Below are 57,671 nucleotides of genomic sequence, written 5' to 3'. Positions count from 1 at the left end.
AATTTAGGCATTAAAATTAAATTACTCAGCGATCATCACCTTTTCCTCCCTGATATTATTTAGAAAATCCGTGTATTTTATGGGTAGCTTTTTTCTGTGGTAATAAAAATAGAAGTCAAATGAGCCCCCGATGATTCCCTTATCCGGAGCATATACAAATCGATCAATTCCTCGCTCAAAATCATAATTATACTCATGTTGTGTCCAATCGACATAGGTCCAAAACTGATATCCCGTTCCATGCTGTGCTAAGGTGATTTTTTTGGATAGGTATTCTCTTCTGTCCCGGGACCAATCTAAAAAGGAGAGCGGGTCTTCACCTATCAGATATAAAGGGAATTGTAAACTAGGATAAGCGCCTTTAAAAATTTTTTCGAATTGAAGTACACTATAGGTCGAATCTTGGGTATTGATAGTCCCATAGACATTCGTAAAAGCTTGCGGACGATTGCGGACTGCATAAAACTGTAACAAACAATACTTTGGTGCATAGTAAGTATCTCCTTTTTTTATAATTAGCTTATACGCATTATAATACTTTGTTGTTTGCTTCACCGTGTTGTTGAAGTACGATAACGTATTTTTTTTATGAAGCTCTTCCAGATCTTTAAAGTTAATCATTGAAGAACGAACAGTATCGGGGTTGATTTCATACCAATCTTCTGAACCATCTAAATGAGGTAGAATGGAAAATAGCATGATATTATAATCATGTTGTCCATTATATATACCCTTGTTACCAATAAACGTCTGTACCCTACTCATTACATTAAAAAGATGCACTTCACGCTTGATCTTATATAGCGGATAGGTGTTTAACCTAAAGGATGACGTTACAAACTCTTTGGTATCTTCTTCAAAAAGGAAATATTTGGTCTGACTAAATCCTTCAGTATAGAATAATAGGTAGATAACGATCAACCAAATTTTATTGCACTTTGTTCTAAGCTTAACAATGTTCATTTTTGACTGTTATTTGAATTCACCATCCCATTTTAAAGTGATTCTGTTCCCTGCATTGGTCTCGAATTTTAAAATTTCTCTATTCCCATATTTTTTGGTTACCAATGTTCCCTTGGTAACGTTGATTCTGTCGGTTTGTCCGTAATCTTCCTCTAATTTATAGGATACATCTATAGCATTATTTTTCACAATCGTTGAGACAGAATTGATAAAATAGCTGCCAGAAGAAAGTTGATTGTTACGGGTAAAGAACAGTAATTTTATGCTATTTTTACTAGTCGCAGAGCTAAAAGTGTACAGATGATTTATTCCGTCTACTAGCTTACCATCAACAATTAGATTTCCGATCGATGTTTGTTTAGATCCCTTATCAAAGGCATAAATAGCTTTGTTTACTGTAATTGTACCTATGCCGTTTTCTTTTTCTTCGTTTTTTTTACATCCGGTAAAAAAAGAGACTATAAAGATGACTGGAAATAAAAATTTCATATATGGTTTTATTGGGAAACTCAAATCTATATATTATTGAGTATTAATGCAAGTCGGTGTTTTAGGTTTGACGAATGAAAGAGTTGCTACCTTATGTTACGCAATCTATCTGCGTACTTTTATATTCCTATGTAAGGTTCGATTTTTCATGGAAAATTATATGCCTGATATTGAGTGATCTCCTGTTGTTTTTATGCTCTTTTTTTAATGCGCAAAAAGGCTTCAGTATCGCAATTGATCTTTGTGTTAATGAAAAATTAAAAAACACGAAGAAATGAAAGCACATATCATCAAAAAGCTCATGGAAATAGAAGCGAGCGAAGGAATACGTATACTTTTCGCCTGTGAATCAGGAAGTCGGGGCTGGGGTTTCCCATCAATCGACAGTGATTACGACGTACGTTTTTTTTATGTGCGAAAAGCGGAGGACTACACCCGCTTGTTTCCGCTGGCGACCGAAATGCGATTTCCAATAATCGATGACCTCGATATGGTAGGTTGGGACCTCTTTAAAGTACTCACATTATTGTATAAGAGTAATGTGAGTCCATTTGAATGGATACAGTCGCCAGTCGTCTATTACGAGTTTAACGGATTCAAAACAAGTTTTAGGACAATGATCGGAAATTATTTTGACGCACGTAGGCACGCCCATCATTATTTAGGGATTGTCCGTAGCAAAATTGAAGATCTCCAACGAGAAACGAATAAGCTCAAGAGCTTATTTTATATCCTAAGATCTTTACTTGCAGCAGACTGGAATATCACCTATCGCAGTTATGCGCCTATGACATTGGCAGAACTATCCGTATTATTGCCTGATGTTGTAAAAATGGAAGTGTTGGAATTGCAGCTGTTGAAGAGTCAAGTAGATGAGGGGTTTATATACAACTGTTCGGCGACCATAAGCAATTATATTGAAACAAGGTTAATAGATTTAGAGCATCAAGTAAAACAGGTTCCCGTATCTGTATCGGATAAGGAAGGACTGGAGAATTACTTTAAAACCGTATTAAGATGACTATAGACGAACTTCGAGATAGCGGGCTGATCCTGTTTAAGGCCGTTGTCGGTAGCCGGGCATATGGATTGGCCACAGCATCTTCCGATACCGATATAAGGGGGGTGTTTTATCTGCCCCTGGAATATTACTTGGGCGGTCAATATATTGCGCAGGTTGCAAACGCAAGCAATGATGAAGTTTACTATGAGCTTGGGCGCTTTGTGGAGCTTCTTTCAAAGAGTAATCCTACTGTATTGGAGCTTTTGGCTAGTCCTACCGATTGCATACTATACAAAGATCCTCTGTTTGATCAATTTAAAATGCAGGATTTTATCACCCGAGAGGCCGCAATGACCTTTGCGCAATACGCCATGGTACAGGTGCGGAAGGCAAAAGGATTGAACAAGAAAATCAACAATCCGATGGATCGAGAACGTAAAAGTTTACTGGATTTCTGCTTTATCATAGCTGGTAATGGTAGTTTATCGTTAAGAGCCTGGTTAAGCAAGCAGTTGTGGAAACAGGAAAACTGTGGTTTAGCGAAGATCGAACATGCAAAGGGGATGTATGCCCTGTATTATGATGAGACTCAGACTTTGGGTTACAAAGGCATCGTTGCTACATCAGAGAGCACTGAGGTTTCCTGCAGTTCTATCCGTAAGGAAGAAACACTTTGTGCGTACCTCTTTGTTAATCACGAAGCTTACTCTTCGTATTGTAAGTCCTATAATGAATATTTTAGTTGGGTTTCAGAACGCAATGAAGCGCGCTTTCGAGGGACAATGAATCACGGGCAGGGCTATGATGCCAAAAATATGATGCATACCATACGTCTATTGCAACAGGCAAAAGAGATTTTGTCTAAAAGTGAACTACAGGTACAACGTTTCAATAGGGAAGAGCTCCTGCGCATCAAAAATGGTGCTTATAGCTATGATGAACTTTTTGTCTGGTCGCAAGAGCTCTTTCAGGAAGTGCAGGAACTCTGCTTGCACAGTTTACTTCCGGCAGTGCCAGATCAGGATAAGCTAATGCAGCAATTGGTTGACATGCGTAAGCAGCTTTATCAGATCAAGCTATAATTCCTAATGCAAGGATCTAATCTGTTATTCCAAATGATCTTACGAACTTTAAATTAGATCGAAGACCAAAACATGTTAACTTTTAAGTGGACATATTCAAGCATAAAGCGGACATTTGTATCTTAACGATCTTCCAGCCAACTGAGGAACTGGGCGGTCTTTTCTTTGCCTATAAGCAGCTTATGGTCTGTGTGGACAGTCAATTTGACATATAGTTTCCTGGCGAAATAATGTTCAACCTCTTTAACGGCCGAAAAACTGATTAAATACTGTCTGTTCAGCCGAAAAAAATCTTTGCCAGATAATTGGGTGGCCAGCTGATCCAGGGATTGACTGAGATCAAAATGCTCACCCTTAAAAGTCACCATGGTCGGAGAGGTGTAGTTAATATAGATAAAAGCAATATCTTCTGTCTTCACCGTCATGTACTTATTGTTTTTGAACACGAGAAAGCTCTTCTTTTTATTGTCTTCGCCACTGATCTTCTGGATCAGTTCAACAAGATTATTTTCGGTGGTTTTCTGAAAGAAATTCTTGAAATTATCTACCTTTTCAAAAGCGTTTTTTAAGTCTGTTTCTGAAAAGGGTTTAAGTAGATAATCAATTCCGTTCTCTTTTATAGCCTCCATTGCGTATTCACCAAATGCTGTGCAAAAGATGACAGGACATACAACCTTTACCGACTTGAATATATCAAAACTGATCCCGTCAGAAAGTTGTATATCCATAAAGATAAGATCCGGCGTGGCACTGTCAGAGAGGTAATCTATAGCTCCTTCAACGCTCTGGATCTTTGCCATGATCTTAGACTCTGGACGAAGTTTCGATATCAGGTTCTCGAGGGAACGGGCAGCTTTAATCTCGTCCTCAATTATTAGTATGTTCATATATAATGGGAAGTTTTATAGTAAATGTTTCAGTATCCATTAGGATACTGATCTCCTTTTCGGATAGATGAAGATAACGCTGGTTGATATTTTCAAGTCCTAAACCGGTAGAAGGTTCCGGTATTTTCCTGGGCTGTATATTATTGCTGACAATAAGGTAATCACCTTCCTGCCCAATGGATATATGTAGGGGTTTCTCAAGTGAAACTATATTATGTTTAATGCAGTTCTCTACCAAGAGCTGCAATGTAAAAGGAGGAATAAAACTTCCATAAATTTCACGTCCTAGATTCATTGAAACAACTAAACCTTCCTCAAAACGTGCTTTTAATAGGTAAATATAGGAGTCCATGATCTGTAGCTCCTCTCCGAGTGGAAGTAGGTTCAGTTTGAGGCTGCCCAAAGTAAACCTGTAAAAATCAGCAAGCTTGATGATAAATTCCGCTGACTGAGTGTCATTGCTTTCCACCATGTATTTTAACGTGTTGAGACTGTTGAACAGAAAATGCGGATTTACCTGCTGTTTTAAAAGCTCATACTGTGCTGCGAGGTTCGCGGACATCGAACGCTCAAGTTCCCGTACCACCTGCTGGTTGAGATAAGTCTGGTATAGGAGATGTATAAACATATAGAAAGTCAGGTTGATGAGTACACCTCTGACCTCATACATCAGCATTTTAGGTCCAAAATTGAGATGTGAAAGGATGTAATACTGTATTGAGGAAAGTACGAACATCAATACCAAACCAACTCCTAAACCTCTGAAAAGTTGAGGTGATATCACATTTTTGCTGCCCGTTTTCTTTGTATAGGCTGGTATCGAATAGATATTGTAATACCAGATCAAAAGGGCAAAACCCGTGGTTACACCAAAGTCGGCAATACCCTCAGAAAGAATAAAATTATGGTCCACAATCTTTGGGATAGATGTTAGTATACCCAATGATATTGAACTGATCCAGATTAGTTTATGGGATATATAAAAAGGTGTCTTCATACTTTGCTCACCGTTGTTAAGCTGATAATGTTTTATATAATTTGCTGGTATTTCGGGCTGTTTGAAATGCCAGCAAATTAGCGAAAAATGTTTTATATCTAAATACCTGATACTTGTAATTTAAGTATTTAGATCTTTTGCTGTATAAATGACATGATTTATCCTATTAAATGAAAAATAGGTAACTGAAAGTATAGTAATGGCAACGCATGTATCGATTACGGAAGAAGGTTCAAGAACAGCAATTTTTGAGAAGAACGCAAAAATAATATCAAAATACATACCTGCGAAAACCCATTCCTTAAGCCTTTTAAATCTATTCGGGATCAGTAATATGATAACACCTAAAATTTTGAATACGCCGAGAATGTATATAAAATGCACTGGATAGCCTAATTTTTGTGTGATGTCCCATACTGCAGGGTTATGTGTCAGTTCAAAAAAGCCGCTGAGCCCAAACCATATTGATATCAGGATACTTCCTGTAAAATAAATCTTTTTGTATGTTGAATTGTTCATAAGATTTTTTGTGATTAATTTCTTTATTCTTTAGAAAGCGAGTCGGCCTCAATAATGGCATCCGCAAATTCTTTGGGAGCTTCCTGTGGCAGGTTGTGTCCGATCCCACCTGTCAGGTTATGGTGTTTGTACTTTCCTTTATATTTGGAAGCATAGTTTTCAGGGAGTGGAAACGCCGCACCGTTGGCATCACCTTCCAGGGTCACGGTCGGTACGGTGATATTCGGTGATTTGGCGAGCTTTGCTTCAAGTTCGTCGTACTGTTTCTCTCCGGGAGCCTGCCCCAACCGCCAGCGATAATTATGGATCACGATAGCAACATGGTCAGGATTTTCAAACGATCTGGCCGAGCGCTGATAGGTTTCCTCATCAAAAGACCATTTCGGGGAGGCTGTTTTCCAAATTAGTTTGTTAAAAGCCGCTGTATTTGCTTTGTAACCTTTGTAACCCCGCTCCGTTGAGAAATAGTACTGGTACCACCACAAGAATTCAGCAGCCGGTGGAAGTGGGATTTCATTTGCTTTGGGGCTTCCGATCAGATACCCGCTTACAGCAACCAGCGCAGAAACACGCTCCGGCCAGAGGGCTGCCATGATATCGGCAGTCCTGGCGCCCCAGTCAAAGCCCCCAACAACAGCTTTATCTATTTTCAGGGCATCCATGAAGGCGATGATATCGAGCGCCACAGCGGACTGCTGTCCGTTACGTACAGTCTTTGGAGAAATAAAGGTTGTTGTTCCGTAGCCCCGGAGATAGGGCACAAGTACTCGGTATCCTTTTACTGCAAGTAATTCAGCGGATTTTTCAAAACTATGGATATCGTATGGCCATCCATGGAGCAGTATAACGGGCTTTCCAGTTTTTGGACCGACCTCTGCGTAGCCTATATCAAGCAGTCTTGCCTTTATTTTTTTTGTATGCTGGAATGCGGAGTTTATGGTGTTGTCAGCCTGTACATGTTTATCCTGAGAAAGCTGTTGGGCGTGGACTAATGATGCACCTGCTGTGGCAAGCAGGGATAACGAGAGGGTGAAAATCACCTTTTTGCCAAAATTTGCTATTGTATTCATTGGATCTGTTTTTTGTCGATTTTAAATTATTGAGTTGAAGCTATCATTGTGGAAAATTTACGGGATCAGTATCCATTATGTCGGCAATACGCTGCTCTCTGGATTCCCCGGAGGGTATTTCACCATATTCTGTGGTATAGTCCAGTTTGCCATCGCCGCCGGCTTTTACCGTCTCTACACGCAAGAGTTCACCGTTTACTTTACTCCCAAAATATTGCGGATCTTCCATCATTTTATAGGTAACAAGCTTGAGGGAAACGCGGTCGTGACTATGTCGGGCTCCTTCCAGGAGGGACAGGGCTTCCTTATTCCCGTATAATGCCGACATCGTCTGCCTGTCCGTATTAAAAGATGATGAGATAAATTTCAGTTCGCCGGGTTCAAACATGAACCGTATTTTTCCATTCTCTCTATCTGATATGTTCTTGCTGCATGAGCCGAAGATTAAACTACATAGAAATAGTACGGATAAGATCTTTTTCATTTTTGGACAGTTTTTAAATATTGCTGGATCATTCTTTTGGAGTTCACTTTCGGCGGAACATTGAACAGGTAACCCGTCGATTCTGCGAGCTGCCTATGACAGCTGATACAGGACTGTTGGGCAAACAGTGCGGTCTTTCCGGTAGGTTTTAAATCTTGACCATTGAATTTCGCAAAGCCCCAGCCTTCGGTTTCCTTAAATGTTTTTCCGTCTTTTACCATGTACTGCATGTTTACGAAATCTCCGGGCACGATATCTCCATTGGATTTTCGGGTCTGTTTAAAAACCGCCTTGGCCACTGCACTGCCATCGGGCCAGGGGTGGAAGTTTTCCTCTTCGATAGCGCGGACAGCGATGTCATTTCCGTAAATCACGCGTATTGTATTGTCGATAAGCGTGCTCATGCCGATCACTTTCCAGTTCTTAAAATCGGCATTGTACGGGATTCCGTTCGGTGATACCGGGGCAAGGGCAGCTGTTGTTTCTATTACGTTCGCAATACCTTGACGTGCAGGTAGCAAACCATCTTTTGCGGATAGCGAAAGGGCATACTGTTTTATGGTCGCTACTTCAACAGCAGATAGTTTTGAGTCCGGATGTGTGAGCGCATAGGAAGGCAGGGGCATCTTACCCGCGTTTACCATATTGTAAATGGCATAAAATTTACTTTTCTGTTCCGCATCGGAGAGCTTATCCCACTCGGAAAAATTCATCACTTCCCGTGCACGGTCAATATCCCTGTTTACGATCCACGATACCGGGGCAATTTTATCAAAGAAAGATAGCCGCTGCTCATTGGAATGGCAGTTGAAACAGGAACGTTCTAGGATAAGCTGGACCTGTTTAGGCACATTTCTGATATGTCCGGTTACGGCTTTTTGTTCAATGGTTCTATTGAAAAATTGAAGGGCGATAAGACCGACCACAATGCAGATGAATATGGTGGGTATCAGTTGGATTCGCTTTAGGAGTTTCATGATCTTGCTCTTTTGTTATGTTAAAATTAAGGTAAAGTACTGCCCTAGGGAAGCTCAAAATAGTTGGACCGGACATATTGCAGGTTGAATTCTTCTTTTGGATCCCCGAAGTGGACAATCTATTTCCTAAAGGTTTATGCTTGTGGCAGCTAGTATTTCTCCGGATTTCTTGTCCTGCTCGAAAGCGATGATTTCCCATACATGACCGGTTTCCGGAAGTTTAAAAGAGAAACTGTCCTGGGCTTTAGTGCCCATGCTCTTCAGCTCGCGTACAACCTGCACATGGGAGAGGGCTTTTCCGGCGTTCTCTCCCGCAGATACCTGAGAGGAAGCGTGTTTCTGGACAAGAGCGACCAGGATGTCCGAATTTTTGGAGCTAGAGGATGATACATAAGCGATCTGGATATTTTTGCCTTCGGCTTTCAATACTTTTAAAGCAAGGGTTTCAGTATGTTGTTCCAGCATCGCGGACTGGATGCTGCTGATGACTTTGCCTGTTTCCGATCCGACCATTTCCTGTTTGCCATTGATGACCAATTGGGGGGTATATAAGGTACTTAGATTCATCCATGTGGCGTACTGTTTCTGTCTTTCGGTAAAACTGCTTTTGCTGAAGTGATCTTTCCATCCCTGATGATCCCAGTAATCGACATGAAAGGCCATGATATAAAGTTTTTTATTCAGGTTATCCTTCTCAAGTTTTGCAATAAGCTCATCTGCGGGAGGGCAACTCCAGCAACCTTCTGAAGTAAAGAGCTCGACCACCGCGAAGCTTTTGTCGGAGTTGCTGCTTTTGATCTTTTGCAGGTTTTTATCATCATTGATACCCTTGAAGGCCATGATCAGGGCAATGATCAAAGGCAGGCTCAAAACGTATAGTATTTCTTTTATTGATTTCATGATCTAAATTTTTAAGCTGTTTATAGTTTGTTTTTAGTTGAAGATTTTTAGGGAGAAGCCGAAATCCTGTGGCGGAACACATACCTGATCGCTGCACTGCATAAACTGAATGGTTCCCCGGATTGTTCCATTTTTGCCCTTTAATCTGATCTTCTGACCGAACTCGACCTCATTTTCAAAATAGGTAACTGGCATGCCCAGAAGTTTATCAAACTTCAACAGTGGGCTGGGCTGGCTCACATTTCCCACCAATTGGTAAGTTCTGTCAGGCTCGAATTTAAAATTCATCTTGATCGGGCTCAGGGGGCTGTTGCCCAGTGCATACATATGCCATCCGGGGGCGATCCTGGCCTTCATCCGTATTTCGCCTTCTTCGGGGGATTTCCTTTTAAGCGTGCATTCCCATGTCACCTGACCAGATAAGGTCTGTCCTTTTGAGTGTGAGCAGAACATCATCAAAACTGTCACTACTAAAATTGCTAATCTGTTCATTTCTATATTTTTAATAATTAAACCTTAAATTCTTTGTGCAAATAGACTGGAATTATGCTTTTGCTGCCACTGTAAACTGCTTGAAATAGACGTTTTAAGCCCTGAATGGACAGTTTGGATCATAAAGGAAGATCATCACAGTTGATCCCGTAGCGTTTTAAAAGCGTTCCTCATTTCCTGCGTGAAGAGCTCCGGCTGTTCCCATGCCGCAAAGTGCCCACCTTTTGGTGCGATATGATAATAGTATAAAGAAGGATAAGCCGCTCTCGACCAGCTTTCTGGTGCTTGATAGATTTCATGCGGAAATACTGAAATAGCTACAGGAATTTTTATGCGCTTTGTTTGCTGATGTTCGGAACTGAAATTGTTGTTATTATTTTCCCAGTAAAAGCGGGACGAGGATGCTCCGGTATTGGTTAGCCAATACAATGTTATATCGTCAAGGATCGCATCGCGGCTAATTACTTTTTCTGGCCGGAGATTACTTTCTGACCACTCAGCGATCTTTTCGTATAAAAACGCTGCTAGTGCAGTTGGAGAATCAGAAAGCAAATAGCCTGTAGTTTGTGGCCTAGTCACCATCATCCCGCCATACGCTGCGTTTCTGCCAAAGAAAGTGCGCATTGAATTATAAGCCTTTGTTTCTTCTGGAGAAAGGCTTGTCGGAGCGGGATCACCGGCGTTGATTGGTTTTACCAGGTCTGCAGGAATTGTGGCCGGCATAGTCAGGTGGATACCCAATAGCCCCGAAGGAGCCTGTCTGGCAAGCGCGTCGGAGATTACAGACCCATGGTCTCCACCTTGAGAAACATATTTTGTATAGCCCAGACGTTTTACCAAAATATCCCAGGCTTTGGCAACACGCTCTGGGTTCCAGCCAAGTTCTTTAGGGATTTCGGAAAATCCATATCCTGGAATTGCGGGAATGATAACATCAAAGGCATCTTCAGCTTTACCACCGTATTTGACGGGATCTGTCAGTGGGCCTATAGCATCGATAAATTCCATGGGTGACCCTGGCCACCCATGTGTAAGGATAAGGGGTAAGGCACCTTTTTCCTTTGAACGCACGTGGATAAACTGTATGTCAAGTCCATCAATCTTGGTGACAAACTGTGGCAGCGCGTTCAGTTTGTTTTCAAGCTTACGCCAGTCATAGCCATTTCCCCAATAATTGATCAGTTCTTTTAACTGGGCTAGTTGTATGCCCTGTGATTCATCGTTTACCGTTTCGCTATCTGGAAACCGGGTCTCCGAAATACGTCTTTTCAGTTCATCAAGTTTAACTTGTGGAATATTGATCTTATAAGGTCTGATACCGGTTTCTGAGTTTACGCTTTCCGTTTTTGCTATGGTGTGCTGTGCACTTGTAATTGTAGGAATACATAGTGCGCATGTCGCTACCATAAGGATTGTTGTTATTTTTGTCTTCATTTCTTTTTTGTTTTAGATTTTACGATCTGATTTCTTTTGTTGCAACAAATGTATGTTGGTCGGCGTGGGTGTTAAACGGAGAATAGGTTCAAGTGGACATATTCACAGGTGAGCTGGGAGTTTTAAAGCTCGAACAGGAAGTTCCATTTTTATAAATCGGATTGAAAGTAAGATATCGGTAGATAAAAGAACCGGCTATGTAGGTTTTTGATAGAAAGCATTGTCCTTTAATGAACGTAGAGGTACTTTTCTATGAAACTATATGAGCCGCGGAATTGACTAATTCACTTACAAAATTGTCCGGTTCAACTGTTTTGGGTATGTACTGCTTTGGGGATCGTTTTAAGTTTGCTTCATAATCATTAAAACAATAATAAAATGAAGACATTCAGAAAATTTACTATCGCAGGCGCACTATGTTTAAGCCTTTTTTCCGCAGTATCGTTTTCGTGTAGCAACGATAATGATTTACCAATAGGGCAGGAGACAACCATTGTAAATCACAAAAATGCGAAGACCAGCTTCATCAATGTGAAAGGAACAGATTTCGCTTACCGAAGTTGGGGTAAAGATGGAGGAATTCCGCTAGTATTACTACCTGGAACAGGTGGTTCTATGGATGATTGGGATCCTGCCGTGACCGACGGTCTCGCGAAAGAATACAAATTGATCATATTTGATAATAAAGGAGTGGCATCTTCCAAAGGAGCTACCCCCAATACTATTCAGGCAATGGCTAACGATGCCATTGATTTTATCAGAGCATTGAATTTAGGGAAGGTCAATATTATGGGATTTTCAATGGGCGGATTCGTGGCTCAAAGAATTGTTTTGACGGATCCCGAACTAATTAATAAAATAATTTTAGCTGATAGTGGGCCCAAGGGAGCTATTGGTCTTTCCAATCTTCCAAATATAATTGCTGGAAGTGCAGGACTTAGCCCCGAAGATTCCTATTTAAAATTCGGATTTACCGATTCACAGTCAAGTATTGCGTCTGGAAAATCATCTTATGCTAGAGTTCATCAACGGATAATTGATAGAGATCCAGCGCTTAGCGATGCCAGTTCGTCTGCTCAGTTTACAGCTGTACTAACCTGGGCACAGCCAGACCCTGGAGCACTGGATGAAATTAAGGCTATCAAAAAACCTGTTTTAATCGTACATGGTGATCGGGACCTTCCAATTTCCATTCAAAATGCCTACAATATGAAACAAAATTTAGAAAACGCTATGCTTTTAGAATTTTCAGATTCGGGGCACGCCGCATTTTACCAAAATTATGAGACTTTTTTAACGAAGGCTATTGCATTTCTTGCTCAATAGGTTATCTGAAAAAAAATGATAAATAGCTAACAGGTTTTTCGTTTGAAACGATTATTAAACAGTAAACTGCAAAAGCACGTTATTTATTAATGGTTTTAAATTATGATAAAAATACTAAAAGTGAAGCCCCTTTTCTTAGGCTGCTTTACTTTTAGTATTATATAGCGCTTTCGTTTTTAATATTTTCAAAGAAGGATAATAAGGAGAGAAGTAGTTCGACCGAACTTCCTCTTTCCCCGCCAAGTGCGGAACTTTTTAAAATAGTGATTTTGAAAGAGATTCTGATAAGTAACGTTTCAAATGAAAAGAACATCGATGTTCTCCTGTATATACAGATCAAAATTTTATTTTGGCAATAGCATATATTCCTCCGCAACCACAGTGAAAGATGATATCTTGGATGGGAACTCCTGCCAATTAAGCTTCTAATTCTGTTATATTATTTTTGATACTCTTGAACATAATAATATAAGGCAAAAAGATGAGAATATAAATTAACAGCGGATTTATCCCTTTTTCTGTCACTTGTGTGTGTGCTGCCGCAGCTCCGATTACCGATCCGTTTAAAAATAGACAAAAAGCGATAATAATAATGGCCTTAACCTTAATAATTATTTTTCCAATTTTTAAGTCTTTCATTTTACTTTAAATTTAAAAATGCTATTATCGAATGTTAGCATTAGATATACATTCGCAATTCATCAATCTTCAAAATTCGATGCATTAAGGCTAAATATACGATTTTGTGTAGATAATTTGCTGAAAGTGAACAGAAAAAAAATAATTTAGCTTGAAATACGCAAAGTGTTCTGACCGAACTTGGTAGCTTAAAGACTAGGAAAATACTAACTTTGTGTCCCTACTGCAAAGCTTTTTTTGTGAATAAATAGATCGGTTGAACCGTTTATAGGGCGTTTATTTTTTACATTTGTATTTAACAATAGTTTAAAATCTATGCAAAAACACAGGGCATCCATTCCTGTCAGGAGCTGGGACAGCAATTTTGGTAATGGAATAGCTGTTGTTCGTGTAGCATCAGAAATTCCCGGGAGTAAAGAGTTTAATCATGCACATCGACACGACTATCACCTTTTCGTATTGCAGGAAAGTGGTATCTCGCATACCGAAATAGACTTTAAAAAATATTTGATAGATAAGCCAACTATACTATATCAATCGCCAAATCAGGTTCACAGAGCCTTGAAAGTCGAAAATATAAGTGGATATATTCTAACAATATCCAATGAAAACTTAAATGCGGATTACCTAAAATTATTGCAGCGCAATACACCCATCGAGCCATTATCGTTATGCTCACGCACAGATTTAGCGATTATCCAAGCGTGTTTTCTTTTATGTAGAAACCTGTATGACAGAAAAGAAGACAAGTTATATCATTTGCAGTTGAAAGACAGTTGCAATACATTGGTTGCCCTATTTATGTCGCAGTTCCTCAAGCAGTCAAAACCAGCAGATAAATTGTCGCGTTTTGAAATAATTCAGAAGGCATTTTCAGAATTGCTCGAGCAAAATTTTGTGCATATGAAACGCCCCGCGGACTATGCCGAATTATTAAACATCTCCGTTGCTTATCTAAATGAATGCGTAAAGAACGTGACGGGTTTTTCTGTTTCACATCATATACAACAACGTATTATTTTAGAGGCAAAGCGCCTGCTATATCATTCCGATAAATCGGTAAAAGAGGTTGCAGCTGAATTAGGTTACGATGACTATCCCTATTTTTCGCGACTGTTTGTGAAAGTTGCAGGAATTACCGCTTTGACATTTCGTAGCAAAAACCACGATTAATCCAATACCTACTCTTTTCCGTTCTATATTATACGATTGATTCTGCTGTACTTTGCTTTGAAAAAAATATAATACTATGCCAAGTGCACCAAAATGGTTATTTGATACCTTAGAATTCTTAACGCCCAAGCTACCTTTGACCGAGGTTGTCGAAGCCGTCTCTTTATCAAAATCTGTCAAGAAGATTTGTTTTAAAGGGGATTTAAAAAATGTACAATTCGCGGTAGGTTCATTCATCGACTTTAGAATTAATGCTACAGAGGCGCGGAGATATACCGTTTCTTATGCAGATACTGAAAAGGGCTTGTTTGAATTTATTGTTTATTTGAATGGTAAAGGTTGCGGAAGTCGTTATATGGCAGATTTAAAAGTGGGCGACAACATCGTGATGTATAAGCCAAGAGGGTTAAGCAGATATTATGATAAAACGGTGCAAAGATTTGTCATCTTTGGCGATGAGACTTCATTAGCACTAGCTTGTTCTTTCCTTCCTATGTTAAAGAAGAATAAGCATCAATTTGTGTTCCTTTTTGAATTGGATGAAGAGAACAAAAACGTTCCAAAATTATTGGGCTTGGAAAATTGCCTGATATTCCCCAAAAACTTTTTGGTCAGCATGGAGGACTGGGCAGGCAAGCTACCAATGATCAATACGCCGGACTGGGAAGAGGCCAACTTCGTGTTGACGGGTAACGTAAAATCGGCTCAGCAGTTTAGAAAAATCATTAAAGAAAAAACCAATGGCAATGTTTTTTTACATGGCTATTGGTTAGCAGGTAAAAAAGGATTATAGGCCAATGCGATTAAACTGTACATATTTATTTGTATTTTTAATCCTATAGATGGCTTAAGTGTCTGGACGCTAATTTTTAAATCGTAATACCAAATGTGTAGCTGAATAAGGTCCATACCACCCATAACTGATTATTAAGGTTTTTATATTCTTACTTTATTTTTTATGCCATTTGGATTAACATGAATCTTGAATTATTTATCGATCAATTTCAGTTGATGCTGGAATTCACTTAACGAGATTTTTCCAGATGCAAAGTTGACATCTAAAATAAACTTCTTTTCGTTGGGGGACAGTTCACGTCCATAAATCTTCCCTAGTAGTTCATCTTCGTCAGGTAAAGCTTCGGTTACATCTGCTGCATTTAAAAATGCCTGATAGTATCGTAGTCCGAACTTTCTAAGCGACGACGCGTTGAAATGAATTTGGTCTTCGTTTGCAGTTAACCCTTTTGCCGAAACGAAGTTACAATTGTTGTGCGATGCTGCATATTTTTGTAAGGCGCTATTGACCAAATGGTAATCATTGAAATGCGCTCCAAATAGACCATAAGGCAAAAAGTCGCCTATCGCGCCGATAATCAGGGGAACTTCAGGAGCCCCTAATTGCTTCCGTAGCTCATTGACTATACTATCAAACTTTTCACCGTATTTTGCGGCCAGTTCGGCGGAAGAATCATTTTCTCCCTGATGCCACAATATTCCTGTCAACTGGCTGCTACGTTGAGCAAGTTTAGCCTGAAAAATAGCGTGGTCAAAGAGCGCGCCACCAACCTGCCAGTCATTTAAGCTGGTACCGCCATCAGCACAAGGGATAAGGCCGATCTCCTCGCCAATGTGATCCGCATGCCAGGAGGCAGCAAATGATGATGCGAGCCCCACACCAGCCATAGGCCTGTCATTGTGTATGGGTTCGGCCATTATCTGCCAGCGTCCATTGCGAAGCATCTTTATTGATTCGTTGATGATAGGCGGCACTGAATCCAGAATTCCGCGGCCGGCCATATTTGATTGCCCTATTAGCAAAAAAGATTGTATCATAGTTGATTATATATTTAAGACTCCACGATTCCTATACTACGGCTAAATGATAGCCAGGCAAATTTTTTAAGATCATTCGGAGCGACGTCACCAGAATTTAATGCCTTCACACTTGCTCTTGCCACACTGGCAAAGAGATGTCTGATCCAAGCTGAGGACAAGCGATTGTCTATAATGTGTTTCGCCTGCAGCTGGGGAACTATAGCAAACCACTTTTCTTTTGCTTGTTCATAGGCAATAACTTTTTCTTTGTCCATCGCTGCCACATCAACCTGCCTCTCCTCAAGGGCGTGTAGGAAAATATATTTTACACCGCTGTCGATAGCTGCGTATAGCACTGCTTCCAATTGTTTGACCGGATCAGTATTGCTGTTAAATGCAGAAACCATAGTGATATACCAGGTTTCAAGCATATCTACATAGCAGGCAGTTATAAGTGCATCTCTATCCTTAAAATACCGATACAAAGTTCGCTTACTGATTTGTGCAACCTCGGCTACTCGCTCTAAAGGAGCATGAAAGTCTTCATTTAAAACTTTTACTGCACTATAAATTAGCTTTTCCCTATTCATTTGGCACAAATGTATGACAAATGTCTTATATATGTGTTAGTTTATAGGTGAAATTATAATTTATTGGCCCAATTGTCATTAAGTATCGTTAAAATTCCAAAGGGAATTATCACTTTTTAACAACCCTTTGTCAACTTTTGAACAATATTTCAAAGGAAATGAACAGATGTAATTCCAACTGATCTTACTACCTTTGGGTTAGATCGAAGTCCAAAGCCGGTTAACATTGTAGTAAGCGAATTAATCATACCTTCTCAATCTTAAATAAGATCCCAGTAATTATTGCAGCGATCGAATAATATATGGCCCACTCCATTGATCCCATTGTTAGTGCCATTGTCATTGCAATTCCAGCCAATGTAATCAGTATTAAAGTCATTTTGATCCAATTGACATTGAGTGTATTGCTCTTGAACCAATAGAATGCCAGTGTACAACATATCAACGTAGGAATAGAATATATTGTGCTATAGCAAAGCCAAAGTAGCGAAAAGAGGATCGTTTGACCAATACCGGAAAAATTTAATGGGTTAAATCCTGGGGATATAGTCACAAGCGTAGTACCCAATAATAAGGTACCTATCCAATGCTTAAAAATATAAGACCATCTTAGACTGTGTAACATAACCGGTGTCATAAGATCGAAAACTCAAAAACCACGTTAAGTTTGTGGTAGTTATTAAAACTGGTAAAGTTCATTCTAAAATTATCTAAATATCCTGTTAAAGCTATTTTATAGGCCTCTGTTCGACTGAATGACTTTCTAAAGATGAATTAGCTATGTTTTCTCTCAAAAACTCCTGTGCTCGGACTTGCCCCAATTCAATTAATTGATTTAAGATCTCGATGGCTTTTTCGGTCTGCCCCGTTTCGTTATAAATGGCTACTATGTTGTATAATGCGTCAACATTTATTTTTGAAAGGTCAAAGCACTTTTCTATCTTTAGACTTTGGAATACATCCTTTAAATGCGGTACAGCTAGTATTTTACTACCATCTAATCTCGTCACATCAATCTGTATCCAATTATTTCTGAGATTGTTTAAATCAACTTGAGCAGAGGCATTATTGGAAAGCAATACGGCTAACAAAATGAATAGGTTAATAATGAGTACCTGATAACATTTTCTCAATTCAACAAGGCTTACGGTTAGTAATGGAAGCTTTTTCGCTAGGCTTTTCATCATTTGGTCAAATATGCATTAACGAAAATAATAATTTATCCTTAAAAAATGTGCCATTGATTTTAGATGATACTTTTTACGACGATCTAGGCTTTATCTATATAGAATCCCGAAGGGCTCTATCGTTCCTAAATAGAGAAATAAATTAATGATAAATTGGTTAACTTTGTTAAAGCTGAGGCAGAGTTAGTTAATGATTTACATCGTTGGCTGTATGTACTCAAAAATATGTCTTCGCTAAATGGACTTTCCATTTATTTGCGTAAGCCTATTTTTGAGAATTTATTTCAGTTAGCAGAGTATAGCAAACTAAAATTGGAGGAACGAGAGATGTACAACGCAAGTTTAAGGAATAAATGGGATGCGGATAGCATCCGAAGTAGTCAGGAGGAGCAATTGAAACGAGCGCGCGAAAAAGCAATGGCAGAGGGAAAAGCAGAGGGAGAGGCTAAAGGAAAAGCCGAAGGAAAGGCGGAAGTAATAAAAAATCTTTTGTCTTCGAATAAATTTTCGATATCGGAGATAGCCGAATTAGCGAACGTCACTGTAGAGTTTGTAAAGCAGATCGAGGCAGAGAAGTCTAAAGGAAAATAGAGAATATAACCATATAGGGTTTTACGGCCACTTGGATACTGTCTAAGCGGCCTTTTTTCTTTTTATAGGTTAAGTTGGTTTCTTAATCAATACCATTTTGAATAGGCTCTCATTTAAATGAAAATATTTGTAAGGCCGAAGAGACGAACTCAACTTTTTTATAAAAAGATCAAACGAAATCGAATCAACCATTGTTATACCAATACTTTCATAAATTAGGTTAATAACAGGTAGTAAAAACCTTGAGATCCCCCTCCTCAAGGTTTTTTATTTTTTTAAAAACTGACTATCCTATTATTGGGATCATAACTATATATTAGGGCTGGATCCATCCAGCCTTTTTTCTGATATAAATGTTATCTTAGCGCTATGCTGAACAATCTCTTTGAACAAGTCAAGGTTATGAAGCTTTCGATATGGGAGGGATTGCCGCCATTGCGGAGTGATACGGCACAGACTTCGTTGTTTTAAATTAGCTATTTTATGGGAAGTTTAACAAAATATGTATCAAACGATCGTCCAGAATTCGCCGTACTTATCGAAGATGACGATAAGGTTTGTTATGCATACTTATTGAATGAGGAAAGAATAGTTGGAGATATTTGGTTATACAATAGCGTTCCTACTCCCAGAGAATCTGAATGGCATAAAAAGGAGAATCTACCGTTTTTAAATCCTGCTGAGTTTGTCAAAGAAAACCTTCAACCATTTGATGCGAGTTCGCCTGTTGTAGTGACCTGGGATTTTGGGGAAGAAACGGTGGCCAATATATTTCTAGCGTCCAGATTGATCGCAAAGCTAACTCTGGGATCTTGTCCGGGTTGGTCTAGTCTTGTCACTAAAGATGGGCCTTTGGCGCAGAAGATGTAACATTTTCATGAAACGAATTGGACGAAGATAGAAGAAATATACAAACACATAGACGAATAATGATGAAATACTTTTCAAGTCTTATCCTTTTGGCAGCAGTGATTTTTACAAAAGCCCAAATAAAGCTTGAACAGAAAGACTTCAATAATTTAATGGCTATAGGTGATCCCTTCTTTTGAGGTTATCCCTTACGTCAATGTGTTGTTAAATGCCGGGGCGCAAGGCTAATAAAAAAGGAGTGGATAATTAATTTGCACTAATTAACACTCAGTGATCGTTTTAACGCCTAGTTATCGTTGAAAAGTAAATGAAGAGCTAATTGTAAGTGTCATATCCTCAAATTTTAATTTTCTTTCTTCCTGAAGGGCGGATTTATCCGCTGTCAGATAGCCTGTTTTATAATACTTGAAAATTGAGCCAAAGCGATTATCGAGTATCCTGAATTTTTTTCCATGCTGCATGTAGGTTAATTGTAGGTAAAAATCATCCTTTTCTGGAAAATCAAATGTTGGGATAAAAATAGGATCGGTAATGGCGAATGCTATTTGAGATGCGCCCAATTTCAACGCTTTATTTACCTCTGTTTCTGCGATTGGTTTTTTGCTATTCTCAGCGTCTTCCAAAGAGTTGTATAACGATACAACGGCATCAAAGACTTCGTCTTCTTTAAAAGAAGAAGTCAGATATGGACTATGCGATGAGAGCTTATCAATCACAATTGAGTCAATGGATTTTATGGTTGAAATCTCCACGATCTTGGACGCCGAATCCAATGCCATATTCAGTGTTTCACTTTCTATTTCATTTTTGAAAATATATTGCGTTAGTCGGTATTTACCCACACTTGCAATATCGAGCTTAATATCCGACTCCGATTCCGTTTTTACAACCCTCTTATTATCCAAATCATATAATACCCATTTTACAACAGGAGTTCCCGAGTAATCCTGTTCTATTTTATTTCTTACTACTTTTATATCACTTTTGAAAGCTGCTCCTTCATAAGGGATATAAGCTATGTTGGCAGGCATAGCAGAGAGCTTGGGAGGAACAATAATAGTAGGGTCTTTTAGCTGTTTGCCTTCTGGATTTACATATACAAACCCCGCTTTCAATACCTCCTTACCTTGGGTAGGATCGATCTCTTTCTTACAACCTGTTAGCAATAGGGCGGAAATTAAAATAAGGTAATAGCGCATACTATAAATTAATTGGTTCAACAATCTAATATACTAAATATATTTGTTAATTTACGTTTGGAGAAATATTGAGGCCGATGTTTTTTATTAAAGAGAAAAATAGATTTAATCAAATATACGAGGAAACAGAATAGCTATAAATGAACGATGCGATGCTGTTTAATAAATAACCTCATAACCAACGATATATTAAAAGAAATTATACTGGTAAAAATGAAAAAAATACTTTTATGCGCTCTTTTGTCATTTTTCGGCTTAAGTTTAACCCATGGACAGCAATTGAAGCCTTTATATAGTAAAACGGATACTTTGCCTAAGGTTGTTTACAAAGATCTTGATGAAAGACCTTTGCCTAAGATAGAGATGCAAGGTAGAACCTACTTAGGCGATGCTATGCGATCATTAAAACCTGAAGAGGTTCAATCAATAGATGTTGACAAGACAAGGCAGGTAATGATCATTGAATTAAAGCCTGGATACCATCCTATTTTAATGAGCTTGTCGGATATTAAAAAAAATATACAAATCTAAAATCTGAACATGTCATATTCCGGATTGAAGATCACTTTGTACAGCACGATCCAAATGAAGTTCTTGTCGATGAAAGCAATATTATGTTAATTTCTATTTCTCCCATTAAGTTTATTGGTGACTTAGAAGATTTATTTATGGTGACATTAGTGTCGCGGACGGATAAGAATCTTAAAAAACTAAATGAAATCCGTATTCGCTAAGCATTATTACACTTAGCCAAAGCGACATCTAGCTAACATAGCCTCCCTTGACGGTCAATAAGGGCGGCTGTTTTAATTAGCTTGTCGAAGATGCGCGGGTTTTTATATTTTGCCGAATCTTGCAGAAGAAGGATATGGATAACTGTTTGGTTAAGTTAGCGTATGCTGGTACTAAAATAATTTTGAATTCGGATATGTTAAGTCTTGTATTGACTAGCCTTGTTTAAGGCACTCTTCTTTTATATTGGAAGCTCGTAACCAAATAACTAATGATATTTTCCAGTTGATGATAACTAAGTCAGAATTGAAAGAAAATTTTAGATAATTTTTTTGCTGGCATGCATTTCAGTAAATTTGATGCATAAACTAAACTTTAAGTAAGAATGGAAAAGTATAATTACGGGGTCATTGGTCTGGGTGTAATGGGAAGAAATCTGCTTTACAATATTGCCGATAATGGTTTCTCTGTCGTAGGATTCGATTTAGATGAAGAAAAGGTAATCGAACTTCGTAAAGGAGTTGCTTCAGGTACAAAGGTTGTTGGAACTGTTTCTCTAGAGGAATTTGTGTTAAGTTTAGACAGTCCGCGAAAAGTTATTTTGATGGTTCCTGCAGGTAAACCGGTTGATGCTGTTCTTGAAAGCATAACACCGCTTCTGAGTCCAAAAGATATTGTCGTTGATGCGGGAAATTCTTATTTCAAAGATACCGAGAGACGTATAGCTGATTTAGCTTCTAAAAACCTTCATTTTATGGGAATGGGAGTTTCTGGAGGAGAGCAGGGGGCAAGAAGAGGACCGAGTATTATGCCGGGCGGAGATTTGGAAGTTTTCAATTTGGTGAAGCCTATGCTGGAAGTTATTTCGGCAAAAGTAAAAGGGGAGCCCTGCACCGCTTATATGGGAAAAGGAGCTGCAGGGAATTACGTTAAAATGGTTCACAATGGTATTGAATATGCCATCATGCAATTAATCAGTGAAGCATACGATTTACTGAGAAAAGGAGCTAATCTTAACAATAACCAATTGTATGAAGTTTTCAAAAGATGGAATGAAGGCGAGATGAATTCTTTCCTTATTGAAATAACAAGAGATATTTTCCAGCAAAAAGATGATGTAACAGACGGTTTTCTTGTCGACAAGATTTTAGATAAAGCAGGAGCAAAAGGAACCGGAAAATGGACCTCCCAGGAGGCTATGGAAGTTGGAGTGTCTATTCCAACCATCGATATTGCAGTAACATCAAGAATTTTATCCGCTTACAAAGATGAGCGCGTGAAAGCTTCGCAATTATATGCTAAAGAAGAAGTACAAACTCCTGAAAATATAGAATTGTTCATCAAAGAGGTGGGGGATGCTTTGTATTTATCTACTTTAATCAGTTATGCGCAAGGATTGGCATTATTGGTAAAAGCTTCTGAAGAATATCAGTTTGAAATTCCGTTAAAAGATGTTGTTAAAATCTGGAGGGGTGGATGTATCATCCGTTCGGTTTTATTGGAGAAATTTTATCTGGCTTATTCAAAATACGAGAACTTATCTAATATTTTATTGGATCAGGAAATTTCAGAAATTGTAAAAGATAAAATTTCTTCATTAAGAAAAACAGCTGCTTTTGCTGTATCAAACGGAATTCCAAGCTTAGGAATTCAGTCGGCTCTAGGGTATTTCGAAGCTTATACCACAGCATCTTTACCTGTAAACCTGCTTCAGGCGCAGCGTGATTATTTTGGTGCACACACTTACCAAAGAACTGACAGAGAAGGAGTCTTTCATACCTCATGGCAAAACCCAAATAACTGAATCTAACAATGAGTGACAATACAATCCTGCATCCAACAACGATCGTTATTTTTGGTGCAACAGGGGATTTGGCAAAAAGAAAGCTTTTTCCTGCCTTCTATAATTTATATATCGATGGCAGAATGCCAAAGGGGTTTAATATTTTAGCTTTAGGAAGAGCCGAAAATACGGATGAAAAATTCAGGGCTTATATTAAAGAAAATCTGGAGAGTTTTTCCCGGAAGGCTGTAATCAAGGAAGACTGGGCTGGTTTTCAGGCTCACATCAGCTATTTTCAGCATCAGCTTGATGAAGAAAGCTCTTATCAGGATTTATATCAGAAACTGGAAAATTTTGATAAGGTGTACGGAATGAGAGGCAACAGACTTTTCTATTTGTCCATTGCACCAAACTTTGTATCTGTAATTTCAAATCATCTTAAAAATACGTCAATAGCATCTGATCCTGCAACAGATCGAATTATTATCGAAAAACCTTTTGGTCACAATAAAGAATCTGCCATTGAGCTAAATAATCTTCTTTCACAAACTTTCCAGGAAGAACAGATTTATCGCATTGATCATTATCTAGGTAAAGAAACCGTTCAGAATATTTTGGCGTTCAGGTTCGGAAATTCAATTTTTGAACCTCTTTGGAATCACAGACATATAGAATCGGTACAGATTACGGTTGCCGAAGAAGTAGGTGTGGAAACAAGAGCCAGTTTTTATGAGCAGACAGGAGCTTTGCGCGATATGATTCAGAACCATCTTTTGCAAATTCTTTGTATGGTTGCTATGGAACCTCCGGCTTCACTTGAATCGGGTGAGATCAGGGATCGTAAAGTTGATGTTTTAAAATCCATCCGTAGGATTTCTCCCGAAAAAGTAGATCATTATGCGGTAAGAGGACAGTACGGACGAGGCAAAGTAAATGGGGTAAAAGTAAAAGGCTATCGCCAGGAAGAGGGAATTGCTCATGATTCCAATACGGAAACATTTGTCGCTATTAAGTTTTATCTGGATAATGAAAGATGGGAGGATGTTCCTTTTTATGTTCGTACCGGTAAGAAGATGAAAGAAAAGCATTCTTATATAACGATTCAGTTTAAGCCACTTCCAAATTCTACGTTTTCAGAAAGCAGCTCGCTTCTGTCGGCAAACCGATTGGTTATTAATATCCAGCCACAAATGGACATCAGATTGCAGTTTATGTCTAAAAAGCCAGGCTTGTCTTTAGAGCTTAAACCTGTGGAGATGATTTTCGATAATTTTGCCTGTCAGACCGATACGCCCGAAGCTTATGAAACTCTTTTATTGGAAGCACTCGTGGGAGACCTTACACTGTTTATGCGCTCTGATCAGGTACAAGAAGCTTGGGATGTGATAAAAACGATTCAGGAAACCTGGGAAAAAACCAAAGATCCATCGTTCCCAAATTATGCTTCAGGAAACTGGGGCCCTGATGACAGTGATGCACTGGTAGAGCGGCAGGGACATCAGTGGGTTTAAAATCTAATGAAAAGAGAATGAATATTACGATATTTAATAATCTGGATGCTTTATATAAAGAAGCAGCAGATACATTTGTTGAGCTTTCGAAAAAAGCGATTCAGAAGCATGATAAATTTGTGGTCGCGTTGAGTGGTGGCTCTTCACCGAAAGCCATTTTTAGTTTATTAGCTACTCCCGAATATGCAGATAAAATAATTTGGAACAAAATCTATTTTTTTTGGGTAGATGAAAGATGGGTTTCTCTTGAAGATGAGAAAAGTAATTTTAAGATGACTTTGGAAGTACTTTTGAATAAGGTTCCGGTAAATGAAAATCAGATTTTCCCCATGTATAAAGAGGGAATTGAGCCTGAAAATTACGCTAAAGCATACGAAGCTCAAATCAGAAATGTTTTAGGAGCTGACGGTATTTTTGATTTCATCCTTTTAGGAATGGGTGATGATGGCCACACAGCCTCTCTGTTTCCAGGAGAAAAGATCTTACAAGAAAAAGAAAAATGGGTTGATGCCTACTATCTAAAGCCACAGGCAATGTTCAGAATTACTTTGACTGAACCTATTATCAATAAAGCTGAAAATATTCTGATTGTTACATTTGGTAAATCCAAGAAAAACGCTTTGAATGAAGTTCTTAATGGTGTATATAATCCTGAACTATATCCGCTACAGTTAATTGAAAAAAAAGCAGGAGTCCAGATTTTTACCGATAAAGAAGCTGGAATTTAATATCATTTGACTATACGGGACGTCTAGCCAAAAAGGCTCCCTTAACGATTGACAAGGGTGCTTAAGTACTCTTGTCAATACAGTTATAGCCCCTTAGGGAAATATTGGAACATTATTGCTAATAAATTTACAATGAGATTTTTGATTTTAATTTCGATTTTCTTTTCAATCTTATGCTCTGCAAAAGGTCAATCAAACAATAAATCAGTTATTAAGGGAGTGATAGATACTATTCCTCACACAATCTATTTTGTTAAATATAAAAATCAAGGAAATACGATCTCTGATACGGTAGCATTAGATGATAAAAGCAATTTTAAATATACAGCTATAATCTCAGAGCCGACAATTTTCAACATATCTATTAAAAATATTTATAATAAAAATTATATCGGTGATTTTGTAATCTATTCATTCTGGATAGAACCAGAAAAAACGATTGAATTTAATGGCTATAAAGGCTGGCTGATTAATGGCGCCAAGGGTTTAATTCCTATGTCTAATAAATTTGATATTAAAAATTCCTCTTTAGATAGTATTGAGAGATTATTCAACAAAAATAAATTAACAGCAATTAAAGCAAAAACAGAACAACTCGGCCGTAACCTGGCAAACAATGAGTTGATTGAAGTAATTCGCGAACTTTCCGATTCATTTATATCTAATCACCCGAATAACTATTACGGACTTTATTTGATAAGTAATTTCCCGGATAATACAAATAAACAACTAAATGATAGAAATAACATGTTCAAAAAGATTTCGAATGATTTACAGAAAACATATCTTGGCGAATCAATTCTCCAAAAAATAAAAATTAGTAAAATATTTGAAATTGGTGAAATGATGCCTGAGTTCGAACAAACAGATACGATATCGAAAGTCGTTAAATTATCCCAATTTAGAGGTAAATATGTGCTGGTTGACTTTTGGGCATCCTGGTGCGCGCCTTGTCGAAGAGAAAATCCTAATTTGGTTAAAGCCTATCAAAAATACAGAGGTAAAGGATTTGAGATTATAGGAATATCATTAGATGAAAATAAAGAAGAATGGCTAAAAGCTATACGCAATGACGGATTAAAATGGACGCAGTTATCAGATCTAAAATCTTTTAAAAATTCAGTCGCTCAACAGCTCTCTATTCAAGCTGTCCCTGATAATTTTCTAATTGATCCAAATGGAGTAATTCTTGCTAAAGGACTTAGGGGTGATGACTTGAGCAAAGAATTAGAACGAATTTTCAAATACTAAATCACTCAATATTTAGCATATGCTTTTGAATTGAGCCCAACAACTCAAAAACTCTATTTTATCATAATAAAAAGAGATAGAAAAGGGATTTTTCATCGAAGATGACGATAAGGTCTGCTATGCTTACCTTTGGAAAGAAGGCGAAAATATTATTGCCCATGTGTGGCTATACAATGTAACACCAACTCCGAGTGAGCCAGAATTGCAGATAGAAGAAAATCACCCCTTTTTAAATTCTGCGGAATTTGTTAGAGAGAATCTCGACCCATTCGACGCTTGGACGCCTGTTGAAGTCACTTGGGATTTTGCGGAAGAAATACTAGCTAAGATATTTTTATCCGAAAGATTGATCGCGAAACTTACCGTAGGGGCACGTCCGGGTTGGTCTAGTCTTGTAACGAAAGACGGACCGTTGGCGAAGAAGATGGCGGATTTTCAGCATTAAATCGTAATTTTATCTTTCAAATACACTGACAATGACATTTCTATACCAATATCTTCGTTTTTATGGGGTGTTAGCGGCCTTCATATTTTCCTTCAATGTTTCTGCACAAAAGCAATCCGGGGTGGACAGCGATGCATTGGCAATTCAGTTCGTTGATGGACAACTTCCTGAAGGCAACTATACCGCAGCGGTGTTGGGAATTCCCAGGCCGAATGCAGCACAGCTTGCAATTGTTGGGAAAATGAAACAAGCCATGAAAGCCAATGAAGATTGGTTTTTCAAAACCATGAAGGAGTTAAAACCCGGAGAGCCTATACCATATCACAAAAATCTAGGTATTAGCGAAGAAGAGTATGCTGCTTTTATGGAGTTCTCCCAATCTACCAAAATAGACAAAATAGGGGCGATGGAGCTCAAGATCATTCGCAAGGACAATAGTATCCATTTCGAGCCTAAAGACTTCGGCGATTATTTGAAATATCTAGTCATTGATTTGAAAGACCAGAGGGTTAGGGTTGATAGTCTGGGCTTGGAATATAAAGGACAGATCAGTATGGATGCCAAACAGACAACATTGGTCGCAGGGCCTTGGGCAGGTTACTCCTGGCAACTCGAAGAATTTAAAAAAGACGGACAATTAATTTCAGATCCGAATAAAGTCGTTCCTGCAGAAATGGGAGAACTGGATATAAAGTCTATAAAAGTGTTAATAGGCAAACTCGATCGTATCGATCAATGTTTTCTTTATCTCAAGAGTAATATTGTCTATAAAGGCCATGTGCTGGCAAAACAGGATATTGCCCTTTTATTAACGAAAGAATAAGCCAATTTTTAATTAAGGAAACTAGGGAAGATATGGCCCGAATTCTCTCCTTTTAAAATGTCATGTTTTGCGGTGGGGAGGTCAATTTGTATGAAATATAAAATTTTATTTGGGGTACCAATGATTTTGATTTAGTAAATTTATCACTATATTAAGTTCGTCGTTCGTACCAATTATCAGAATTTGCCAAATGAAATCTCCTAAAGAAGCTGCTACACTGGAAAAACTTAAAAATGGAGACCTAAATTCGTTTAATGAAATTTATTTCCATTATTCGCCAAAGATCTATGTGAGATTGATCAAATTGGTGAAAAATCAAACTATTGCAGAAGAAATCTTACAAGAAGTATTTACCAAAATATGGCTCCAACGTGAAAAGATTGACCCTAATAAGGGGTTTGTCTCATTTCTCAATCATATTGCGGACAATTTGGCTATGGACTTTTTTCGAAAAGTGCAAAGAGACAAGGCTCTTCAATTGGAAATATGGGCTTCAGCCATAGAAATGTATTATCATACCGAAGAAAAACTGTTTTTCAAAGATAAGCAACAGATGTTGACCAATGCAATCGACTCCCTGAGCCCCAAACGAAAGGAGATTCTGACCCTCAATAAATTTGAAGACAAAAGTTATAAAGAAATAGCCGATTTACTGGGCATCTCAGTATCTACTGTGAGTAATCAATTGGTGAGTGCACTAAAAGATATCAAAAAATATATTCAAGAAAACTACCGAGATGAGTATATAATCAGTCTTTTTGCAGCCTTTTTATTCAAACTATAAAAAAAATAAAAAAAGTAATAGTGTGATTCTCTTTGTCAAACGTATAGAGTAACAAATACAGCAATGTATTGAACTAATTATAGTAAATTTTGAAAGAGCAATCCTTTAAAGATCAATTGTTGGCGTATATCCACAACCGCTTGGATGCGCAGTATTATGAGTCATTTTTTGACGAAATGGCCAAGATTGATACTGCAATTCTAGAGTTATGGATCACTGAGATGCTGGATCAGGATGAAGGACAAGTAGTACAACAAATTCCGTTACTAGATTTAAGCATGGTTCATCGGAAAGTGCTCGATCATATCTATGCCGTAGATCCGCCAAAACCTATGCTCATTCGTAGCATAAGCCCGTGGGCCTGGGCTTCCTGTGCCGCCGTGCTACTCTGCGTACTGTCGGTTCTCTTTTTGAAAAATTTCTCGACCTCAACAAAAGAACAGGTTACCTGGTATGAAAATAAAAATGCTTATACAATCAATGCTCAGCTTCCTGATAGCACGACCGTTATCCTTTATCCACAGGCTAAAATCGGATTCGAATATACTGGCAGAGGCCACCGCGATGTACATCAGGTGCAAGGTCGGGTTATTTACAAGGTGTACAAAAACAAAAATGCACCTTTTCAAGTCAATTACAGAGGATATTTGACCACTGCCTTAGGCACCATATTTAGCGTAGACCCCAAGGATACCGATCATGTACTAATAAAACTAATGGAGGGCAAAATATCTGTCGGATCAGTTACGGCAGATAGCCGAAATTTAATATACCTCCAACCAAAAGAAGAAGTATTGGTTAACTTAAAACTTCAGCAGATGATTAAGTTTTCGGAGCCCGAATTGACAAAATCTCAGCCTGCCCGTGTGGATAAGGAGCTAAGGAAACTTATACCACAGCTAACTGCCAATGTCGAATGGACCAATCAGTCTGTCAAATTTAACCAAACCAAAAACATTCAACTCTTAAGAGTAATCGAAAGCCTTTACGATGTTTCGATTATATGTGATAATCCTGATTTGCTCAACAGTTCATTTACAGGAAGTTTAAATAGCAAAGAATCGCTAGCTAATTTCTTGACCAGTTTCTGTCAATTGAACGATTGTACATTCCAAGTGAACAATGGTATTGTCAACATCAGCAATTCGAGAAGAAAGGAGGACGTACAGTAGGAGAGAATCAACCCAACGCGGAAAAATAAACCAATATATAAATCAGAATAACCAACTGTAAACAATTATGAAGCATATTCTAATCAAATTAATGCTCGTGGGATTGCTATTTCCATACTTTTCTGTAGGATTTGCGCAATCAAACCTGAAAGTAAATGGTAAAATAGTTGACAACGAAGGGAATACATTGCCCGGCGCAACTATTGATCTTGTCCACGAGAAGAGCAGTAAAAAACTCCACTTTGTGGCCGATAACAACGGATTGTTTGTTTTAACTCCACTTGTTGCTGGCGAAAATTATACGATCTATGCCCACCATCTCGGCTACGATACCGATTCTGTTAAGCATTTTGTGGCAACCGCTACCAGCAAAAACACCGTGCTTATCCGTCTGAAACCAAATACCGGAATGATAGACGAAGTTGTTGTCGTCGGCTATGGTGTTCAGAAAAAGGTGAATTTGACGGGCGCTGTTTCCGCCGTATCGGGAGAAGATCTGAACAATAGGCCCGCAGGGCAAACCTCTTCGGCCCTTCAAGGCATGGCCTCGGGAGTCACCGTCACACAGCGTTCTGGCAAGCCGGGAGCGGACGGTGCGGATATCCGTATCCGCGGTATCGGTACACTTGGCAACGCAGCACCTTTAGTGCTGATTGATGGGATCGAAGGCTCTATCAATAATATCGACCCCAATTTAATAGAGAATATTTCCATATTAAAAGATGCCGCCTCCGCATCGATCTACGGTTCGAGAGCTGCCAATGGTGTCATCTTGGTCACGACCAAAAGGGGAAGTTCTGATAAAGTCGCTATTGCCTACAATAATTATTTCGGTTGGCAGTCGGCGACCAATATGCCCAAAATCGTCAATGCCCTGGATCATATGCTGCTGACGAATGAAGCGTATACCAATGTTGGTGCGAGTCCATTATATCCGGAGGATATCATTGCCGCCTATCGAAGTCAGGGCAATGGTAGTTCGGACGAGTATCCCAATACCGATTGGCAAAAGGAATCCTTGCAGGGGAATGGATTTCAGCAAAGCCATTTTGTGACGGTCAATGCAGGCACAAACAAAGTAAAAATGCTGACTTCGGTCGGTTATTTCGACCAGAAGGGCTTGACACTGAATAGTTCGTTTAAGCGTTATACCATCCGCAACAATGTGGATGTTAAATTCTCAGATCAGCTCGCCGTTAAATTTGACTTTCAATATGTCAATCCGATCGTAACCTCACCAGCCGCGAGCATCGAAGAACTTTTTCAGTGGATGAGCAGTATTCCTGCCAATCAATCCTTCAGAAATTCCAATGGTACCTGGGGACTGGGTTGGAATGGTAATAATCCCGTATCGGCGGCTGCTGATGGCGGTGTTGCTACCAACAAAAGTCCATTTGGTAGTATCAATGCATCATTGATCTACAGACCCAAAGAATGGTTGACTGCCGAGGTCAATTATGCACCTAAATATGCGACGCAGGTAAATAAGAATTTCCGGAAAGCAGTACAGTCCTATTTTCCAGATGGTACGCCGAGCTTCGCTGTTCCAGTACGTACAGCACTTACCCAGTACAATAGCCAAGAACTTTTTAATAATATGCGGGCGACCCTTACGCTAAACAAAGATTTTGGTCCACATCAGTTGAAAGCATTGATTGGTGGTTCGCGGGAAGACTACAAGATTGATTACTCCCAGGGTTTTAGGGACACCTACGTTCTCCCTGACTATGAAGTGCTCAATGCGGGTTCGGCACTAAATCAGTCAGCGACAGGAAGTGCTTCCGAGTGGGCATTACAATCTTTATTTTCAAGGATCAATTACGTTTTCAAAGATCGTTATCTTTTAGAACTCAATGCACGCTACGATGGTTCGTCCAGGTTTGCCAAAGGTAATCGCTATGGTTTTTTTCCGTCGGCATCCGCCGGATGGCGTTTTTCCGAGGAGCAGTTCCTAACCGCATCCAAGGGGTGGCTTACAGAGGGAAAAATCAGGGCTTCATGGGGTAAGTTGGGAAATCAGAATATTGGGACCTATCCAGCCGTGGCATCTTTGAACCTAGGTTCGTACACTTTGGGTAATGGCATCGTCAATACGGCAGCGCTAAATGATATGTCTAATCCCGATATTACATGGGAGTCTACCGAGGAGAAAAATATTGGTATCGATCTTACCTTATTTAAGCGATGGACTATTACGGCAGATTTTTACAATAGAAAAACCAGTGATATATTATTACAGCTGGATATCCCGCTCATTATTGGTTTAAATAAGCCTTATCAAAATGCAGGCGTCGTCGAGAATAAAGGTTGGGAGCTTTCCATGGGCTATCGAAGCGATCCGGCCAAAGACTTTAAATATAATTTTACACTCAACCTCTCTGATGTCAAAAACAAGGTGTTGGATATGCGCGGAATCAATCAGACTGGTCTAACGGTCAATCGGGAAGGCTATCCCATTAATTCCATCTTTGGTTATGTTTCCGATGGCTACTTCCAAACAGTGGAGGAGGTAAAAGCTCATGCCACACAGTTTGGTACCTTAGCACCAGGTGATCTCAAATACCGTGATCAGAATGACGACGGAGTGATTAATGAGTCCGATAAGGTTATCATTGGTAGTACCATTCCACGATATACCTATTCGCTCAACTCCAATTTTAGTTTCAAGGGGTTCGACTTCAGTTTTCTTTTACAAGGTGTAGGCAAAGCCGATGGATACCTATATGGGGCCGGTATTCAGCCCTTTACGACTACCGGGGCAATCGGTGGAACGATTCGTGAGGATAATAAAGATAGATGGACACCCGATAATACTACAGCGAAATATCCACGATTGGCTTTCGGACAGAATAACAACCAGCAGTCTTCCCAATTTTGGATGAAAAATGCCGCCTATCTTCGCCTGAAAAATTTGCAGCTCGGCTATACCTTTCAGGCTGAGCTACTAAAGTCCATCGGGCTGAATAAACTTCGGGTATTTGTTAATGGTTCAAACTTATTCAGCGTAGATAAATTTTGGGACGGTTATGACGTCGAAGCACCAGTAGGCTATGGTAACTTTTACCCGCAGGTAAAGGTGTATTCTTTTGGATTGGATATTACATTATAAACTTGGTTTGTATGAAAACTCTAAATAAACTCGCATTATATATGCTGTCGATTGCAGTTCTCCTTCTGGTGGGGGCATGCGAAAAATACCTGGACAGATCTCCCTTGGATGGTCCTTCGGACGAAAATTATTTCAAAAATCAGGATGAGCTGATATTGGTTGTCAATGGTTTGTACAGTGCCCTTGCATTTCATCCCACGGACGATATGCCTATCAACCTCACACTTGATGATGCCACCGATATTGGGTGGGACCGTAATACTTCTGATTTACAAGCTGTGGGAAGGGGAGATCACGACAGCAATAATGGCTACATCCGGAATATCTGGACCAATTCCTATAAGGTCATTGGCAAATGTAATTTCATTCTGGACAATATCCAGAAGTTGGATGGAAAGATGGATGCCAATCTTCAAAAGCGTTATAAAGCCGAGACACAGTTTATCCGGGCCTATGTCTACCAATATTTGATTGATTATTTCGGTGGAGTGCCTTTGGTCACGAGCGGTCTAAGCCTTGCTGATGCCAATGTCCCGAAAACATCTAAGGCTGAAATTGCGAGCTTTATCCTCAAAGAACTTGATGAAGCTGCTGCTATTTTACCGGTTAGCTATGGCTCGACCGATATTGGGCGTGCGACCAAAGGGGCAGCATTGGCCATACGCGCTCGGGCAGCACTTAATAACGGGCTTTGGGAAGAAGCAGCACGTTCGGCCAAAGAAGTCATGGACTTAAACGTATATGCCTTACACCCTGATTTCGGCCAATTATTTACGTATGATGGGCAGGCTTCCAAGGAGATTATTTTTGCTTTTCAATATCTGCGATTACAGAAAACAAAGACCCACAGTGCTACGCGCGGATTTCTGTCGCGCAACGCACAAGGGACTTCCAACAAAATCCCATCGCAATCCATTGTTGATAGTTATCTCTGCACCGATGGATTTGCCATTGACAAATCTTCCAGATTTGATCCTAAAAAACCATTCTCCAATCGAGATCCGCGTCTGGGATATACCATTGCACTTCCCGGTAGTACGTTTTTTGGTTTTCAGTTTGAGACCCATAAGGATAGTATAACCTGCTGGAACTATTCATACAATACATCCACGGCAGTACGCATCCAAAATCAGGATGCGATCAATGCTTATGCGACCTTTTCTGGTTATTGCTGGAAAAAATATGTCGATATAAAAGACAAGGATTTTACGATGGAATCGGAGTTAAATATTATTCAGAGCCGCTATGCCGAAGTGTTGTTGATCTACGCCGAGGCGATGGTCGAAAACAATACCATCGACAAAACCGTCTATGACGCAATCAACAGCATCAGGCAGCGCCCTACCGTCGATATGCCGGCAATCGCGAGTAATAAAACGCAAGCTGAGCTGCGCGAGATCATACGGAAAGAAAGACTTTACGAATTAGCCAATGAAGGCTTTCGCTTAGTCGATTTGAGACGGTGGAAACTGGCCGATAAATTTATGAATTCGACGCTCTATGGCCGCATACCAAAAGGTTTGCTGGCCAATGCGCCGACGATCGATGCGGATAATTACGTGAATTATAAAAATGTCGCTAATCAGAAAGACATGCGGGTTATCGAGCTCCGAAAGTTCGATCCCAGCAAGAATTATCTTTGGCCGATCCCGAATATTGAAATTGTAACGAATAAAAACCTGGAACAAAATCCAGGCTATTAAATCCTAAGATGATGAAAAAGACACGCGTAATGATCATTGGACTTTTGACGATGTTTTGGCATTTAGTCAAAGGGCAAACAGACAGACAGGTAGATCTATGTATTTATGGTGCCACCTCAGCCGGTGTAATAGCCGCCTACACCGCTTCACAGGCCGGGAAATCAGTCTTACTGATCGATCCAGGCACACGGGTAGGAGGGCTCAGCTCCGGTGGATTAGGGCAAACGGATATCGGAAACAAATATGTCGTCACAGGGCTCGCCCTTGATTTTTACCGCAAAATGGGCAAGCACTATGGCAGTTTTGAACAATGGATTTTTGAACCCAAGGTAGCCGAATCTATTTTTAAGGACTATCTGGCACATACTAATACAGCAATGTTAATGGGACATCGTTTGGTAGCCGTAAAGACTGACAATCGATCGATTAAAACCATTTCACTGCTTCCGAGTGAAAGCAGGGAAGGCAAAAATATAACGGTTACGGCCAACGTCTTTATGGACTGTAGCTATGAGGGGGATCTTATGGCCAAAGCTGGCGTGTCCTACCATGTGGGGCGGGAGTCGAATAGTACCTATGGTGAAACGATTAACGGAGTGCAATTGCTTGATGGTCATCAGTTTCCGGACGGTGTAGATCCCTATAAGATAAAAGGTGATCCCGGGAGCGGTGTTTTATGGGGGATCAATACGGGGCCCTTAAAAGAAAATGGAACGGGAGACGCCAAGGTTCAAGCCTATAATTATCGGATTACATTGACCAATGTCCCTGAAAACAGAATAGCAATCACCAAACCCCACAATTACGACGCAACCAAATATGAACTCTTAAAGCGGCAAAAGGAGATACAGCCCTGGAAGAGTATCCAAGACGTATTTATCTGGAGTCTTATGCCCAATGGAAAGACTGATATCAATAATAGAAATGGATTTTCAACAGATATGATTGGCATGAACTGGCGTTACCCTGAAGCCGATTTTTTCGAACGGAAAGAGATTATTCAGGCCCATGAAGATTACACCAAAGGTCTTTTATATTTTGTCGCAAACGATCGTTCGGTGCCGGAGCCGATCCGAAGCGAATTCAAAAAATGGGGCTACCCCAAAGACGAATATCCTGACAATGGACATTGGTCACCGCAATTATATATCCGCGAAGCCAGAAGGATGATTGGTGATGTCGTCATGACCCAAGACCACTGTCAGGGCCGAAAAGTCGTGTCCGATGGGGTAGGCTATGCCGCATACACCATGGATTCGCACAATTGTGACCGAGTGATCGTCAATGGCATGGTCAAAAATGAAGGTAACGTTGAGGTTGGCGGATTTTCTCCTTTCCCGATTTCCTACAGAGCGATCGTCCCCAAAAAAGAAGAGATCAATAATCTTTTGGTCCCGGTGTGCTTGTCGGCAAGTCATATCGCCTTTGGTTCCATTCGCATGGAGCCAGTATTTATGGTGCTGGGGCAGTCCGCTGCTGTGGCAGCCTGCGAGGCAATTGACAACAAAACTGCCGTTCAGGATGTTGATATAAGACGCGTGCAAAAAATATTGCGTGACAACCCAAAGGCAGATGGCCGTAGGGCCGATTATATCATTCATGTAGACGATAAAGATCAGGTTATGTTGAAAGGAAATTGGCGTAAATCCGCAAAAAAAGGTTATGGCATGAGTTACCAGGAAGCCGACAGCAACCCCGGGGCCATGGCCCGTTTTACTCCCGGTAAAGATTTTTCCGGTGGAAAATATATGCTGTACAGTTATTTTCCTAGAACCGCCGAAAGCACCGAGAGCGGGACATTCATTATCCATACAGGGAAGACAAGGATCGAAAAAACAATAAATTTTAAGGAAGTCAATATCCTCGGACAGACCACAAGTACTTGGGTAGCGCTCGGCGAATATGTTTTTGAAAAGGGAAGAAGTAAGCCCTATGTTGAGATTACCTCGGACGCAAAAGGCATATTGGCTGCAAATGCCATCTTGTGGGTTCCCGTCTCAGACCAAAATTAAGTACATATGCAAAAGATAAAAATAGGGTTAAAATTAATGTTTGTCTTGGCTTTTCTGCAGGTTGAGGCCCAGCATTCGACCACGAAGGTAGACGTGGTCGTTTACGGCGGTACACCGGCAGCCATCACCGCTGCATTGCAAGTAAAACAGGCCGGCAAATCTGTGCTACTCTTATCACCAGATCAGCATTTGGGGGGTCTGAGTTCAGGCGGACTGGGTTATACCGATACTGGCAATAAAGCAGTTATTGGTGGTCTGGCCAAAAAATTCTACCAGGATGTATATAACCATTACTCCAGGGAATCGAGCTGGAATTGGCAATCCCGGGCCTCCTTTGGCAATCGTGGACAGGACACCGTCGCGATGGATAGTGCGCATCGGACGATGTGGATTTTTGAACCCCATGTAGCCGAGGACATTTTTGATTCTTGGGTGCGGGATCATCAGATTGATGTTGTTCGTGGGGCATATTTAGATCGGCAGGAAAGTGCTATCGTTAAAGAAGGCACAACCATCAAGACCATTAAAACGGTAGACGGAAAGATCTATGAAGCGAAGATATTTATTGATGCCACTTATGAAGGTGATCTGATGGCGCTGGCCAAAGTCAGTTACACGATCGGGCGGGAGGCCAATCACACCTATGAGGAGCGGTGGAACGGTGTGCAGACCGGAGTCTTTCAGCACCGGCATCATTTTACCGCGCAGATCAGCCCCTATAAACGCGAGGGAGATCCGAGCAGCGGCCTGGTATACGGCGTTTCAGCACAAGATCCTGGGCAATATGGCGCAGCAGATCAGAAGCTGCAGGCCTATTGCTTTCGGATGTGTCTGACCAATGATGCTCGCAATCGGAAGCCCTTTGCCAAACCTATTGCGTACGATCCGCAGCATTATGTCTTGTTACAGCGTTTATTTCGCGCGGGCTGGGACGAAGCCTTTCAAAAATTTGATCTGGTGCCCAACCATAAGACCGATGCCAATAACCATGGTCCGTTCAGCACAGATTTTATTGGGATGAATTATAATTATCCCGAAGCAAGCTATGCCGAACGCAAGTCCATTATCGAAGCCCATCGCCGGTATCAACAGGGCCTATATTATTTTATGGCCAATGATCCTTCCGTCCCAACAGCAATCAGGACAAAGATGGCCGAATGGGGGCTGGCAAAAGATGAATTTGAAGATAATGACAATTGGCCTTGGCAATTATATATACGAGAAGCCAGGCGGATGCTAGGACACTATGTGACCACCGAACACAATATTTTGGGCAAGCGCAAAGTAGAAGATCCGATTGGCATGGGCTCATATACCTTGGATTCGCACAATACCCAACGCTATGTGACCAAAGAAGGATTTGTCCAGAATGAGGGCGATATTGGTGTCCATGTGCCAGCACCTTACGCCATTTCCTATGGATCGATTATCCCAAGAAGCGATGAATGCAGCAATTTACTCGTTCCGGTCTGCCTCTCCAGTTCGCATATTGCCTTTGGTTCTATCCGTATGGAGCCCGTATTTATGGTATTGGGGCAGAGCGCAGGAGCTGCTGCGGTATTAGCGCTTGATAATGATGGGGTTGTGCAGCACGTGGATTACGGCATGTTAAAAAAACAACTGCTGGAGTCGGGCCAAGTATTGGAAAAAAAATAATATATTGAAATAGAATTATACTGGATATCGGATGGATTTAGATCATATGAATGCCCTTACACTGGTTTTTGCATCAATTTTAATTTTTGCAATCTCCTACCGTTTTTACGGGGTCTTTATGGCGCAGAAAGTACTCCGGCTCAACGATGCCATCACGACGCCAGCAGTCGAGTTTGCTGATGGCCATGATTATGTCAAGACAGACCGCAAGGTGTTGTTTGGACATCATTTTGCTGCCATAGCTGCTGCAGGGCCATTGGTAGGGCCAGTACTTGCGGCCCAGTTTGGCTATCTTCCCGGTGCACTCTGGATTTTGATTGGTTGTGTCCTGGGCGGAGGGGTGCACGATATGGTTGTGCTATTTGCTTCGGTAAGGCACAAAGGGCAGAGCCTGGCTACCATTGCGTCCAAGGAGATCGGTCCCGTTGTGGGCGGTATAGCCGGTATAGCCGTTCTGTTTATTCTGATTCTGACCTTGGCCGGACTGTCACTGGCCTGTATCAGCGCCATGCATGAGGCACCTTGGTCCTTATTTACTATTATTCTGACCATGCCAATTGCCATATTTATGGGACTATTGATGCGCTATAGAGCCAGATCCGTTACCTTGGCAAGTATATTAGGGGGAATATTATTGATCGTGGGAATCATTGCAGGCCATCGTTTGATGGAGATCCCGGTCATTTACAACCTTTTTGATTGGGATGTCAAGACCATTTCGATTGCGATTGCTATTTACGGGTTTTTGGCTTCGGTGCTACCCATCTGGCTGCTTCTTGTTCCAAGGGATTACCTTTCCACCTACCTCAAGATTGGCACGATTCTGATGCTGGCCGTGGGCATTGTCTTTGTGCATCCGATAATCCAAATGCCTGCGCTGACCAATTTTATTCATGGCGGCGGCCCTGTGATCGGCGGGCCTGTGCTTCCATTTATTTTTATCGTGATCGCCTGTGGGGCAATTTCGGGTTTCCATGCGATTATTGCCACAGGCACGACACCTAAGATGCTTGGCACCGAAAAAGAGATACTTTTTGTAGGGTATGGTGCAATGCTGGTGGAGGGATTTGTTGCTTTAATGGCATTGATTGCTGCCTGTACCTTACTGCCGGGCGACTATTTTGCGATCAACACACCAGTCGGTGATTATGCAGGATTTTTGGCACTGCATCCCGAATTAAAAGCGGTAGATTTGCAGCATTTTTCAGATCGCATAGGAGTAGACCTCCATGGCCGTACAGGCGGAGCTGTTTCCCTTGCCGTGGGGATGGCCCATATTTTTGATAAGGTGCCTTTTATGGACAATGTGATGGCTTATTGGTATAATTTTGCCATAATGTTTGAAGCCGTGTTTATCCTTACAGCTATCGATGCCGGTACACGGGTCGGACGATTCTTTTTGCAGGAAATGCTGGGTGGTGTTTTTCCGGCTTTTAAAGACAAGGATTGGAAACCGGGCGTCTGGTTATGTAGCGCTATTTTCACTTTTTCATGGGGCTATCTTGTTTTTACGGGAAATGTAAGCAGTATTTGGCCGCTATTTGGAATCAGCAACCAGCTGTTAGCTGCCTGTGGGCTTATTGTCTGTACGACGATGCTTATTCGGATGAATCGGGGGAAATATGCCTTAATTACGGCAATTCCGGGCGTATTTATGGCCGGTATCACCTTTTGGGCTGGCTATCTACAGGTCACGGATATTTATTTGCCCAAAGGACAGCTGCTATTAGCGTTTTTAGCGATCTTGGCTATGCTCCTGATGCTGCTTGTCTTTATAGGCACGTTCCGAAAATGGTATCAGCTGTTTAAAATTGAAGCTAAATTTATCGACCAAAATGGAGAATCTGTAAAGGAATTGGTTGATCGTTAAGCGGAAAAATCTTCCATCGCGAAGACTACATCGACACAGACCGGAGGATCAGCCCGGAGGATATTACCTGCATTGCTTCAGAAGGCTAAATTTTTAGCCGCTTCATCAACAAGCGATACCGGTACGCAAACCCCAAAATATACGCGATACATCTTTTATTTGTGGACCAACTAATGGCAGGTAATTTTTCATTCATTGCAGAGAAAATCGTATACTTGTCTCTACTACCAGTTGAAGGATCTAAATGACAAAAAGATATGTCCAATGCATTATTTATTTAACGCTAATCTGCTGTTTATTTGCACAACATGCCCAAGCCCAGTATCATTTCGGTAGTTTAACTTATGATAAAGGGCTCTCGAATAGCACCGTATTGAGTATATGCCGTGACAATGCAGGCTTTCTCTGGATCGGTACCAGGGACGGACTCAATAGATACGATGGTAACCGCATTAAACAGTACCGTTCGGATAATAGCGATGTTAACACCATTTCCACGAACAACTATATTTACACCATTGTTGAACATCCGCGCCAAAAGACCCTTTGGATCGGAACACAGCAGGGCCTAAATATTTATCAGCCTAAACAAGACCGCTTTCAGCGAATTAGCTTTGAGCATGTCAAACCTAAAAATAGCAACCATTTTGCGGTTTTAGCAATTTATTTTATTGAATCTAGCGTCTTACTCGGTACAAATAATGGTCTGATGTGCATTAAAAATGCCGATCATCCCAAGATAGAAAACGTGAATATTCTCCCGGGACTGGAAATCTACTCCTTATTACAGCTGGGAAGAAATATCTTGATCGGGACCAATAGAGGATTATATCTTTGGCGGGATCAAAAAACAATTGAACCAATTAAACTAAGTCATACAAATAGCTCAGCGATATCCGTGAAGGATATTAAGCGAGTGGCTACAGATAAAATCTGGATTGCCACGGATGGACATGGTCTTTTTGAATTGGACATCTTATTTCAGCAGATTGCGCATTATACAGGTAAAACGGGACTATCAAGTGATTATGTGCGAGCGATAGCGATAGATAAAGCCAAAAATATCTGGGTAGGGACAATGGAAGGGGCCAATTTGCTACAGCCCGACGGTAGTCAGATACAGCAGATAAAATCGAGTGCCAACAATCCCTTCAGTATCAATGATAATTCCATCAAGACGATTTATATTGATCGGCAGGGTATTGTTTGGATGGGGACAAATTTTGGCGGAATAAACTATCATCATCCGTCGGTATATCCCTTTAAGGTAGATCTTGCAGACGGCAATTTCAAACATCTGAGCGGAAATCTGGTCAGCGCCATTGCCGTTGACGATGATGAAAATACTTGGGTGGGAACAGAACGGGACGGGCTGAACGTTCGCAAAAAGGGTAGCGATGTCTATCGGAAAATAGAGCTTCGGTCCAATACGGTCAAATGCCTGCTCACAGATGATAAATATATTTACGTGGGTACGTTCGGCGCAGGGCTAGCTCGCATCAGCCGTCAAAATACCACAGATATTCGCTATTACAATATTACCGGTGAAAATGGCATTACGCTGCTCCAGAATTACATCAGCAGCATTAACCGGGATCGCCTCGGGAATATTTGGATCGGGACCGGTAACAAAGGCTTACAAATGATCAATAGTCAATTTACGACTGCTATTCAACCTACCAGCACTTTTACAAAAAATACCGCCAACAATTATATCAAGCATATTTTAGCCAGCCGAAACGGTAGTCTATTTATTGGAACGGCCCAGGGGCTTGGTCAACTCTGCAATAGTGCTGAACAACAAGGAATCTATCGTTCTGAGGAACTTATGAAAGATCATTATATCAATACGCTTTTTGAAGATAGGACTTCACAGATATGGATTGGGACGCAAGAAAAAGGGCTTTATAACTATAATCCGAAAACAGGAGTGGTAAACAGGGTGGAGTTATTTCCAACGCGTAGCTATTACCATGTGTTGGGGATTGCCGAAAACAAGGCCAACGAAATTATTATCTCCACAAATAATGGACTCGTGTTTTACAATAAGCTGACTGGAGCAAAACGCTATATGGATATTCAGGATGGTTTCCCAACAAATGAATTCTTACCAAATGCCATTTTTTGTCGGGATGGGCAGCTGCTCGTCGGTTCGCACAAAGGCTTAATCAGTCTCGATGTGTCTCATCACCAGTCAAATGCGGGGGTACCCAAATTGTTGATCTCGGGCTTCTCTATCAATGGTCTGAGCAGGACGAGAGTCGACAAAGTGTTGGGCTATCTAAATCCGGACCGGGCGGAGGAAATTGCACTGAAACATGACCAAAATACGTTTACGATCGACTTTAGTTCAGACAACCTTATCAATCCACAGAAAAACAGCTATGCCTATAAAATTGAAGAACTCGAAAAAGAATGGAATCTGACCGATCAGCCTTCCATAACTTATACCAATCTGAGCCCCGGACGATATACGCTTCGGTTAAAGACGGCAAATAATGACGGACTATGGAGTAACGTGAGCAAATCTGTGGTATTCAACATTGCTCCGCCTTTTTATAAATCTATCTGGGCCTATACTGGGTATACAGTGCTACTGATGGGCATTGTCTATTTTTTCTACCGCTATAACCTGGACAAAAAGCAGCTTAAAACAAAGTTATATTATGAAGAAAAACTGCATCAGGATCAAGCAGCACTGATGCAGTCAAAGCTTGATTTCTTCACCAAGATCAGCCATGAAATCCGCACGCCGCTGACCTTAATCCATGCCCCGATAGAGAAAATATTGCTGGATAAAAGGCTCGATAGTCAAGTGGATGTGCAGTTACAACAGGTGAGACGTAATATTAAGCGGCTGCTACATTTGACGCAAGAACTATTGTCTTTCAATAAAATGGATGCCCAAAAATTGACTTTGAATAAAGTTGTTATAGACGCAACAAGTTATTTTGAGAATATACATCAATCCTTTGTTGTTATAGCCGAAGAATCGGGTATAGGCTATGTCTTGGATAACCAATTTGAAGGTTCTTTTATGGCTGATCCCCAACAGCTGGAAAAAGTATTGCTCAACCTGCTTTCCAATGCCTTTAAATTTAGGAGCGAGCATGCTCCCAAGGTTCAACTTGTCATCCGTCAGCGGAACGAAAATCTGTTTATCCATGTGATGGATAATGGTCAAGGTATCAAAAGGGAAGACCGGGAGCGCATATTCGATACCTTTTACCAAGCTGATACGGGAAAAGGGAAGGAAGGCTGGGGAATCGGATTGTCTTTCGCCAAAGAGCTCGTAGAACTTCATCAAGGAAATCTCTATCTTGACAATCCACTGCAGCTGGGCCAACAGGAGGGCACCGTATTCACCATATTGTTGCCGGCATGTATCCGGCAACAGCAAGGGATACCGACGGAAATTATTTCGGAGACAAGTACGGCTGAAAGTACCGCGGCCTGCATTCCGGACTCGACCCGGGATTATCAGCTGCTGATCGTGGAAGATAATGACGAACTCCGTTCTTTTCTGCTCAACCATCTGCAGACATGCTACAACGTAAGTGCTGCTGCCAATGGAAAGGAGGCGCTTGCGGCAATTGCCGATAGCATGCCCGATATGATTATAACAGATATCGCGATGCCCCAGATGGATGGCTACACGCTGGTGAAATCCATCAAAGCCGATCCGGATATAGCCCACATCCCCGTAATTATGCTGACAGCCAAAGGAGAGGAGCAGGATAGTATCATTGGTTATCAAAGTGGCATCATCAATTATGTAACTAAACCATTCAACTTACAGGTTTTAGATCTTCAGATTTTCAACACCATATCAGCATTAGAATTGGTTAAAGAACGTAACCGACGCTATTTGCTGTTATCTAAACGTGATGAAAACATAAGCAATGCTGCTGCGGCTTATTTGGATAAGTTAAGAACGATGGTCGAAGCACATATCGCCGAAGCTGAGTTTTCAGTTGCGACTTTAGCGGAAAATATGGGACAGAGCCAAAGTGCGCTGTTGAAGAAGGTCAAAAGCCTGACAGGCCTCAGTGTTGCCGAATTGATTAAAGATATCCGTCTGAGTGTCGCTGCCAATCTCCTGATACAGTCTGATCAGGTCGCATCTGTTGCCTATTCCGTAGGATTCAACGATCGAAAGTATTTCAGTAAAGAATTTAAAAAGAAATTTGGTGTAAATCCCACTCAATATAGGGAAAATAGCTTACGCTAAGAGATTTTACCCCTATATTTCCGATTTTTTACCCCCTTATTTTCCATAAAGATCCAAATATTTGTCAAGCTTCTTTCTACGACAGAAAAAAGCTATGGGCAAATACTACCTCATGTCGGATTGCCCGAAAACCAATCATAAAGTGTAATCAATTTATTAAATGTAAAATATGATACCGCATCTAAAAACAATCGTATTGGGAGCGACCTGCCTGTTCCAAGTTCCGCAGCTCTATGCACAAAAGCAGCAGATCAGCGGAATAGTAACCGATATAGTTACCGGAAAGCCATTGCCCGGTGTAAGTATTTTGCAAAAGGGCTCCGGTACAAAAGGAACCACGGACCTTAATGGCCGCTTCTCTTTTCAGGTCTCGGACACTTCAGCTGTACTTATCTTTAGATTTATCGGTTATGATGAACAAGAAGTTGCTGTAAAAGAAGCTAAAGTGCTGAAGATAAAACTCGTACAGACCAATAAATCCTTAGATGAAGTTGTGGTAATTGGGTACGGTGAAGTGCAACGAAAAGACCTTACAGGTTCTGTGGGATCAGTCAATATGCAGGATATCAAGAAGGCTCCCGTTGGTTCTGCATTGGAAGCATTGGCCGGTCGTGTAGCCGGCGTACAGGTCACCTCAGAAAGTGGTAAACCGGGCAGTGAAATGAACATTGTGATCCGCGGGGCCAATTCCCTGACACAAGATAATTCACCCCTGTATGTCATCGATGGTTTTCCAATAGAAAATGCGAACAGCAATGTCCTTAATCCGGATGAAATCGCTTCGATCGAAGTGCTGAAAGATGCATCTGCCACTGCGATATACGGTGCACGTGGTGCCAATGGTGTTATTTTGATCACGACAAAAAAGGGCGAAGCAGGAGCTCCACAGATCAGTTATAATGGCTATATAGGATCGCAGCAGATCATCAATAGCATGGATCTGATGAATGGCTATGAATTTGTCCGTTTGCAGGCGGAACGCGATCCTGTAGGCGCGCAGCTCACTTATTTTAACGATGGCAAGACATTAGAAGACTATAGGTCTGTACCGAGCAACGACTGGCAGGAGCATATTTTTAGGGATGGGGTGATGCACAACCACAGCCTTTCGGTGATGGGCGGCAACAGCAACACAAAATATTCCGTTTCAGGTAATATCTTTGGTCAGCAAGGTATTATCATTAATTCGGGATTTGACCGTAAACAAGGCAAGATCACGCTCGATCAGAGTTTTCAGAAACTAAAAGTCGGTATCAATGCCATGTATACCGGCACACTTACTGATGGTAGCAATCCCGCGGCTCCTGAATCGGCATTCTCCGCCATGAACTACCTGATGTACAGCGTATGGGGCTACCGGCCCATTGCTTTTGCCGATGAAGACCTTTTGAATGATCCAACAGACGATCTCGCTAATCCCACCAACGACTATCGGTTCAATCCCATACTTTCTGCTCAGAATGAGCTCCGCAAAAACTACAATAACCGGCTTATCGTGAACGGTTATGCCGAATATGCGTTCTCGCCGACACTAAAACTGCGGATTAATGGCGGTATTAACAATTCGGATACACGGCTGGACACATACAACAATTCACGCACCCGATATGGTTTTGCCGGAAGCACAAATGGCGTAAACGGTTCGATTCTATACACGCAGAGCAACACTTGGCTCAACGAAAACCTGTTGACCTACAACAAAAAATTTAAAGACCATACCCTGAATGCGGTTGTTGGGATCACTTTTCAGGGCAACAAGTACCATAGGTATGGCTTTTCAGCCATTCATCTGCCCAACGAGATCAAGGGGCTGGCAGGTCTGAGTGAAGGGGTGCCCCAGCCTGTCACTTCCTTGCAATCGGAATGGTCCATGCTCTCGTATCTGGGCCGTGTAAACTATAATTACAAAAGCCGCTACCTCCTGACTGCATCGTTTCGGGCAGATGGCTCATCCAAGTTTGTTGGCAATAACAGATATGGGTACTTTCCCTCTGCTGCATTCGCCTGGCGGCTGATCAATGAACCCTTTATGAAAAATCAGCAACTTTTCTCGGATGCCAAACTGAGACTGGGTTATGGAATTACAGGAAATAACAGGGTGAGTGAATATGCTTCTTTTTCGCCTGTGTACTTTGAAAATACCAGTGTCAGCACCAACGGTTACTATTCCTGGGGAAATGAGCTTTTACAAGGGATGTACCTTGGTATCGGAACACCGGATCTGCGCTGGGAAAGTACGGCACAGCGCAATGCCGGCATCGATCTGGGGCTTTTTAAAAACAGGTTGATGCTGACGGCGGATTATTACCACAAACGCACCTATGATCTCCTGCTCTATGCAGCATTACCCTCCACCACGGGCTATAGCAATGCCTTTAAAAATATAGGTGAAACTAGCAATAAGGGGATTGAATTAACCTTATCGGGAGATGTCATCCAAAAAGCCAATTTTAGCTGGAATAGTTCCTTCAACATTTCCTTTAACCGAAATAAAGTGGTTGAACTTACCGAAAATCAGGAAAGCCTGACCACGGCACTGGCCTGGGATCAGGATTACAGAACTACTCCATTATATATTGCCAAAATCAATCAGCCACTCGGGCAGATGTATGGATACCTCTGGGATGGTGTCTATCAATATGAAGACTTTGACCAACAGCCCAATGGCAGTTACCTCTTAAAACAGACGGTGGCGACCAATGGTAATACACGTAGCTCGATTCGCCCCGGCGACGTGAAGTATAAGGATCTCAATGGGGATCTGGTAGTGGATAATCTTGACAGAACAGTGATCGGACGTGGATATCCCATTCACCAGGGGGGATTTGCGAATACCTTTAAATACAAGAATTTTGATCTCCACTTATTTTTTCAATGGTCTTATGGAAACGATATTGTCAATGCCAATAGGCTGTTGTTTGAAAATGGCAGTAAAGCACATCTCAATCAATTTGCGAGCTATGCGGACCGCTGGACACCGGAAAATACCTCTTCTACCATGCCCCGTGTGGGTGGCCAGGGGCCTAATGTCTATTCGACCCGCATTATCGAAGACGGCTCATACCTGCGTCTGAAAACAGGATCTATAGGTTATACTTTTGATAAGGGTCTGTTAGACAAGTGGAAAATCAAAAGCCTACGTATCTATGCCTCCGTACAGAATATATGGACACTTACCAATTACTCAGGATATGATCCCGAGGTTGCTGTGTACTACTCGGCGTTGACGCCCGGCTTTGACTATTCGTCCTACCCAAGACCCAAAACCTTTGTATTTGGTATCAACCTTAATCTGTAATCTTATGAAACTAGCATTAACAAAAAAATATAAACATTTAAGCTTCTTGTGTTTAGTGGCATCGACTTCAATTTTTTCAGGATGTTCTAAATTTTTGGACAAGCAGCCCTTTGATGTGGTCAAGGAAAATTATTATCAGAATGAAAAGGAGGTGATGACCGGACTTGTTGGCGTATACGATATTCTCGGCAGGGAAGACTTTTACGGATCCACCTATTCGAGCTATCTGACCCTGGGTGATGAGGGGGCCTATTTTCGCTCGTCTTATCTCGCTGGACCAGAAATCTATAGTTACGATGCTTCTAATCCAAAAATCAATGATATCTGGCGATTTCTGTATGAGGGCATTGAGCGGGCCAATTTTTTTCTGAGCAAAATTGAGTCCGTACAGATGGCTGCCTCTGATAAACAGGCTGTGATAGGTGAAGTCAGGTTTTTGCGGGCCTATTACTATTTTATTTTGGTCAGCAACTGGGGGGATGTTCCTTTGAAAACAGCGCCTACAAGTTCGGTCAGTAATGTCAATATCGCACGTACGCCACAGACGGAAGTTTATAACTTTATTGTGCAGGAGATGGAAGCAGCGGATTCCATGGTCAAGGACATTCAGGCGTATGGTCATGCTGGCCGCATTTCAAAATCTGCCGTCCGGGGCATCTTGGCCCGGGTATACCTAAAAATGGCCGGAGCTCCGCTCAATGACGCATCCAAGTATCAAAAAGCATTGGAATGGTCAAGCAAACTGGTCTTTCCACAAGGGGAAGATTATAAACATAGCCTTGTCGCAGATTACAAAAAGATCTTTACAGATATGGCGGCAGACCGGTATAATATCAGCGAATCCATCTGGGAGGTAGAATTCTATGGCAATCGCAGCGGTGATTTTGAAGCTGGGCGCATTGGCAATCAAAGTGGCGTACAGACCAGCGATGAGGGCAAGGGCTTTAGTTATGGTCTGTTGGCTGCCACGCGCAAGCTCTTTGAATCTTACGAACCCACAGATAAACGCCGGGACTGGAATATCGCCAGTTATCGGTACAACCATGCCAACAACTTGATCACAGACTCCGTATTCTATACGGCAGCGGAAATTGAGCGTCGGCATGTCGCCAAATTTAGAAGAGATTACGAGACCTTAAAGCCTAAAAACAGGAATTATACGCCAATTAATTTTCCGCTATTACGTTATGCTGATGTCCTGTTGATGTTTGCTGAAGCCGAAAATGAAGTGAATGGCCCCACGGCCCGTGCCAAAAATGCACTTCAGGAAGTACGTGGCCGTGCACATGCTTCAAACCGGAATGATGAGCTAACCAATGAAAGCGAAATGCGAATAGCTATACGGGAGGAACGCTTTCGGGAATTATGCTACGAAGGGTTGCGGAAATTTGATCTCGTACGTTATGGTACTTTCATTGCCGAAATGAAACTCGTTGCCCAACAGTATAACCAGTTGGCACCGGCCGATTATCGGTACATGGCATTGGCTTTCAATAATGTCAGTGATCGGGATACGTATTTCCCTATTCCGATCAACGAGCTATCGCTGAATAACCTGATGACGCAAAATCCCGCATGGTAACACCAGATAATAATGTGAAAATTATGAAAAGATATATTTATATAGCATCGCTTCTCGTACTGCCGATCCTACAATCATGCGAGAAAAAAGAGGCCATCCCTTTGAACTTAGAAGTCCATACGGATAAAAATAGCTATAAAGTTGGTGAGCAAGTGTTGTTCCATATCAGTGGCAATCCCGACCAGCTGACGTTCTTCTCGGGTGAAGAAGGCCATAAGTACGTTTACCGTGAGCGTACAAAAGCTATTCCACAGGCTGTGACACTGGAGTTTTCGAGCAACCGCCGTTATGGTACGGATGCGCAACAGCCGAATTCTCTCCGCCTACTGGTATCGCAGCAATTTGCAGGAGTTTATCAGCCTGATGCGATCAAGGAGAGCGACTGGATAGATATTACCGCCGCATTTACGTTATCTGGCATCCAGGCCAATGACGCTACCTACATATCCTCGGGACAAGTTGATCTGTCGAAATTAAGTGCGTCGGGTTTTAATCTGAATGCGAATACCATGGTTTATTTTGCTTTTAAATACACCGGGACTACCGGATCGACACAGCCCCGCTGGTGGATCAATCAGTTCAGCCTAAATACCGAAACAACAGAAGGCATCACCTTGCCGATAGCGGATCTGCAAGGTGCAGCCTGGACCTCAATCGGTCTGGAAAATTCTTCTGTCTCCTGGTTATTAAGCAGTGCGGGGCTACGCTTTCAAGGCGGCGGAGCAACAATAGGCTCCAATCAGGTGTGGGCTATCTCAAAACCGCTGGACCTAACCAGTGTGACACCGGATAAAGGGGTAGCGCTCAAAAATATGAGCACCCGGATGGATACCTATGCTTACACTTTCACAGCTCCCGGGACTTATGAAATTACTTTCGTTGGCAGTAATAGCAATGTGTACGGAGAATACCCTGTAGTCAAAACAGTCGAACTGGAAGTGACGGAATGAAACCGACGCATGCGGAAAAAATAATCCGACATTGCCCCAAAAATATAATATACAAGAATCAACAGCGCAGTAAATAAAATCTTATGAAGCAGACACATTATCCTTTTGGACTTAAAATGATATTCTTATTTCTTTTGACAACCCTCTTTTCCTGTGCGCAGCAGCGCACCAAGCAGAACAGTTCCGATTTTGTGGCTGCCGACTTTACGCGAGCCAGAGCGCAATATGACCTGCTCCTTGATAACAGCAACTTTCCTCGGACGTTGGATACAACAGGTCATGTGGTGGGAACCGATGAATGGGATTGGACAGGCGGCTTTTTCCCGGGCGGGCTTTGGTATATATACGAGTATACAAAAGACCCCCAGGTCAAAGCTCAGGCCACAGCATGGACCGAAAAACTGGAAAAGGCGAAGGATCTGACTCAACATCATGACATTGGTTTTGTGATGTACTGTTCGTATGGCAACGCTTTACGGCTGGAGGACGATTCTACAAAGATCAAAAAATACCAGCAGCTCCTCATACATTCAGCAGAGTCTGCCCTGAAACGCTTCGATCCGAAAGTTGGACTGATCAAATCCTGGAATGAAAAAGCTTCCTGGGACGGAAAAACGGTATGGAAATATCCGGTAATCATCGATAATATGATGAATCTGGAGCTGTTGTTTTTTGCATCAACATTAACTGGAGACCCAAAATACAAAAATGCCGCCATCAGTCATGCCGACCATACCCTGAAGAATCATTTCAGACCCGATTACAGCACTTACCATGTGGTGGACTATGATCCCAATACGGGAGCAGTCCTGCATCAGCAGACCAATCAGGGCTATGCCGACAATTCAACCTGGTCTAGAGGGCAGGGCTGGGCAATCTATGGCTATACACTGCTCTACCGCGAAACCAAGGACAGTAAATATCTGGATGCAGCTAGGAAAGCGGCAGATTTTTATATGAATCATCCCAATCTGCCAAAGGATAATGTTCCCTATTGGGATTTTAATGCTGGCCAGGAAGGATACCGACCGGATGTGGATTATGCAAACCGAAAGTTGAACGATATACCACGGGATGCGTCGGCAGCGGCATTGGTCAGCGCAGCCTTGCTGGAATTGTCTACCTATACGACCGGAACAGATGCCAAACGCTATTATGACTTTGCCGAAAGCACGTTGAAATCGCTCTCCTCCAGCGAATACCTGGCTGAAAAGGGGACCAATGGCGGCTTCATCCTTAAGCACTCGACAGGAAGCATGCCACATAAAAGTGAGATTGATGTTCCGCTTATCTATGCAGATTACTACTTTTTAGAAGCGTTGCTACGTTACAGAAAACTAAATGGGGCCTAGTATGAAGATTAAAACGATACTATTGTCGTGCTTTTTGTTGGGCTGTTCGCTATGGTCGTTCGCCCAGCAACAGCCTATGGGCAGCGCCGATAAGATGGCCTGGTGGTCAGCATCCAGATTTGGACTGTTTATTCACTGGGGCCTATATTCTCAGACTGCCGGTGACTGGAATGGCAGGCCAACACGGGGCGGCGAACATTTTATGTTATATGAAAGGATCCCACTGCAACAGTATGCGCAGATCGCCAAGGATTTTAACCCTACTGCTTTTGATGCCGATACCTGGGCAAAGGCCGCCAAGGGGGCCGGCGTGAAATACATTGTCGTTACAGCAAAACATCACGATGGGTTTGCCATGTTTAATTCCCCCAGTAGCGATTATAATATTGTCCAACAGACTCCCTGGCAGCGGGACCCAATGCGGGACCTGGCTGATGCCTGCAAACGTTATGATTTAAAACTTTGCTTTTACTATTCTTTGGGGCGGGACTGGGCAGATCCGGATGTTCCTACCAATTGGCCTAGTAAGGCCGGGCGAAGCAACTTCTGGGATTATCCGAATGAAGACGCCAAAGATTTATCAAAATATATCGAGCGAAAAGTAAAACCACAATTACACGAATTATTGACACAGTATGGTCCCATTGGTATAATATGGTTTGATACGCCCGAACTCTTTACTAAAGAACAAAGCACAGAAATCCAACAGTTCATTCATGATTTACAGCCCAATTGCATCATCAATAGTCGTATCGGCAATCAGCTGGGCGACTACGAAGTCGTTGAGCAATCCCTAATGAATAAAGCAAAGGGCAAATGGGAGGCCTGCATCACAATGAGTCGCAATTGGGGTTTTAATAAGCATGATACAGTCTGGAAAAGTCCCGAAATATTGGTTAGAAATCTTGTGGAAGTTGTTAGTAAAGGTGGAAATCTGCTGCTGAATATCGGCCCGAAAGGGGATGGTACCTTTCCTGTGGAAAGTATGGCCCGATTACGGAGTATCGGAGATTGGATGAACCTTAATGCAGAGGCAATATACGGGGCAGGCGAATGGAAAATACAAAGCGAAGGAAAGCAATTACATGAGGAGGAAACCGAGATTGTGGGGCAACAAACGATCAAAGATGCCGAAAATGATGCAACCTCAAAAGAAATTGTGTCCGACATCCGTTTTACGACAAAGGATGGCTTTGTTTATGTGTTTGTACGAAGTCCAAAAACCGACTTTGCAGCGGTAAAAAGTCTGGCAGCAGGTCAGGCGCGAATAGCGAAAATTACGCTATTGGGAAGCAAGCAGAAAATCAAATGGAAACAGGACGCTACAGCATTACATCTTCCTGTTCCTTCGGCTACAGGCGGAGAGATACCTGTTTATGTTTTCAAGGTAACACTTGTTGGCCAGTCATAAGGCTATACAGCGTTATCAATCAACGGAGAGAAAGGATATTCACAACCAAATTATAACAGATGAAAAAAATCATTTTCAGTTTTGCGGTACTCGGTCTGCTGCTAAATTCTTGTTCCAGCCCATTGGACGGACTCGATTCCACAACAGTGACCAATGTCTCCTTATACGGTAGTTCTGTAGCAAACAGCAGTTTGTCCGGCTCTGGCCTGGTTTCTGCTGGGATGACACTGGCAGAAATCAATGCTGTAATCGAACAGGCAAGTGCCGGCGATACCGTGTGGGTGGAAGCCGGTACTTATCTTATTGATGGTGCCCTGTTGATGAAGCCCGGTATTACGCTTATGAAAAGCGGAAATACAAACCCCATATTTGATGCGCGGGCATCGGACAGTCAGCTGCTTCGGCAGACCTACAGTGCGGCCAATGTTGCTGGCTGTACATTCTCGGGTATTACATTTTGGAATCTGACTTTTTACATCAATAATGCGTCTGACGTTACTTTTAAATGGTGTATTTTTGACTATGGTATTAAGAAAGCAGGTAGCAACAAATCGAATGATCTGCATGATGCTTACATTCGCCTGATCGGCACGGATAAAGCGACCGTTTCAAACTGTGTATTCTCCAGGAGGCAGGGAAACAGCGGAAGAGGGGTGTGGAACGGGTCGGGCAGTACAAATTCAAAGGTCATTGACAATACTTTTGGCAATGCCGGCACAACGGGTTACTTTATCACGGCGATCAATGATAATTCTCAAAGCAATAGCCTGATCAGTGGAAATACCATTTTACGCAATGTATCTTTCAATAATGAAGATGCCAATACCGATCATGGTATTTATGCGCATAGTTTTAACGGTCTGACGATACAGAACAATGTGATCAAAGGCTGGCCGGCGAATGGAAGCGGTGGTGCTATTAAAGCTCGGAACGGGCAGAACTTGGCTATCCTCAACAATGAATTCCATACTTCGGGGATTTTACTGTATATCTATATTGAACCTTCCTCGTACCAGTATCTTAAAAATGTACAGGTCACGAACAACAAGATTTACCTAGATTCATTGATCGGAGGCATGTATGGTGGAATCGGCTATTGGCGGCAGAGCGGCGTTACCGGGCAGGAAGAGTCAATTCTGATATCCGGCAACGAGATGCCAAATGGAGCAATTAGTATTTCGGGATCCAATGGCTTTAGTAGCGCGCAGTTTAATCTATCGGGTGGTGGGGTGTTCAACAATGATCTACACCTGCCTTTTCTTTCGCTTGCGGCAGGTGTAAGTCAATCGGGTAATTACTAACGCCAATAGCGACATCTTTGTACCATCGTAATTTACGGGAATCGCCTCCTTAGGATATTCTTTGACCTCGTAGTCTTGTTCCATTTTTTTAGTATAAATCCAGTACGTTTTAGCAGGGATCGCCTGGCTTATGGTTAATATTACCAAAACTGAAATAATATTTTAGTGTGAAAATGAGAGAGTTTACTTATCTTCTACTTATTACTATTTTTTCCAAATATACGTGGATAGTAAGCTAATGATAGCATGAAAAATCTTCCCATAGCATTTGTGCGCTGCTGTGATAAAGTATTTGCGATGTTCTTAACAGTAAAAAGTCTATTTTGGTTGAGAATATCATTACCAGAAAGGGAAGCCTCAAGATTGTTCTTTTTTAGCATTCTATAACTTACTTTAATATTGAAAATTGAATAATGTTGATTATCACCATAAAACTTATTATCGTAATAAGCGAAGTTGGAAATAAAGGAGAGCCGCCTGCTTACATTTATAAGAGTATTACCCTCGATCTTATGCCATTCACTTTTTATCTTTTCTGAATCATTATTCTGTCTGCTGGAGAGGTTCTTGTAACTATAATTCAGCCCTAGATAAAAGATATCCAAATGACTAAATAGAGTATTAAATTCTATTCCCATCGAAGAATTTAAACTTTTTTCAAAGCTCTGCTGCCCTGCGATATATAATATATAAAAAGGAACCTCTGAGGCACTCCAGTACCCTTCCATTTTGAACTGGAGTTGATCCTTCTTAAATTTTATTGCCCTTGCCAAATTACCCCTAAATATAATTGATCTATTGCGATCTACATTTGTCGGTCTGATAATAGTGCGTCCGCTTGAATCAAACAGCATGCTATATGAAATGTAGTTTTTGGTCATACTCATGCCAGTAGATAATCCATAATAGAACGGGTTTTTATTGAGTCTCTTCTGTTTAAAATCCAGTAGAATCTCATTTTTTCGTGAAGGTTTAAGTTCTGGATTACCCAAATAAAGTGAATATATCTGGATAGTATCGACGACGGGGAATAATTGATCTGTAGTAGGGAAATCGAAGCTTCGGTTATACTTCAAATCAAGTACATTTTCAAATTCGCCAAACTGTAGATTTCTATAATTAAAGGATATCTCCGGACTGAACAGTGTAAAGTAACGGTCAAAGTTTTGAAAATTACGATCTGATCTATTTCTCACATCATAAATATTGTACTTGGCTGCAGCTACGATCTTTGCCGTTTTCTGGTATCTGTCGCTCAACATTTTTAAGTATGTCTTTTCAAAACTTAAGCCGGCTATCAAGTTGATTATCCGTTCGTTACGATCATAAGATAGATCGTTGCTTTTTGATTCATGCCCAATTGAATCAATATCAAAAACTGTATTTCCTACTTTTCGATTAATGATGTTCAAATCACTGGTTAGAAACAAGTACTTATCAAAACCAGGAGTAGCCAATAGATTCCAAAAATTCCCCCATTTGCCAGCCAACCTTTGATTGGTTTCTTTTATAAAATATGGTATACGACGATTGGCAAAAAAATTTGATAATGTGTCAATTGAAGAAAAGAATATGTTGCTAATGAAGATCGCCAATGCCTACGGCGGGCTCGATATGGCCGATGCCGATGTACTCCGGCGGATGATGTCGGGCAAATATCGTAGCAAGGACCACCTGATCGAAATTGAGGATAAGTTCTTTTCCAACTGTAAGGCCAAAGGCTATGACGAGAAGACTAGCCGCGAGATATGGCGGCAGATGGAGAGTTTTGCTGGCTATTCGTTTAACAAGGCACATTCAGCATCTTTTGCCGTAGAGAGTTATCAGAGTCTTTTCCTCAAGACCTACTATCCTTTGGAGTTTATGGTTGCGGTGCTCAACAATTATGGCGGGTTTTACAATCGTAAGGTCTATGTCAATGAAGCACGAATTTCAGGGGGCAATATCTGCCTGCCCTGTGTCAATCAGTCGGTCTTTAATACCTCCATTCAGGATAAGGATATTTACCTGGGTTTTGACTGCCTGCTCAATTTGGAAGGTAAACTGGCTCATCGTATTATTGAGGAGCGTGAAGCCAATGGCTAGTACACGAGTCTAGGAAACTTTGTCAAACGGACACAGACGGGTATTGAGCAGGTCGTTATTTTGATTCGTGTGGGTGCCTTGCGTTTTACAGGGACGGGGGAAAAAGCAATTGCTGTGGGCAGCTCACCTGATGATGAGCAAGCATAAGCCTGTGGCAGCAGGTATGGCGCTCTTTGAGACCGAAAGTCGCAAGCCTATTCTTCCCCCTTTGGAAGAAGATATCTTGGAGGATTATTACGACGAGATGGAGCTGATTGGCTTTTGCGTAACGGGTACGCTATTCGAACTTACCAAAAGCGATTATCGGGGCGATATGCCTGCCAGGGAACTTCATCTGCACGAAGGGAAAATAATCCGCGTTGTGGGGGATTTTGTCTGTGAGAAATTTGTGAAGACCAAGCGTGGCGACCTGATGAAATTCGGAACCTTCCTTGATGCCGAGGGACGCTTTTTTGATACCGTCCATTTCCCGCAGAGCCTAGCCAAATATCCACTCCGTGGAGCAGGAGTCTATTTGGTTTAAGGCAAAGTTGTTCTGGAATACGGTTGCCCTTCCGTTGAGGTGATCCGCTGTGGCAAGATGCCGCTAAAACCCGATCCGAGGAGTGAATAGGACGAAAATGATCTTCATCGGGGAACTTGTTTTAATTCATATACATACTAATGTTTTAATACTAAAAATATTAGTATTAAAATGTTTTTTTACTTATATTTGTATTGTTAACCAATTTAAAAACAATGTATTATGAGTGAGTTGAAACAGTCGAAATATATCGATATTACAACAGATTATGGATTTAAAAAAGTTTTCGGATCAGATACCAATAAAGATCTTCTGATCGCTTTCTTAAACGAACTGTTTAGAGGACGCAAGATTATTGCCGACCTGTATTATAACAAAAATGAGCATGTCGGGGATACAGAGGATATCGGTACCGTTATTTTTGATCTGACCTGTACGGCAGATAATGGCGAACGTTTTATTATTGAAGTGCAGCGCACGGCGCAGGATAATTTGAAAAAGCGCATGCTTTATTACAGCAGTAAATTGATAGCGGATCAGGCACCCAAAGGCAACCGAAGGGCTTGGAATTATGCAATTAGTGAAGTTTATATCATTGTACTGATGGATGGATTTGCAATGCCTGATGCGGGGGATGAGAAGTGTTTTCTGCACGATATTTGTTTATGTTAT

At 41.2% G+C, this 57,671-nt stretch carries 48 protein-coding genes; 31 read left to right on the top strand and 17 right to left on the bottom strand.

Annotation, left to right across the window (positions count from 1 at the left end; all coding sequences use genetic code 11):
• Positions 1-21: 21 nt before the first annotated feature.
• Together B4N43_RS05605 and B4N43_RS05600 are read right to left on the bottom strand one after the other, a co-directional pair.
• The gene (locus B4N43_RS05605; RefSeq protein WP_088161198.1) at positions 22-963 is read right to left on the bottom strand and encodes a hypothetical protein; all 942 of its coding nucleotides are present in this window, start codon (positions 961-963) and stop codon (positions 22-24) included.
• Positions 964-972: 9 nt separating this feature from the next.
• Positions 973-1,452, bottom strand: coding sequence for a hypothetical protein (locus B4N43_RS05600; protein ID WP_075992154.1), 480 nt, complete (start codon positions 1,450-1,452; stop codon positions 973-975).
• A 274-nt stretch (positions 1,453-1,726) separates the two neighbouring features.
• Between B4N43_RS05600 and B4N43_RS05595 the strand changes: the two genes are divergently transcribed.
• Together B4N43_RS05595 and B4N43_RS05590 are read left to right on the top strand one after the other, a co-directional pair.
• A complete protein-coding gene (locus B4N43_RS05595) occupies positions 1,727-2,473 on the top strand; it encodes a nucleotidyltransferase domain-containing protein (protein WP_075992155.1) in 747 nt (248 codons plus the stop codon).
• Entirely contained in the window at positions 2,470-3,537 is a 1,068-nt protein-coding gene (locus B4N43_RS05590; protein ID WP_088161199.1) for a DNA polymerase beta superfamily protein, read from the top strand. Before B4N43_RS05595 ends, B4N43_RS05590 begins: the two co-directional genes overlap by 4 nt.
• A 122-nt stretch (positions 3,538-3,659) precedes the next feature.
• On the opposite strand, the gene B4N43_RS05585 is transcribed toward B4N43_RS05590, so the two are convergent.
• The 9 genes from B4N43_RS05585 to B4N43_RS05545 form a co-directional block, all read right to left on the bottom strand.
• Positions 3,660-4,424 (bottom strand): LytR/AlgR family response regulator transcription factor, encoded by a 765-nt coding sequence (locus B4N43_RS05585; protein ID WP_075992157.1) that lies wholly within the window; start codon positions 4,422-4,424, stop codon positions 3,660-3,662.
• On the bottom strand, positions 4,405-5,421 hold the full coding sequence (locus B4N43_RS05580; RefSeq protein ID WP_286733391.1) for a sensor histidine kinase: 1,017 nt from the start codon (positions 5,419-5,421) through the stop codon (positions 4,405-4,407). The genes B4N43_RS05585 and B4N43_RS05580 overlap by 20 nt, the downstream gene beginning before the upstream one ends.
• Positions 5,422-5,541: 120 nt before the next feature.
• The gene (locus tag B4N43_RS05575) at positions 5,542-5,940 is read right to left on the bottom strand and encodes a DoxX family protein (protein ID WP_286733389.1); all 399 of its coding nucleotides are present in this window, start codon (positions 5,938-5,940) and stop codon (positions 5,542-5,544) included.
• Between the two features lie 23 nt (positions 5,941-5,963).
• Positions 5,964-7,010: an alpha/beta hydrolase gene (locus B4N43_RS05570; RefSeq protein ID WP_286733387.1), complete on the bottom strand. Its 1,047-nt coding sequence runs from the start codon at positions 7,008-7,010 to the stop codon at positions 5,964-5,966.
• Between the two features lie 43 nt (positions 7,011-7,053).
• A complete protein-coding gene (locus tag B4N43_RS05565; protein ID WP_286733385.1) occupies positions 7,054-7,494 on the bottom strand; it encodes a hypothetical protein in 441 nt (146 codons plus the stop codon).
• Entirely contained in the window at positions 7,491-8,471 is a 981-nt protein-coding gene (locus B4N43_RS05560) for a heme-binding domain-containing protein (RefSeq protein ID WP_286733384.1), read from the bottom strand. Before B4N43_RS05560 ends, B4N43_RS05565 begins: the two co-directional genes overlap by 4 nt.
• A 126-nt stretch (positions 8,472-8,597) precedes the next feature.
• Entirely contained in the window at positions 8,598-9,371 is a 774-nt protein-coding gene (locus tag B4N43_RS05555; RefSeq protein WP_286733383.1) for a DUF1223 domain-containing protein, read from the bottom strand.
• Positions 9,372-9,404: 33 nt separating this feature from the next.
• The gene (locus tag B4N43_RS05550) at positions 9,405-9,827 is read right to left on the bottom strand and encodes a protein-disulfide reductase DsbD N-terminal domain-containing protein (protein WP_286733382.1); all 423 of its coding nucleotides are present in this window, start codon (positions 9,825-9,827) and stop codon (positions 9,405-9,407) included.
• 171 nt (positions 9,828-9,998) lie between these two features.
• Positions 9,999-11,297, bottom strand: a complete 1,299-nt coding sequence (locus tag B4N43_RS05545; RefSeq protein WP_286733379.1) for an epoxide hydrolase family protein — start codon at positions 11,295-11,297, stop codon at positions 9,999-10,001.
• A gap of 378 nt (positions 11,298-11,675) precedes the next feature.
• On the opposite strand from B4N43_RS05545, the gene B4N43_RS05540 reads away from it, so the two are divergent.
• On the top strand, positions 11,676-12,623 hold the full coding sequence (locus B4N43_RS05540) for an alpha/beta fold hydrolase (RefSeq protein ID WP_286733377.1): 948 nt from the start codon (positions 11,676-11,678) through the stop codon (positions 12,621-12,623).
• 417 nt (positions 12,624-13,040) lie between these two features.
• On the opposite strand, the gene B4N43_RS05535 is transcribed toward B4N43_RS05540, so the two are convergent.
• Positions 13,041-13,262, bottom strand: a complete 222-nt coding sequence (locus B4N43_RS05535; protein ID WP_286733375.1) for a hypothetical protein — start codon at positions 13,260-13,262, stop codon at positions 13,041-13,043.
• A gap of 315 nt (positions 13,263-13,577) precedes the next feature.
• Here B4N43_RS05535 and B4N43_RS05530 point away from each other — a divergent pair, with 315 nt between their 5' ends.
• Both B4N43_RS05530 and B4N43_RS05525 read left to right on the top strand, forming a co-directional pair.
• Positions 13,578-14,435, top strand: coding sequence for an AraC family transcriptional regulator (locus tag B4N43_RS05530; protein WP_286733373.1), 858 nt, complete (start codon positions 13,578-13,580; stop codon positions 14,433-14,435).
• A gap of 76 nt (positions 14,436-14,511) precedes the next feature.
• Positions 14,512-15,228 carry an FAD-binding oxidoreductase gene (locus B4N43_RS05525; RefSeq protein WP_286733372.1) on the top strand — a complete coding sequence of 239 codons (717 nt, stop codon included), beginning with the start codon at positions 14,512-14,514 and terminating at the stop codon, positions 15,226-15,228.
• A 194-nt stretch (positions 15,229-15,422) separates the two neighbouring features.
• On the opposite strand, the gene B4N43_RS05520 is transcribed toward B4N43_RS05525, so the two are convergent.
• The 3 genes from B4N43_RS05520 to B4N43_RS05510 all read right to left on the bottom strand — a co-directional run bounded on the left by B4N43_RS05520 (position 15,423) and on the right by B4N43_RS05510 (position 18,027).
• On the bottom strand, positions 15,423-16,268 hold the full coding sequence (locus tag B4N43_RS05520) for a sialate O-acetylesterase (protein WP_286733371.1): 846 nt from the start codon (positions 16,266-16,268) through the stop codon (positions 15,423-15,425).
• A 14-nt stretch (positions 16,269-16,282) separates the two neighbouring features.
• The gene (locus B4N43_RS05515) at positions 16,283-16,840 is read right to left on the bottom strand and encodes a TetR/AcrR family transcriptional regulator (RefSeq protein ID WP_075992168.1); all 558 of its coding nucleotides are present in this window, start codon (positions 16,838-16,840) and stop codon (positions 16,283-16,285) included.
• A 728-nt stretch (positions 16,841-17,568) separates the two neighbouring features.
• Positions 17,569-18,027, bottom strand: a complete 459-nt coding sequence (locus tag B4N43_RS05510) for a tetratricopeptide repeat protein (protein ID WP_248933537.1) — start codon at positions 18,025-18,027, stop codon at positions 17,569-17,571.
• A gap of 153 nt (positions 18,028-18,180) precedes the next feature.
• Between B4N43_RS05510 and B4N43_RS05505 the strand changes: the two genes are divergently transcribed.
• Entirely contained in the window at positions 18,181-18,618 is a 438-nt protein-coding gene (locus tag B4N43_RS05505; protein ID WP_248933538.1) for a PD-(D/E)XK nuclease family transposase, read from the top strand.
• 483 nt (positions 18,619-19,101) lie between these two features.
• Complete coding sequence (locus B4N43_RS05500; protein WP_075992173.1) at positions 19,102-19,488, top strand: hypothetical protein; 387 nt, start codon at positions 19,102-19,104, stop codon at positions 19,486-19,488.
• Positions 19,489-19,778: 290 nt separating this feature from the next.
• Here the strand turns inward: B4N43_RS05500 and B4N43_RS05495 are convergent, their stop codons facing one another.
• Entirely contained in the window at positions 19,779-20,687 is a 909-nt protein-coding gene (locus tag B4N43_RS05495) for a hypothetical protein (protein ID WP_286733368.1), read from the bottom strand.
• Positions 20,688-20,900: 213 nt separating this feature from the next.
• Between B4N43_RS05495 and B4N43_RS05490 the strand changes: the two genes are divergently transcribed.
• The 21 genes from B4N43_RS05490 to B4N43_RS05390 all read left to right on the top strand — a co-directional run bounded on the left by B4N43_RS05490 (position 20,901) and on the right by B4N43_RS05390 (position 54,391).
• Positions 20,901-21,218: a hypothetical protein gene (locus B4N43_RS05490; RefSeq protein WP_075992175.1), complete on the top strand. Its 318-nt coding sequence runs from the start codon at positions 20,901-20,903 to the stop codon at positions 21,216-21,218.
• Positions 21,219-21,804: 586 nt separating this feature from the next.
• A complete protein-coding gene (gene gndA, locus B4N43_RS05485; RefSeq protein ID WP_286733366.1) occupies positions 21,805-23,223 on the top strand; it encodes an NADP-dependent phosphogluconate dehydrogenase in 1,419 nt (472 codons plus the stop codon).
• Between the two features lie 8 nt (positions 23,224-23,231).
• Positions 23,232-24,713 (top strand): glucose-6-phosphate dehydrogenase, encoded by a 1,482-nt coding sequence (gene zwf / locus B4N43_RS05480; protein WP_075992177.1) that lies wholly within the window; start codon positions 23,232-23,234, stop codon positions 24,711-24,713.
• Positions 24,714-24,730: 17 nt separating this feature from the next.
• Positions 24,731-25,441, top strand: coding sequence for a 6-phosphogluconolactonase (pgl, locus tag B4N43_RS05475; protein WP_075992178.1), 711 nt, complete (start codon positions 24,731-24,733; stop codon positions 25,439-25,441).
• 132 nt (positions 25,442-25,573) lie between these two features.
• The gene (locus tag B4N43_RS05470) at positions 25,574-26,692 is read left to right on the top strand and encodes a TlpA family protein disulfide reductase (protein ID WP_248933539.1); all 1,119 of its coding nucleotides are present in this window, start codon (positions 25,574-25,576) and stop codon (positions 26,690-26,692) included.
• A gap of 160 nt (positions 26,693-26,852) precedes the next feature.
• Positions 26,853-27,137, top strand: a complete 285-nt coding sequence (locus B4N43_RS05465; protein WP_075992179.1) for a hypothetical protein — start codon at positions 26,853-26,855, stop codon at positions 27,135-27,137.
• Between the two features lie 31 nt (positions 27,138-27,168).
• Positions 27,169-27,960 (top strand): hypothetical protein, encoded by a 792-nt coding sequence (locus B4N43_RS05460; RefSeq protein WP_248933540.1) that lies wholly within the window; start codon positions 27,169-27,171, stop codon positions 27,958-27,960.
• A gap of 190 nt (positions 27,961-28,150) precedes the next feature.
• Positions 28,151-28,744, top strand: a complete 594-nt coding sequence (locus B4N43_RS05455) for an RNA polymerase sigma factor (RefSeq protein WP_286733363.1) — start codon at positions 28,151-28,153, stop codon at positions 28,742-28,744.
• Between the two features lie 89 nt (positions 28,745-28,833).
• Positions 28,834-29,916: a FecR family protein gene (locus tag B4N43_RS05450; RefSeq protein ID WP_248933542.1), complete on the top strand. Its 1,083-nt coding sequence runs from the start codon at positions 28,834-28,836 to the stop codon at positions 29,914-29,916.
• Positions 29,917-29,983: 67 nt separating this feature from the next.
• Positions 29,984-33,025, top strand: a complete 3,042-nt coding sequence (locus tag B4N43_RS05445; protein ID WP_286733361.1) for a SusC/RagA family TonB-linked outer membrane protein — start codon at positions 29,984-29,986, stop codon at positions 33,023-33,025.
• Positions 33,026-33,036: 11 nt separating this feature from the next.
• Positions 33,037-34,728, top strand: a complete 1,692-nt coding sequence (locus B4N43_RS05440; RefSeq protein ID WP_088161229.1) for a RagB/SusD family nutrient uptake outer membrane protein — start codon at positions 33,037-33,039, stop codon at positions 34,726-34,728.
• Positions 34,729-34,736: 8 nt separating this feature from the next.
• Positions 34,737-36,740, top strand: coding sequence for an FAD-dependent oxidoreductase (locus tag B4N43_RS05435; protein WP_286733359.1), 2,004 nt, complete (start codon positions 34,737-34,739; stop codon positions 36,738-36,740).
• A gap of 6 nt (positions 36,741-36,746) precedes the next feature.
• Positions 36,747-38,396 (top strand): FAD-dependent oxidoreductase, encoded by a 1,650-nt coding sequence (locus B4N43_RS05430; RefSeq protein WP_286733357.1) that lies wholly within the window; start codon positions 36,747-36,749, stop codon positions 38,394-38,396.
• A gap of 31 nt (positions 38,397-38,427) precedes the next feature.
• Positions 38,428-40,266: a carbon starvation CstA family protein gene (locus B4N43_RS05425; RefSeq protein WP_286733355.1), complete on the top strand. Its 1,839-nt coding sequence runs from the start codon at positions 38,428-38,430 to the stop codon at positions 40,264-40,266.
• Between the two features lie 244 nt (positions 40,267-40,510).
• Complete coding sequence (locus tag B4N43_RS05420) at positions 40,511-44,497, top strand: hybrid sensor histidine kinase/response regulator transcription factor (protein WP_286733353.1); 3,987 nt, start codon at positions 40,511-40,513, stop codon at positions 44,495-44,497.
• A 169-nt stretch (positions 44,498-44,666) separates the two neighbouring features.
• Positions 44,667-47,795, top strand: a complete 3,129-nt coding sequence (locus tag B4N43_RS05415) for a SusC/RagA family TonB-linked outer membrane protein (RefSeq protein WP_286733351.1) — start codon at positions 44,667-44,669, stop codon at positions 47,793-47,795.
• Between the two features lie 4 nt (positions 47,796-47,799).
• Positions 47,800-49,377 (top strand): RagB/SusD family nutrient uptake outer membrane protein, encoded by a 1,578-nt coding sequence (locus B4N43_RS05410; protein WP_286733350.1) that lies wholly within the window; start codon positions 47,800-47,802, stop codon positions 49,375-49,377.
• 23 nt (positions 49,378-49,400) lie between these two features.
• Complete coding sequence (locus tag B4N43_RS05405; RefSeq protein ID WP_286733349.1) at positions 49,401-50,327, top strand: DUF5017 domain-containing protein; 927 nt, start codon at positions 49,401-49,403, stop codon at positions 50,325-50,327.
• An 83-nt stretch (positions 50,328-50,410) separates the two neighbouring features.
• Positions 50,411-51,679, top strand: a complete 1,269-nt coding sequence (locus B4N43_RS05400; RefSeq protein WP_286733348.1) for a glycoside hydrolase family 88 protein — start codon at positions 50,411-50,413, stop codon at positions 51,677-51,679.
• A 1-nt stretch (position 51,680) separates the two neighbouring features.
• Complete coding sequence (locus tag B4N43_RS05395) at positions 51,681-53,090, top strand: alpha-L-fucosidase (RefSeq protein WP_286733346.1); 1,410 nt, start codon at positions 51,681-51,683, stop codon at positions 53,088-53,090.
• Positions 53,091-53,149: 59 nt separating this feature from the next.
• Positions 53,150-54,391, top strand: coding sequence for a right-handed parallel beta-helix repeat-containing protein (locus B4N43_RS05390; RefSeq protein WP_286733344.1), 1,242 nt, complete (start codon positions 53,150-53,152; stop codon positions 54,389-54,391).
• A gap of 194 nt (positions 54,392-54,585) precedes the next feature.
• Here B4N43_RS05390 and B4N43_RS05385 read toward each other — a convergent pair whose 3' ends face one another.
• A complete protein-coding gene (locus tag B4N43_RS05385) occupies positions 54,586-55,881 on the bottom strand; it encodes an outer membrane beta-barrel protein (protein WP_286733341.1) in 1,296 nt (431 codons plus the stop codon).
• 61 nt (positions 55,882-55,942) lie between these two features.
• Here B4N43_RS05385 and B4N43_RS05380 point away from each other — a divergent pair, with 61 nt between their 5' ends.
• The 3 genes from B4N43_RS05380 to B4N43_RS05370 form a co-directional block, all read left to right on the top strand.
• On the top strand, positions 55,943-56,476 hold the full coding sequence (locus tag B4N43_RS05380) for a hypothetical protein (protein WP_157698427.1): 534 nt from the start codon (positions 55,943-55,945) through the stop codon (positions 56,474-56,476).
• Between the two features lie 73 nt (positions 56,477-56,549).
• A complete protein-coding gene (locus B4N43_RS05375) occupies positions 56,550-56,999 on the top strand; it encodes a hypothetical protein (protein WP_157698428.1) in 450 nt (149 codons plus the stop codon).
• Positions 57,000-57,221: 222 nt separating this feature from the next.
• A partial coding sequence (locus tag B4N43_RS05370) for an Rpn family recombination-promoting nuclease/putative transposase (protein WP_286733339.1) occupies positions 57,222-57,671 on the top strand: 450 nt, incomplete at its 3' end.

The organism is Sphingobacterium sp. UBA1897 (assembly GCF_002337775.1).
In the GTDB taxonomy this organism is placed as follows: domain Bacteria; phylum Bacteroidota; class Bacteroidia; order Sphingobacteriales; family Sphingobacteriaceae; genus Sphingobacterium; species Sphingobacterium siyangense.
This window is presented reverse-complemented; position numbering and strand designations above follow the sequence as displayed.

Excerpts from the sequence above, each read along its gene's own strand:
- B4N43_RS05595 (WP_075992155.1), top strand. The coding sequence starts at position 1,727 with ATGAAAGCACATATCATCAAAAAGCTCATGGAAATAGAAGCGAGCGAA.
- B4N43_RS05540 (WP_286733377.1), top strand. The coding sequence starts at position 11,676 with ATGAAGACATTCAGAAAATTTACTATCGCAGGCGCACTATGTTTAAGC.
- B4N43_RS05395 (WP_286733346.1), top strand. The coding sequence starts at position 51,681 with ATGAAGATTAAAACGATACTATTGTCGTGCTTTTTGTTGGGCTGTTCG.
- B4N43_RS05570 (WP_286733387.1), bottom strand. The coding sequence starts at position 7,010 with ATGAATACAATAGCAAATTTTGGCAAAAAGGTGATTTTCACCCTCTCG.
- B4N43_RS05405 (WP_286733349.1), top strand. The coding sequence starts at position 49,401 with ATGAAAAGATATATTTATATAGCATCGCTTCTCGTACTGCCGATCCTA.
- B4N43_RS05460 (WP_248933540.1), top strand. The coding sequence starts at position 27,169 with ATGACATTTCTATACCAATATCTTCGTTTTTATGGGGTGTTAGCGGCC.
- B4N43_RS05515 (WP_075992168.1), bottom strand. The coding sequence starts at position 16,840 with ATGAATAGGGAAAAGCTAATTTATAGTGCAGTAAAAGTTTTAAATGAA.
- B4N43_RS05525 (WP_286733372.1), top strand. The coding sequence starts at position 14,512 with ATGCCAAGTGCACCAAAATGGTTATTTGATACCTTAGAATTCTTAACG.
- B4N43_RS05415 (WP_286733351.1), top strand. The coding sequence starts at position 44,667 with ATGATACCGCATCTAAAAACAATCGTATTGGGAGCGACCTGCCTGTTC.
- B4N43_RS05530 (WP_286733373.1), top strand. The coding sequence starts at position 13,578 with ATGCAAAAACACAGGGCATCCATTCCTGTCAGGAGCTGGGACAGCAAT.
- pgl (WP_075992178.1), top strand. The coding sequence starts at position 24,731 with ATGAATATTACGATATTTAATAATCTGGATGCTTTATATAAAGAAGCA.
- B4N43_RS05390 (WP_286733344.1), top strand. The coding sequence starts at position 53,150 with ATGAAAAAAATCATTTTCAGTTTTGCGGTACTCGGTCTGCTGCTAAAT.
- B4N43_RS05435 (WP_286733359.1), top strand. The coding sequence starts at position 34,737 with ATGATGAAAAAGACACGCGTAATGATCATTGGACTTTTGACGATGTTT.
- B4N43_RS05410 (WP_286733350.1), top strand. The coding sequence starts at position 47,800 with ATGAAACTAGCATTAACAAAAAAATATAAACATTTAAGCTTCTTGTGT.
- B4N43_RS05555 (WP_286733383.1), bottom strand. The coding sequence starts at position 9,371 with ATGAAATCAATAAAAGAAATACTATACGTTTTGAGCCTGCCTTTGATC.
- B4N43_RS05400 (WP_286733348.1), top strand. The coding sequence starts at position 50,411 with ATGAAGCAGACACATTATCCTTTTGGACTTAAAATGATATTCTTATTT.
- B4N43_RS05535 (WP_286733375.1), bottom strand. The coding sequence starts at position 13,262 with ATGAAAGACTTAAAAATTGGAAAAATAATTATTAAGGTTAAGGCCATT.
- B4N43_RS05440 (WP_088161229.1), top strand. The coding sequence starts at position 33,037 with ATGAAAACTCTAAATAAACTCGCATTATATATGCTGTCGATTGCAGTT.
- B4N43_RS05495 (WP_286733368.1), bottom strand. The coding sequence starts at position 20,687 with ATGCGCTATTACCTTATTTTAATTTCCGCCCTATTGCTAACAGGTTGT.
- B4N43_RS05490 (WP_075992175.1), top strand. The coding sequence starts at position 20,901 with ATGAAAAAAATACTTTTATGCGCTCTTTTGTCATTTTTCGGCTTAAGT.
- zwf (WP_075992177.1), top strand. The coding sequence starts at position 23,232 with ATGAGTGACAATACAATCCTGCATCCAACAACGATCGTTATTTTTGGT.
- B4N43_RS05580 (WP_286733391.1), bottom strand. The coding sequence starts at position 5,421 with ATGAAGACACCTTTTTATATATCCCATAAACTAATCTGGATCAGTTCA.
- B4N43_RS05560 (WP_286733384.1), bottom strand. The coding sequence starts at position 8,471 with ATGAAACTCCTAAAGCGAATCCAACTGATACCCACCATATTCATCTGC.
- B4N43_RS05425 (WP_286733355.1), top strand. The coding sequence starts at position 38,428 with ATGGATTTAGATCATATGAATGCCCTTACACTGGTTTTTGCATCAATT.
- B4N43_RS05510 (WP_248933537.1), bottom strand. The coding sequence starts at position 18,027 with ATGATGAAAAGCCTAGCGAAAAAGCTTCCATTACTAACCGTAAGCCTT.
- B4N43_RS05445 (WP_286733361.1), top strand. The coding sequence starts at position 29,984 with ATGAAGCATATTCTAATCAAATTAATGCTCGTGGGATTGCTATTTCCA.
- B4N43_RS05500 (WP_075992173.1), top strand. The coding sequence starts at position 19,102 with ATGGGAAGTTTAACAAAATATGTATCAAACGATCGTCCAGAATTCGCC.
- gndA (WP_286733366.1), top strand. The coding sequence starts at position 21,805 with ATGGAAAAGTATAATTACGGGGTCATTGGTCTGGGTGTAATGGGAAGA.
- B4N43_RS05430 (WP_286733357.1), top strand. The coding sequence starts at position 36,747 with ATGCAAAAGATAAAAATAGGGTTAAAATTAATGTTTGTCTTGGCTTTT.
- B4N43_RS05600 (WP_075992154.1), bottom strand. The coding sequence starts at position 1,452 with ATGAAATTTTTATTTCCAGTCATCTTTATAGTCTCTTTTTTTACCGGA.
- B4N43_RS05585 (WP_075992157.1), bottom strand. The coding sequence starts at position 4,424 with ATGAACATACTAATAATTGAGGACGAGATTAAAGCTGCCCGTTCCCTC.
- B4N43_RS05605 (WP_088161198.1), bottom strand. The coding sequence starts at position 963 with ATGAACATTGTTAAGCTTAGAACAAAGTGCAATAAAATTTGGTTGATC.
- B4N43_RS05575 (WP_286733389.1), bottom strand. The coding sequence starts at position 5,940 with ATGAACAATTCAACATACAAAAAGATTTATTTTACAGGAAGTATCCTG.
- B4N43_RS05520 (WP_286733371.1), bottom strand. The coding sequence starts at position 16,268 with ATGATACAATCTTTTTTGCTAATAGGGCAATCAAATATGGCCGGCCGC.
- B4N43_RS05565 (WP_286733385.1), bottom strand. The coding sequence starts at position 7,494 with ATGAAAAAGATCTTATCCGTACTATTTCTATGTAGTTTAATCTTCGGC.
- B4N43_RS05545 (WP_286733379.1), bottom strand. The coding sequence starts at position 11,297 with ATGAAGACAAAAATAACAACAATCCTTATGGTAGCGACATGCGCACTA.
- B4N43_RS05420 (WP_286733353.1), top strand. The coding sequence starts at position 40,511 with ATGACAAAAAGATATGTCCAATGCATTATTTATTTAACGCTAATCTGC.
- B4N43_RS05455 (WP_286733363.1), top strand. The coding sequence starts at position 28,151 with ATGAAATCTCCTAAAGAAGCTGCTACACTGGAAAAACTTAAAAATGGA.
- B4N43_RS05470 (WP_248933539.1), top strand. The coding sequence starts at position 25,574 with ATGAGATTTTTGATTTTAATTTCGATTTTCTTTTCAATCTTATGCTCT.
- B4N43_RS05550 (WP_286733382.1), bottom strand. The coding sequence starts at position 9,827 with ATGATGTTCTGCTCACACTCAAAAGGACAGACCTTATCTGGTCAGGTG.
- B4N43_RS05590 (WP_088161199.1), top strand. The coding sequence starts at position 2,470 with ATGACTATAGACGAACTTCGAGATAGCGGGCTGATCCTGTTTAAGGCC.